Annotated in this window: 51 protein-coding genes and 1 pseudogene (1 of these 52 running past the window's edge); 29 read left to right on the forward strand and 23 right to left on the reverse strand. The window is 67.8% G+C overall.

Translation table 11 applies throughout. The annotated features are described in order from the left end of the window. Positions 1 to 1224: endo-1,4-beta-xylanase (locus tag ABGB08_RS31675; RefSeq protein WP_347597565.1), on the reverse strand; the 1224-nt coding region annotated here is incomplete at its 3' end. Between the two features lie 795 nt (positions 1225 to 2019). Here ABGB08_RS31675 and ABGB08_RS31680 point away from each other — a divergent pair. Then, complete coding sequence (locus ABGB08_RS31680) at positions 2020 to 3339, forward strand: PHB depolymerase family esterase (RefSeq protein ID WP_347597568.1); 1320 nt, start codon at positions 2020 to 2022, stop codon at positions 3337 to 3339. Between the two features lie 311 nt (positions 3340 to 3650). Here ABGB08_RS31680 and ABGB08_RS31685 read toward each other — a convergent pair whose 3' ends face one another. After that, on the reverse strand, positions 3651 to 5084 hold the full coding sequence (locus ABGB08_RS31685; RefSeq protein WP_347597571.1) for an arabinofuranosidase catalytic domain-containing protein: 1434 nt from the start codon (positions 5082 to 5084) through the stop codon (positions 3651 to 3653). Between the two features lie 285 nt (positions 5085 to 5369). Further along, a complete protein-coding gene (locus ABGB08_RS31690; protein ID WP_347597574.1) occupies positions 5370 to 6149 on the reverse strand; it encodes a FadR/GntR family transcriptional regulator in 780 nt (259 codons plus the stop codon). A gap of 433 nt (positions 6150 to 6582) precedes the next feature. Between ABGB08_RS31690 and ABGB08_RS31695 the strand changes: the two genes are divergently transcribed. From ABGB08_RS31695 to ABGB08_RS31730, 8 genes are all read left to right on the forward strand, one after another. Next, complete coding sequence (locus ABGB08_RS31695) at positions 6583 to 8967, forward strand: RICIN domain-containing protein (protein WP_347597577.1); 2385 nt, start codon at positions 6583 to 6585, stop codon at positions 8965 to 8967. Between the two features lie 142 nt (positions 8968 to 9109). After that, the gene (locus tag ABGB08_RS31700) at positions 9110 to 9871 is read left to right on the forward strand and encodes an FCD domain-containing protein (protein ID WP_347597580.1); all 762 of its coding nucleotides are present in this window, start codon (positions 9110 to 9112) and stop codon (positions 9869 to 9871) included. A 279-nt stretch (positions 9872 to 10150) separates the two neighbouring features. Continuing rightward, positions 10151 to 11425, forward strand: coding sequence for an extracellular solute-binding protein (locus tag ABGB08_RS31705; RefSeq protein WP_347597583.1), 1275 nt, complete (start codon positions 10151 to 10153; stop codon positions 11423 to 11425). Positions 11426 to 11453: 28 nt separating this feature from the next. Further along, complete coding sequence (locus tag ABGB08_RS31710; protein ID WP_347597586.1) at positions 11454 to 12404, forward strand: sugar ABC transporter permease; 951 nt, start codon at positions 11454 to 11456, stop codon at positions 12402 to 12404. Further along, positions 12404 to 13231, forward strand: a complete 828-nt coding sequence (locus tag ABGB08_RS31715; RefSeq protein WP_347597589.1) for a carbohydrate ABC transporter permease — start codon at positions 12404 to 12406, stop codon at positions 13229 to 13231. Before ABGB08_RS31710 ends, ABGB08_RS31715 begins: the two co-directional genes overlap by 1 nt. A 25-nt stretch (positions 13232 to 13256) precedes the next feature. Further along, a complete protein-coding gene (locus ABGB08_RS31720) occupies positions 13257 to 14471 on the forward strand; it encodes a mandelate racemase/muconate lactonizing enzyme family protein (RefSeq protein WP_347597592.1) in 1215 nt (404 codons plus the stop codon). 98 nt (positions 14472 to 14569) lie between these two features. Then, the gene (locus ABGB08_RS31725) at positions 14570 to 17464 is read left to right on the forward strand and encodes an NEW3 domain-containing protein (protein WP_347597595.1); all 2895 of its coding nucleotides are present in this window, start codon (positions 14570 to 14572) and stop codon (positions 17462 to 17464) included. Between the two features lie 299 nt (positions 17465 to 17763). Next, complete coding sequence (locus ABGB08_RS31730; protein ID WP_347597597.1) at positions 17764 to 18618, forward strand: amidohydrolase family protein; 855 nt, start codon at positions 17764 to 17766, stop codon at positions 18616 to 18618. Positions 18619 to 18666: 48 nt separating this feature from the next. On the opposite strand, the gene ABGB08_RS31735 is transcribed toward ABGB08_RS31730, so the two are convergent. After that, a complete protein-coding gene (locus ABGB08_RS31735; RefSeq protein ID WP_347597600.1) occupies positions 18667 to 19413 on the reverse strand; it encodes a FadR/GntR family transcriptional regulator in 747 nt (248 codons plus the stop codon). A 745-nt stretch (positions 19414 to 20158) separates the two neighbouring features. On the opposite strand from ABGB08_RS31735, the gene ABGB08_RS31740 reads away from it, so the two are divergent. Beyond that, positions 20159 to 21307 carry a cellulose binding domain-containing protein gene (locus ABGB08_RS31740; protein WP_347597603.1) on the forward strand — a complete coding sequence of 383 codons (1149 nt, stop codon included), beginning with the start codon at positions 20159 to 20161 and terminating at the stop codon, positions 21305 to 21307. 131 nt (positions 21308 to 21438) lie between these two features. Here ABGB08_RS31740 and ABGB08_RS31745 read toward each other — a convergent pair whose 3' ends face one another. From ABGB08_RS31745 to ABGB08_RS31765, 5 genes are all read right to left on the reverse strand, one after another. Next, the gene (locus ABGB08_RS31745) at positions 21439 to 23277 is read right to left on the reverse strand and encodes an RICIN domain-containing protein (protein WP_347597606.1); all 1839 of its coding nucleotides are present in this window, start codon (positions 23275 to 23277) and stop codon (positions 21439 to 21441) included. A gap of 401 nt (positions 23278 to 23678) precedes the next feature. After that, complete coding sequence (locus ABGB08_RS31750) at positions 23679 to 25397, reverse strand: trehalase family glycosidase (protein ID WP_347597609.1); 1719 nt, start codon at positions 25395 to 25397, stop codon at positions 23679 to 23681. Between the two features lie 35 nt (positions 25398 to 25432). After that, positions 25433 to 26251, reverse strand: coding sequence for a carbohydrate ABC transporter permease (locus ABGB08_RS31755; RefSeq protein ID WP_347597612.1), 819 nt, complete (start codon positions 26249 to 26251; stop codon positions 25433 to 25435). Continuing rightward, on the reverse strand, positions 26248 to 27222 hold the full coding sequence (locus tag ABGB08_RS31760; protein ID WP_347597615.1) for a sugar ABC transporter permease: 975 nt from the start codon (positions 27220 to 27222) through the stop codon (positions 26248 to 26250). Before ABGB08_RS31760 ends, ABGB08_RS31755 begins: the two co-directional genes overlap by 4 nt. Positions 27223 to 27233: 11 nt before the next feature. Then, positions 27234 to 28460 (reverse strand): extracellular solute-binding protein, encoded by a 1227-nt coding sequence (locus ABGB08_RS31765; RefSeq protein WP_347597618.1) that lies wholly within the window; start codon positions 28458 to 28460, stop codon positions 27234 to 27236. A 351-nt stretch (positions 28461 to 28811) separates the two neighbouring features. Between ABGB08_RS31765 and ABGB08_RS31770 the strand changes: the two genes are divergently transcribed. Both ABGB08_RS31770 and ABGB08_RS31775 read left to right on the forward strand, forming a co-directional pair. Then, the gene (locus ABGB08_RS31770; protein ID WP_347597621.1) at positions 28812 to 29837 is read left to right on the forward strand and encodes a LacI family DNA-binding transcriptional regulator; all 1026 of its coding nucleotides are present in this window, start codon (positions 28812 to 28814) and stop codon (positions 29835 to 29837) included. Between the two features lie 176 nt (positions 29838 to 30013). Next, positions 30014 to 30223 (forward strand): hypothetical protein, encoded by a 210-nt coding sequence (locus ABGB08_RS31775; protein WP_347597624.1) that lies wholly within the window; start codon positions 30014 to 30016, stop codon positions 30221 to 30223. A 123-nt stretch (positions 30224 to 30346) separates the two neighbouring features. On the opposite strand, the gene ABGB08_RS31780 is transcribed toward ABGB08_RS31775, so the two are convergent. Beyond that, positions 30347 to 30637, reverse strand: coding sequence for a DUF5372 family protein (locus ABGB08_RS31780; protein ID WP_347597627.1), 291 nt, complete (start codon positions 30635 to 30637; stop codon positions 30347 to 30349). Positions 30638 to 30766: 129 nt separating this feature from the next. On the opposite strand from ABGB08_RS31780, the gene ABGB08_RS31785 reads away from it, so the two are divergent. Then, complete coding sequence (locus ABGB08_RS31785; protein ID WP_347597630.1) at positions 30767 to 30919, forward strand: hypothetical protein; 153 nt, start codon at positions 30767 to 30769, stop codon at positions 30917 to 30919. Between the two features lie 236 nt (positions 30920 to 31155). Further along, entirely contained in the window at positions 31156 to 31518 is a 363-nt protein-coding gene (locus ABGB08_RS31790) for a hypothetical protein (RefSeq protein ID WP_347597633.1), read from the forward strand. A 239-nt stretch (positions 31519 to 31757) separates the two neighbouring features. Here ABGB08_RS31790 and ABGB08_RS31795 read toward each other — a convergent pair whose 3' ends face one another. Next, entirely contained in the window at positions 31758 to 33704 is a 1947-nt protein-coding gene (locus ABGB08_RS31795; protein ID WP_347597636.1) for a kelch repeat-containing protein, read from the reverse strand. 246 nt (positions 33705 to 33950) lie between these two features. On the opposite strand from ABGB08_RS31795, the gene ABGB08_RS31800 reads away from it, so the two are divergent. Both ABGB08_RS31800 and ABGB08_RS31805 read left to right on the forward strand, forming a co-directional pair. Then, positions 33951 to 35051, forward strand: coding sequence for an ATP-binding protein (locus tag ABGB08_RS31800; protein ID WP_347597639.1), 1101 nt, complete (start codon positions 33951 to 33953; stop codon positions 35049 to 35051). Next, positions 35041 to 36210 carry a hypothetical protein gene (locus ABGB08_RS31805; protein WP_347597642.1) on the forward strand — a complete coding sequence of 390 codons (1170 nt, stop codon included), beginning with the start codon at positions 35041 to 35043 and terminating at the stop codon, positions 36208 to 36210. Before ABGB08_RS31800 ends, ABGB08_RS31805 begins: the two co-directional genes overlap by 11 nt. Here ABGB08_RS31805 and ABGB08_RS31810 read toward each other — a convergent pair. The 3 genes from ABGB08_RS31810 to ABGB08_RS31820 are packed head-to-tail and all read right to left on the reverse strand — an operon-like array spanning position 36183 to position 39146. Continuing rightward, entirely contained in the window at positions 36183 to 36905 is a 723-nt protein-coding gene (locus ABGB08_RS31810; RefSeq protein ID WP_347597645.1) for a response regulator transcription factor, read from the reverse strand. The genes ABGB08_RS31805 and ABGB08_RS31810 overlap by 28 nt on opposite strands. After that, positions 36860 to 37993, reverse strand: a complete 1134-nt coding sequence (locus ABGB08_RS31815; protein ID WP_347597648.1) for a hypothetical protein — start codon at positions 37991 to 37993, stop codon at positions 36860 to 36862. Before ABGB08_RS31815 ends, ABGB08_RS31810 begins: the two co-directional genes overlap by 46 nt. After that, on the reverse strand, positions 37974 to 39146 hold the full coding sequence (locus ABGB08_RS31820) for an ATP-binding protein (RefSeq protein ID WP_347597651.1): 1173 nt from the start codon (positions 39144 to 39146) through the stop codon (positions 37974 to 37976). The genes ABGB08_RS31815 and ABGB08_RS31820 overlap by 20 nt, the downstream gene beginning before the upstream one ends. Positions 39147 to 39521: 375 nt before the next feature. On the opposite strand from ABGB08_RS31820, the gene ABGB08_RS31825 reads away from it, so the two are divergent. From ABGB08_RS31825 to ABGB08_RS31845, 5 genes are all read left to right on the forward strand, one after another. After that, the gene (locus tag ABGB08_RS31825; protein WP_347597831.1) at positions 39522 to 42560 is read left to right on the forward strand and encodes a PA14 domain-containing protein; all 3039 of its coding nucleotides are present in this window, start codon (positions 39522 to 39524) and stop codon (positions 42558 to 42560) included. A 1075-nt stretch (positions 42561 to 43635) separates the two neighbouring features. Continuing rightward, positions 43636 to 43809 carry a DUF1998 domain-containing protein gene (locus ABGB08_RS31830; RefSeq protein ID WP_347597654.1) on the forward strand — a complete coding sequence of 58 codons (174 nt, stop codon included), beginning with the start codon at positions 43636 to 43638 and terminating at the stop codon, positions 43807 to 43809. A 473-nt stretch (positions 43810 to 44282) separates the two neighbouring features. Further along, on the forward strand, positions 44283 to 44771 hold the full coding sequence (locus tag ABGB08_RS31835; RefSeq protein WP_347597657.1) for a hypothetical protein: 489 nt from the start codon (positions 44283 to 44285) through the stop codon (positions 44769 to 44771). A 156-nt stretch (positions 44772 to 44927) separates the two neighbouring features. Continuing rightward, entirely contained in the window at positions 44928 to 45137 is a 210-nt protein-coding gene (locus tag ABGB08_RS31840; RefSeq protein ID WP_347597660.1) for an acyl-CoA dehydrogenase family protein, read from the forward strand. Next, positions 45098 to 45349 carry a hypothetical protein gene (locus ABGB08_RS31845; protein WP_347597663.1) on the forward strand — a complete coding sequence of 84 codons (252 nt, stop codon included), beginning with the start codon at positions 45098 to 45100 and terminating at the stop codon, positions 45347 to 45349. The genes ABGB08_RS31840 and ABGB08_RS31845 overlap by 40 nt, the downstream gene beginning before the upstream one ends. Before the next feature lie 85 nt (positions 45350 to 45434). Here ABGB08_RS31845 and ABGB08_RS31850 read toward each other — a convergent pair whose 3' ends face one another. Both ABGB08_RS31850 and ABGB08_RS31855 read right to left on the reverse strand, forming a co-directional pair. Continuing rightward, positions 45435 to 46613, reverse strand: coding sequence for an acyl-CoA dehydrogenase family protein (locus ABGB08_RS31850; RefSeq protein WP_347597666.1), 1179 nt, complete (start codon positions 46611 to 46613; stop codon positions 45435 to 45437). Beyond that, positions 46610 to 47281 (reverse strand): helix-turn-helix domain-containing protein, encoded by a 672-nt coding sequence (locus ABGB08_RS31855; RefSeq protein ID WP_347597669.1) that lies wholly within the window; start codon positions 47279 to 47281, stop codon positions 46610 to 46612. Before ABGB08_RS31855 ends, ABGB08_RS31850 begins: the two co-directional genes overlap by 4 nt. Positions 47282 to 47545: 264 nt before the next feature. Here ABGB08_RS31855 and ABGB08_RS31860 point away from each other — a divergent pair, with 264 nt between their 5' ends. From ABGB08_RS31860 to ABGB08_RS31870, 3 genes are read left to right on the forward strand one after another with little or no spacing between them, the layout of a single operon-like run. Then, positions 47546 to 48010: a hypothetical protein gene (locus tag ABGB08_RS31860; protein WP_347597672.1), complete on the forward strand. Its 465-nt coding sequence runs from the start codon at positions 47546 to 47548 to the stop codon at positions 48008 to 48010. Between the two features lie 9 nt (positions 48011 to 48019). Continuing rightward, a complete protein-coding gene (locus ABGB08_RS31865) occupies positions 48020 to 48568 on the forward strand; it encodes a hypothetical protein (protein WP_347597675.1) in 549 nt (182 codons plus the stop codon). Positions 48569 to 48601: 33 nt separating this feature from the next. Further along, positions 48602 to 48895: a DEAD/DEAH box helicase gene (locus tag ABGB08_RS31870; protein ID WP_347597678.1), complete on the forward strand. Its 294-nt coding sequence runs from the start codon at positions 48602 to 48604 to the stop codon at positions 48893 to 48895. A 153-nt stretch (positions 48896 to 49048) separates the two neighbouring features. Here the strand turns inward: ABGB08_RS31870 and ABGB08_RS31875 are convergent, their stop codons facing one another. Genes ABGB08_RS31875 through ABGB08_RS31885 form a run of 3 tightly spaced genes read right to left on the reverse strand, consistent with a single transcriptional unit; the run spans position 49049 to position 50621 of the window. Beyond that, complete coding sequence (locus tag ABGB08_RS31875; RefSeq protein ID WP_347597681.1) at positions 49049 to 49294, reverse strand: hypothetical protein; 246 nt, start codon at positions 49292 to 49294, stop codon at positions 49049 to 49051. Positions 49295 to 49324: 30 nt separating this feature from the next. Beyond that, entirely contained in the window at positions 49325 to 49945 is a 621-nt protein-coding gene (locus tag ABGB08_RS31880) for an NAD(P)H-binding protein (RefSeq protein ID WP_347597684.1), read from the reverse strand. A 52-nt stretch (positions 49946 to 49997) separates the two neighbouring features. Continuing rightward, positions 49998 to 50621 (reverse strand): NAD(P)-binding domain-containing protein, encoded by a 624-nt coding sequence (locus tag ABGB08_RS31885; RefSeq protein WP_347597687.1) that lies wholly within the window; start codon positions 50619 to 50621, stop codon positions 49998 to 50000. Positions 50622 to 50912: 291 nt separating this feature from the next. On the opposite strand from ABGB08_RS31885, the gene ABGB08_RS31890 reads away from it, so the two are divergent. Next, positions 50913 to 51824 carry a LysR substrate-binding domain-containing protein gene (locus tag ABGB08_RS31890; RefSeq protein ID WP_347597690.1) on the forward strand — a complete coding sequence of 304 codons (912 nt, stop codon included), beginning with the start codon at positions 50913 to 50915 and terminating at the stop codon, positions 51822 to 51824. 144 nt (positions 51825 to 51968) lie between these two features. Here ABGB08_RS31890 and ABGB08_RS31895 read toward each other — a convergent pair. Together ABGB08_RS31895 and ABGB08_RS31900 are read right to left on the reverse strand one after the other, a co-directional pair. Further along, positions 51969 to 52184 (reverse strand): annotated as a pseudogene (locus ABGB08_RS31895) (IS5/IS1182 family transposase); the annotation flags it as partial. 53 nt (positions 52185 to 52237) lie between these two features. Then, entirely contained in the window at positions 52238 to 52879 is a 642-nt protein-coding gene (locus tag ABGB08_RS31900; protein WP_347597693.1) for a TetR/AcrR family transcriptional regulator, read from the reverse strand. 144 nt (positions 52880 to 53023) lie between these two features. Between ABGB08_RS31900 and ABGB08_RS31905 the strand changes: the two genes are divergently transcribed. Further along, a complete protein-coding gene (locus ABGB08_RS31905; RefSeq protein ID WP_347597696.1) occupies positions 53024 to 53758 on the forward strand; it encodes an SDR family oxidoreductase in 735 nt (244 codons plus the stop codon). Between the two features lie 32 nt (positions 53759 to 53790). Next, the gene (locus ABGB08_RS31910) at positions 53791 to 54414 is read left to right on the forward strand and encodes an NAD(P)-binding domain-containing protein (RefSeq protein WP_347597699.1); all 624 of its coding nucleotides are present in this window, start codon (positions 53791 to 53793) and stop codon (positions 54412 to 54414) included. 375 nt (positions 54415 to 54789) lie between these two features. On the opposite strand, the gene ABGB08_RS31915 is transcribed toward ABGB08_RS31910, so the two are convergent. Both ABGB08_RS31915 and ABGB08_RS31920 read right to left on the reverse strand, forming a co-directional pair. Then, a complete protein-coding gene (locus ABGB08_RS31915) occupies positions 54790 to 54981 on the reverse strand; it encodes a hypothetical protein (RefSeq protein WP_347597702.1) in 192 nt (63 codons plus the stop codon). Positions 54982 to 55118: 137 nt separating this feature from the next. After that, a complete protein-coding gene (locus ABGB08_RS31920; RefSeq protein WP_347597705.1) occupies positions 55119 to 55388 on the reverse strand; it encodes a hypothetical protein in 270 nt (89 codons plus the stop codon). Positions 55389 to 55473: 85 nt separating this feature from the next. Between ABGB08_RS31920 and ABGB08_RS31925 the strand changes: the two genes are divergently transcribed. Both ABGB08_RS31925 and ABGB08_RS31930 read left to right on the forward strand, forming a co-directional pair. Next, on the forward strand, positions 55474 to 56472 hold the full coding sequence (locus ABGB08_RS31925; RefSeq protein WP_347597708.1) for a hypothetical protein: 999 nt from the start codon (positions 55474 to 55476) through the stop codon (positions 56470 to 56472). 487 nt (positions 56473 to 56959) lie between these two features. Beyond that, positions 56960 to 57671 carry the 5' portion of a helix-turn-helix domain-containing protein gene (locus ABGB08_RS31930; RefSeq protein WP_347597711.1) on the forward strand. Its footprint extends 194 nt past the window's final position, so 712 of the gene's 906 nt are visible here — the first part of the coding sequence; the start codon lies at positions 56960 to 56962; its stop codon lies beyond the right edge, outside the window.

The raw sequence follows: 57671 nt of genomic DNA on the forward strand, positions 1-57671 counted from the left end.
GGTGGTGGCCCACTGCTGGTTGCCGCCGCTGTGGCAGTCCCACAACTGGACCCGGGTGCCATCGGTCGTGCTGGAGTTCGGCACATCCACACAGCGACCGGAGGCCACACCCCTGATCTGCCCCCCACTCCCACCAGTCGGCGTCGGAGTCGGAGTGATCGTCGGCGTAGGGCTGGGGTTCGGGCTCACGGCGTTGAGGGCGTTAAGGACGGAATTGTACGCCGCCTTCTTGTTGCCGTTGCCGTCGAACAGCAGCGGGCTGGCGCCCGAGCCGAGCCAGGAGTCGCTGTCGCGGACGCCCCACACGGTGATGCCGGTGCAGCGGGCCACGGCCAGGCAGTCGTTGGTCACCGCGGCGTAGGTGGAAGCCGAGCCGCCCTGGATGTCCAGCTCGGTGATCTGCACGTCCACCCCGAGGGCGGCGAAGCTGGAGATCGTGGTGCGGTAGTTGCTGTTGTACGGGCTGTTGCTGTTGAAGTGCGACTGCAGGCCGACACAGTCGATCGGCACGCCGCGCTGCTTGAAGTCGCGGACCATGGTATAGACGGCCTGGGTCTTGGCCCAGGTCCAGTTGTCGATGTTGTAGTCGTTGTAGCAGAGCTTGGCCGCCGGGTCGGCGGTCCTGGCCGTACGGAAGGCGACCTCGATCCAGTCGTTGCCGGTCCGCTGGAGGTTCGAGTCACGCCGGTTGCCGCCGTTGCCGTCGGCGAAGGCCTCGTTGACCACGTCCCAGGCGTAGATCCTGCCCCGGTAGTGAGCCATCACGCCGTTGATGTGGTCGATCATCGCCTGGCGCAGCGTGCTGCCGGACAGGGACTGCATCCAGCCCGGCTGCTGGGAGTGCCACGCCAGCGTGTGGCCGCGTACCCGCTTGCCGTTCTGCACGGCCCAGTTGAAGACGCGGTCACCGTTGGTGAAGTTGAACTGGCCCCGGTTCGGCTCGGTGGCGTCGATCTTCATCTCGTTCTCGGCCGTCACCATGTCGAACTCACGGTTGGCGATCGTGGTGTACGCCGAATCGCCGAGCTTGCCCGCGGCGATGGCGGTGCCGAAGTACCGGCCGCTCTGCTGAGCCGCCGCACCGAGGGTGCTGGCCGCAGCGTCGGCGGGAACCGACACTGCCATGGTCATGCCCAGTACGCCGAGGGTGCCGACGACCAGGGTCCGGCGCAGGCCGCTGAAAGGCCGCCGGGGTCCGGGCGGGGGTAAGGCGTTTGTGCCCATACTTGTTCAGCCTCCATAGCTGACAGGGAAGGGGAAGGAACGCGGGACTACTCCGCGAGATCGACGCCGCGTTCCATCGCCGGAACGCACACCACGGGGGCGTCGCGGAGACGGATCCCTTGCCGCGCGCCACCGGTCCTGGCGGGCAAGCCGTCTCGGGGACTCAGTGTGGAAACATCCCCGAAATGTGTCAAGGCTTTCAAAAAACTTTCGGCCGCGTCACCCGCTTCGTACGCCTACCGTTGGCCTCAACAGCGATCCGCTCATGTGAAAGTTTCGGACCTTCTCGCGAGAGTTCGGAAGCGTCGATGAAACGTTCATCGCGCCGCGTTCACTCCTTATGCGGCCCTCCTCCGATAACACCAGATGGGCTCGCACTCCGGCCCCACAGGGTCGCACAAGACGCCCGGCGGCCCTTGACGGCACCCACTTCCCTCGTATTTGCTCCGCCCCACCACCACGTCCAACCAGCCGACGGAGAGGGCGTTCAACCAGTCGAGTGAATGTTTGCGCTAACACGTCGCATTTCCGCCCAAGGGCTGGGCCGGCGGCCAAAGCGCGCGACCTGGATGGACACCACATCCACCTGCGGCGCAGCGCGTGTGGCCTCAGACGGGACAGCTGAGCAGCTGAAATTGAGCGCCGCAATATCAGAAACTTCGCCAATCGGTGGGCGTAAGCAGCAGGGCGTTACCGATAACAACTTCGCCGATTGCACGATCGTGGGCCGCGGCGTGCCTGACGTGGCCGTGCCGGGCGACCTGATCAGGCATAACCGAAGAAAGGGCAGAACAAATGAGACGGCACACCAGAAACCTCGTCGGCGTCGGCGCTGCGAGCGTGGTCACAGCCGCGGTCACGGCCCTGGCCATGTTCGCGGTGCCCGCGCCCCAGGCATCGGCGGCGACTCTGACGCAGGTGGCCGACTTCGGCTCCAACCCCGGCAACATCCAGATGTACCTCTACGTCCCGGACAACGTGTCCGCCCGCCCGGGCATCCTGGTGGCCATGCACGGCTGCAACGGCACGGCCCGCGCCTTCTACCAGGGCACCGAGTTCGCGTCGTTGGCCGACCGGTACGGCTTCATCGTCATCTACCCGCAGGGCAACAAGAGCACCAACGGCCTGTCGAACTGCTTCGACGTGTGGTCGGACGCCGCCTTACGCCGCGGTGGCGGCGGCGACCCGGCGTCGATCGTCTCCATGGTCTCCTACGTGCAGCAACGCCACAACGGCGACCCGCAGCGGGTGTTCGCCACGGGCTTCTCGTCGGGTGCGATGGAGACCAACAACCTGCTCGCCGTGTACCCGGACGTGTTCAAGGCCGGCGCGCCCTTCGCGGGTGTGCCCTACGGCTGCTTCGGGCCCGCCGGGTGCGGCGACAAGACGCCACAGCAGTGGGGCGACCTGGTCCGCAACGCCTATCCCGGCTACACCGGCCCCCGGCCGCGGGTGACAGCCTGGCACGGCACCGCCGACGACGTCCTCAATTACAGCATGCTGCAGGAGGAGGTCGACCAATGGACCAATGTGTGGGGAATCAGCCAGTCCCCCATCTCCACCAGCAGCCCGCAGTCCGGTTGGACCAAACGGGTCTTCGGCTCCGGCCAGGTCGAGGCGTACACCATCAGCGGGGCCGGCCACGACCTGCCGCGGCCCGGCATGGCGGCGTACGCGATCCGCTTCTTCGGCCTGGACGGGAGCGGCCCTTCCACGACCCCCACCCCGACGACCACGCCGACTGGGGGGCAGATCAGGGGTGTGGCCTCCGGTCGCTGTGTGGATGTGCCGAACTCCAGCACGACCGATGGCACCCGGGTCCAGTTGTGGGACTGCCACAGCGGCGGCAACCAGCAGTGGGCCACCACCTCCGCGCAGGAGTTGCGGGTCTACGGCAACAAGTGCCTGGACGCCGCCGGGACCGGTAACGGGGCCGCGGTGCAGATCTACTCCTGCTGGGGCGGCAACAACCAGAAATGGCGTATCAACTCCGACGGGACCATCGTCGGGGTGCAGTCGGGACTGTGCCTGGACGCCGCCGGCTCCGGCAACGGCGCCCAGCTGCAGCTGTACTCCTGCTGGGGCGGCAGCAACCAGCGATGGAACCGCACCTGACCACCCACGCCGATCACGACCAGACCCTGAGACCTTGACCGCTCCCTCTCAGGGCTTGAACCCCTGATCGGCGCCACCCGCGGGGCGAGAACCCGGCGGAAGCCGGACCCACCCCGCCTGTTGACCTCCCCTTCCCGGTGAGGACGCCTCCGGTGCGGCAGACCCCGCCGCACCGGAGGCGATCAGCGTCCGGACCCGGCACGCACAGTTTGGCTGACGTCGGGCCCTGCCTTGCCGCTCCACGCCGGCTCGTCGATGACGAGCCGGCCTGGAGCACGGGTGGGAGTCAAGCCGTCGCCGACGTCCTGGCGTCAGCGGTAGCCGGCGGCGATGACGTCGGCCTGGACGGCGTTCTCGGTGGCGTCGGTGGGGTAGCCGGCGACCATGGCTCCTTCGTAGAAGGTGCCCGCGCTGAGGTTGGCGCCTCCGTCGGGCTTGCAGCAGTCGCCGCCGCTGCCCAAGATGATGGCCCCCTGCTTCTTCATCGGGCTGTATCCGTTGGGGAGCGCGCCGTCGTACAGGGTGTACAGGCTGCCGGACTGGGCGTTGCTGCCCTTGATCGCGAATCGGGTCGTGCCGTTGTTCTTCAGCGTGGCGGTGACGAACTTGTGGGGGAAGGCCCGCTGGTTGGGGTTCCACGCCTGGCTGCCGCCGGGGAACAGACCCCATTCCAGGTCGGCCTGCACCCAGGGACCGGTCCCTGAGCAGCCGCCGAACCAGCACTGGGTGCTGAAGTTGATGGCGTCCATGGCGCCGGCGGCGTCGGCCTTCCGGGTGGTCTCGCTGTTGCCGTAGTCGAAGCAGCAGCCGTTGTTGACGTGGGTGCCGCTGGTCACCATGTACATGCCCTCGGGTGCGCTGCCCGTCGGGACACCGGTCAGGTGGCCGTCCCGCCAGTAGCTGTTGCCGGGGTTGATGTAGAGGGAGTAGGCCTTGCCGCCGCCGACCGTGAGCGACTCGGTGGTCGCGACCGCGGGCCTGCTTTGGGGGGAGCCGGGGACCACGCTGGATCCCTGGTACCACAGGTCGTTGGCGCGCCCGGACTGGTCGTAGACCACCGTGATGACGCAGGTGGTGCCGGCGCAGAACGAGTCCTGCGCCGCGGCGTTGGCGACGCCGCCCGCCGTCAGGACGCCGATGTTCCGGGTCGTGTTGTCGGATGACCGCCTGACCTGGTACAGGTTGCCGCTGTACGCGCCATAGAGCGCCCGCGTGGTGCTGTGCGCGGCCACGCAGGGCGTGCCGCCGGAGGCGTAGATGTCGCACGGGCGCGCGCCGGTCGGCGTCGGGCTGGGCTGGGTTCCGGTGGTCCATTTCTGGTTGGTGCCGCCGTGGCAGGTCCAGATCTGCACCCTGCTGCCGTTGGCGGTGCCGGCGCCGGACACGTCCAGGCACTTGCCGGCCCCGATGGCGGTGATGCTGCCGTCGGCGTTGAACCGCCACTTCTGGTTGTTCTGACCGTTGCAGTCCCAGATGATCACGCTGGCGCCGTCGGCGGTGCCGCCGCCGGACACGTCCAGGCACTTGTTGCCGTACACCCGCAACTCACTCGCGCTGGTGGAGGTCCACTGCTGGTTGGCCTGCCCGTTGCAGTCCCAGATCTGCGCCAGCGCGCCGTTGGCCTGGGAGACGCCGTTGACGTCCAGGCATCGCCCCGACGCCGTGCCCACCAGTGGCGTGGTGGCCGCCGAGGCCGGCGCCCACCAGGTCAGGGCGGTCGCCAGAAGGGTCGTCAGCACCGTCATGACAGCCGCGACGACGGTCGTACGTGAGCGCCGCCCACGCGGCGTACGGCCCGATAAGGGACCGGATGAAGACTGCATTCGTCGTACTCCTTGGGGGGTAGGCGTGGCGAAGACACGCGGGAGACGGAAGCGTGCGGGTCCATCTGAGCGGTCAGAAAGAGGGTCCAAGAGCCGCTCGGATACCAGTCGCCGTCATGAATGCGAATCGATTCGCCAGCACACGGGGTTTACGCAGAGCGATGACGGCGGCGTACACCGAAGCACATATGACGGGCGGACCGCCTGTCAAGACCGGAATCGAATCGGTTCGGATGCCTCGGACGGCGAAGCCGGTCGGGAGAAGAGGCGCTGCTGGATCTCCCTGCGGTAGTCGTCGAGGGTGTTGTCGATGTGCGTGGCGGCGGCTTGGGCGGCCGCTTCGGGGTCGCCGGCGCGGATGGCCTGGAAGATGGCCTCATGCTCCTCGACGGCCTTGGCGGCGTGTCCGCCCACCGAGCCCCGCATTCCGATGAGGCTCGACTGGGCCTGCAGCCGCCGGGCCTCCCGCACGGCGACCTCGAGGAACATGTTGTGCGCGGCCGTGGCGATGGCGGTGTGGAAGGCGTCGTCGCCCTCGTTGAACAGGTCCTCTCGTCCGGTCTCGAAGCCATGGCGGCACAGGCCGGCCGCTTCCTCGATGGCCCTCAGCTCCGCGGGAGTCGCGCGGCGGGCGGCCAGCCTGCTGGTCTCCGTCTCCTGCGCCCGGCGGAACTCGAAGAGCATGTAGACGTGGTCCAGGTCGGTCGGGAGGAAGAAGGACGCTCGGCGTCCGGTGCCCAGCATCCCCTCGTCGTCGGCCACGTACAGGCCGCGGCCCTTCTGGGCGCGCACCCGGCCGAGCGCGGAGAGAATCTTGACCGCTTCGCGCACGACGGTACGGCTGGTGCCCAACTGCCTGGCCAGCTCGTTCTCGGTCGGCATGCGGTCCCCCGGACGCAGGCGCAGCCGGACGATCAACTCCAGCAGCTGCTCCGCGGCCACCTCGTAGCCGGGCCGGTATCCGCTTTCACGTGGGGTGTGGATCACCGCGCCTCCTCCTCCCCGCCTCGGTAAGAGTATGACTGATCGAGCCCGCCTTCCCCGGTTGAACAGATGCTCTTCAATCAGTACGACACATTTGAACGATTCAAGCGGAACGACCATCATCGGTTGATCACTGACAGGCATAGCCGCTGGTAGGCGTATCGATGTTGCTAACCGCGATCAGAGCATCGATGTGCGCGTTCTGAAATAAGTGGGCTTAAGGTCTTGACGGGCGTCAGCGCTCCGAACGTAATTGGTACCGGAACCCCGGAGGCCTGCTCCTTCCACACCCTTCCCGGCCGGATCACATGGGCGCCGCACAGGCGTCCGCCGTCGTACCCCTGGTTCGACGACGGCCTCCTCCTCAGGAGGGCACACCTGTCTGAGGAGGAGGGCGTGACCTGACCCGCACCCCCCATCCCCCAAAGGAACCACCGTGCAACCATCTCCGCCCGTCACGGCGCTCAGACCGGTCCTGACCGGCATCGTCGCCACGGCCCTGGCCGCGGCGTTCGCCCTCGTCGCCCCGGCCGCCCCCGCCCTCGCGGCCACCACGACCCTGTACGCGTCGCCGTCCGGCACCGGCACCGCCTGCACCTCCGCCCAGCCGTGCTCGCTGCCCGCGGCGCAGACGGCGGTGCGATCGCTGAACGGCGCCATGTCCGGTGACATCGTCGTGCAACTGGCCGACGGGGTGTACCGGCTCGCCGCGCCGCTCCGGCTGACCGCCGCCGACTCCGGAAACAACGGCTACACCGTCACATGGCAGGCCGCTCCCTCGGCCCGCCCGGTGATCAGCGGAGCCCGGGCGGTCACCGGCTGGTCCCTGGCCGACTCCGCCAAGAACATCTGGCGGGCCAGCGTCGGTTCCGGAATCGACACCCGGCAGCTGTACGTCAACGGCGCCCTCGCGACACGCGCCCGCACCCAGGTCAACCGGGCCGACTTCACCGCCAGCGGCACCGGGATGAGATTCAGCAACAGCGCCCTGAACTATCTGAACAACCTGGCCAACCAGAACCGCGTCGAGATGGAGAGCGTCGGCTCCTTCACCGACCGGTACTCGCCGGTGCAGAACATCAGCGGCAACCTGATCACGATGCAGCAGCCGGCCTGGAACAACAACAACTTCGGCTACGACACCTTCACCCAGCCGCACCGCGCCGGTCCGCTCTATCTGACCAACGCCTACGAGTTCCTGGACTCGCCGGGCGAGTGGTACATCAACCCCGGCACCGGCGTGCTCTCCTACATCCCGCTCGCGGGGCAGAACATGAGCACCGTCGGCGTGGAACTGCCCGTCCTGCAGTCCCTGGTGAACATCGGCGGCACCTACGACGCGCCGGCGCACCACATCACCTTCACCGGCATCACCTTCACCGGCACGACCTGGCTCGGCGCCAGCGGCAACCAGGGCTACGTCGACCAGCAGACCGGCGCCTACATCGCGGGCAACTGGAACTGGCCCGGCTTCTCCTCCTGCCACAACGGCTGCACGCAGTTCGAGGCCGCCCGGCCGAACTGGTATCAGATGCCCGCCGCCGTGCAGATCTCCGCCGCCGGCAACATCGCCGTCACCGACTCCCAGTTCGTCAACCTGGGGCAGACCGCCGTGGGCATCGGCAACGACGCCAACGCCCACGCCAGCGGTGTCGGCCTCGGCGCCAGGGACATCACCATCACCCGATCCGAGATCGCCCGCAGCTCCGCCGGCGGCGTCGTGGTCGGGGGCGTGCGCGCCGACGCCCACCACCCCTCCGACCAGCGGATGATCAACCGCGACATCACCATCAGCAACAACCGCATCCACGACCTCGGCCTGGACCACCGGGGCATCGTCTCGGTCCTGACCACCTACGTCACCACCTCCGACGTGTCCCACAACGAGGTCTACAACCTGCCCTACACCGGCATGTCGATCGGATACGGCTGGGGTGCCAACGACACGGGCGGCAACACCCAGTACGCCAATCGCGGCCTGTACAACTACCAGCCGCGCTACACCACGCCCACCACCGCCTCCGGCAACCGGCTGGTCGGCAACTACGTCCACGACGTCATGCAGCAGATGAACGACGGCGGCTGCATCTACACGCTGTCATGGAACCCGAACGCGGTGATCAGCGGCAACTACTGCCTGCGCACCAACGGGTACTTCGGCGTCTACTTCGACGAGGGCTCGAAGTACTACACCGTCACCGGCAACGTCTTCTCCAACACCGGCACCTGGGCCACCGCCAACTACTGGGGCGGCGAGAACATGGGCAACTGGACCGTCACCGGCAACTGGACCAGCAACAGCTCCACGAACGTGACCAACGGCGACCGCGGCAACGTCGTCAACAACAACGTCACGGTGAGCAACGGCAACTGGCCGGCGGGCGCCCAGGCCGTGATGGCCGCGGCCGGACCCCGGAGCGGCACTCCGTCGCAGACGGTGGAGATCGTCGGAACCCAGTCCGGCCGCTGCCTCGACGTGAGCAACAGCAGCACCGCCAACGGAGCCGCGGTACACCTCTGGGACTGTCACGGCGGGACGAACCAGCGGTGGACGCAGACGTCCTCCAAGCAGCTGACGGTGTACGGGAACAAGTGCCTGGACGCCTACGGCCAAGGAACCGCCAACGGAACCCAGGTGGTGATATGGGACTGCAACGGTCAGGCGAACCAGCAGTGGAACGTCAATGCCAACGGCACCATCAGCGGAGTGCAGTCCGGGCTGTGCCTGGACCTGCCCAACAACGCCACAGCCAACGGCACCCGGCCGCAACTCTGGACCTGCCACGCCGGCGCCAACCAGCGCTGGAGCCTGCGTAGTTGATCCCGCACGACTGAGGTATCGGACGGCCGGGCGCACGGTGCCCGGCCCTCCCAACCGTTCCGCTGCGCCATTCGACGCTCGGATCGGGGACGTCCCTCGTCAAGCCCTGGATGCGGTGGTGATCGGCCGTACCCTTGAGGTTGTGGCAGAGGGAACAGGCAGGGCGACCGAATCTCCGCGTACGACGACGTACCGGCCAGGTTACGAGGTGGCGGCTGAGCAAGTGCTGGCCTTGATCACGCAGATGGGCCTGCGGCCCGGTGACCGAATGCCCACGGAACAGGAACTGGCCCAGCAGCTGGGCACGAGCAGAACCGTAGTGCGCGAAGCGGTCAAGATACTCTCCGCGCTCGGCCGCGTACGCGCCCACAAGGGTCGCGGTCTCTTCGTGGCCGACGACGAGGGGATGCTCGGAGCCGGACGCTGGGCGCCGTTCTTTCTCCCCACGGACCTGGACCATGTCTACATGCTCTTCGAGTTTCGCCGGACTCAGGAGATGGAGACCAGCCGCCTGGCCGCGCGCCGGGCCACACCCGCGGAACTGGGCGAGATCGAGAAAGCCGCCGGCGTCTGCCGATACGGGTTCGACAACGGACGCGAGGATCTGTTCAACGAGGGCGACGACGCCTTCCACACCGCCATCGCCACCGCCTCGCACAATATGTTTCTCCAGGCCGCGGTAAGGGAGGCCCGCCGGCTTCAGGCCCAGTCCAACCTCATCGGGCTGTGCGGCTCGATAGGCGGGCACGCGGCCAAGGCGGTCGACGAGCACGACGCCATCTACCAGGCGATACGAATCGGCGACGCCGAGGCCGCGGCCCAGGCCGCGGCGCTGCACATCGACAACACTCTGGACGACTACCGCAGAGAGATCCAGCAGCGCATCTTCTCACCGGCCGACTGATTCTCTGCGGCGCAAGACCGAACCAGTTCCTCAGGACGTTTGCCCCGATTCTGCGGAAGCGGTGGGTTCACCCAACACCTGACTACTCAATGCAGTCCATGTAGCACATTTCGTGAGCACATCGCCACCGCCGTCCGATCTCCCTCAGCGGAACCGCCGCGCGCCACGTTTCGTCGTAAGAATGTGTCTGACATATTGACGTAACACGTCATACGAATTACGTTCCTTTCCAATACGGACGGCCGGGCCAGCCGGTCGCCACCTGGAGAGTGAATAGCAATGAAGCAGCGAACCCTGTGGTCGGTCGTCATGGTCCTGGGGCTGGGCCTGGCGGGCTGCGGCAGCGCCACGCGACCAGCATCCTCACCAGCGGAGCCCGTCAAGGCCACCAAGCTCGTGGTGTGGGACTGGAAGTCCGGTGACGCCTCCGCCGCCTCCTACATCCAGAAGGCGAAGGCCGACTTCGCCAAGAAGCATCCGGACGTCACGGTCGAATTCGTGGCCCAGCCCTTCGAGCAGTACTACACGCTGTTAGGCGCGGCCATCCAGTCCAGCACCGGACCCGATGTCATGCTCTTCAACGGAGGCGGCCAGATCCGCGACCGCGTCGACTCCCTCCTCCCCCTCGACCAGTACGTGACCGAAGACAAACAGCGGCTGGCCGGCTGGGAGGCCTTCAGCAAGGACGGCAAAATCTACGCCGCGCCGGTCACGCTGCAGGGCCACCCGATCTACTACAACAAGACGCTGTACGAGAAGGCGGGACTGGACCCCGCCAACCCCGCCAAGACGTGGGACGAGTTCGTCGGCAACTGCGCCACCATCAAGAAGGCGACCGGCGCCACGTGTTTCGCCCTCGGCAACAAGGAGGGCATCGGCATCCAATTCTTCCTGTCGGGTCTCGGCTCGGGCATCTTGACGCCCAGCGAGTACGACGACTGGATCGCCGGCAAACGCGACTGGACCTCTCCCGGGGTGAAGAAGGTCTTCGAGTTGTGGAAGGAGAGCAACGACTCCGGCCTGAACAACGAAGGGGCCAACTCGACCGCCATGTTCAACGACTCCTTCTCGGTCTTCGACGCCGGTAAGGCGGCCCACATCATCGGGCTGATGTCCGACATCGGGCACTGGAAGGACTTCAGCGAGTTCCTGGGGGCGGACAAGGTCGGCGTCATGGCCGCCCCGGTGGCCACCACCGGCACCACCCCGAGCCTGCCCTACGACGGCGGTATCGGTTACGCGGTGGCCAAGTGGACCAAGGACCCGAAGCTCGCCTCCGATCTGGTGCGGTCCCTGACGGCGACCGACCCCCTCGCATCCTTCTACGCCGATGCCGGCGCGATCGCCTCCGACACCACGATCGACGTGTCGCAGGGGCCCGTGGCCGTCGGCACGATCGTGTCGCAGCTCAAGTCGGGCAAGCCGGCGCTGCATGTGGCGTTGTCCTCGAAGACCATAGACCTCATGGGACGGCTGTCCCAGAAGCTCCTGAGCGGGTCGGCGAGCGTCGACGAGGTGGTGGAGCAGCTGGCTGCCTCGGACCGGGCGAGCTGATCCCGTGCCGCTCAGAAGCTCTGCTCCGTTGGTTCGCTCGGCTGACTCCGGGCAGACCAACGGAGCAGGAACAAGCCGGGCCCACCGTAAAGCCGACTCCCGGCCGCGCTCCCGCACGGTACGCGCCGAACGTCTCGCTCCCTACATTCTGCTGGCGCCTTCCGTCCTGATCATCGTCGCATTGCGACTGTGGCCGCTTCTGCTGGGCGTCAACTTCTCCTTCACCGGCGACGGGAAGGACAACGGGACGGCGGTCGGCTGGGCCAACTACCTGGAACTGTTCGAGGATCCGTTGTTCCGCGGCGCGCTGGGCAACGTCGGATTGCTGGTACTTCTCCTGCCCGTGGCGGTCGCCGTCCCTGGGCTACTCGCGACGTTCATCTATCTGCGCGTACCCGGGCACCGTGTCTATCGCAGTGTCTACTTCTTCCCCGCGGTGCTCTCCCCCGTCATCGTCGGAGCGATCTTCAACCTGATGCTCGCCTTCGACGGCCCCCTGAACGCAGTCCTCGCGGCGATCGGCCTCGGCCCCGTGGACTGGCTGGGCGATCCGGGCGTGGCCAAGTTCACCGTGGTCGGCGTGCATATCTGGGCCACCTTCGGGATGGCGCTGGTGGTGTTCCTCGCCGGGTTCGCCAGCCTGAACCCCTCGCTCCTGGACGCTGCCAGGGTCGACGGCGCCTCGCTGCGGCAGAGCATCTGGCATGTGATCATCCCGAGCCTGACCCGGACGATTCAGTTCGTCTTCGTGACAACGATGATCGGGATGCTGACGTCGATGTTCGGCTTGCTGTACGTGATGACCAGCGGCGGCCCGGAGGGCTCCACGTACCTGCCGGAGTACTACATCTGGATCCAGCAGGGTCAGATGAACCGCCCCGCACTCGCCTCGGCGGCCTCGACAGTCCTGTTTCTCATCATGCTCGTGGTGGGGCTGCTGCAGATCAGCGTGCTCCGTCGCGCCGGAAGGGAAGACTGATGTCCGGCAGGCGCCTGAGCAGATGGGTGGCCGCGGTCCCGATGGCCGTCCTCGCGCTGGCCACGATCTATCCCCTCGTGTTCACGGCCAATGTCGCCATGAAGACCCGGCGTGAATACATCCTCGACCGCTTCTCACTGACGAGCTCGCTTCATTGGGACAACCTCGCCACAGCGTGGAACAGCGTCGGCATGGCCCGGTACTTCGTCAACTCGCTCTTCGTGGTGACGGTCTCGGTGATCGCTCTGCTGCTCCTCGGATCGATGGCGGGCTTCGCGTTGAGCCAGTTGCGCTTCCGCGGCTCCAAGGCGCTCTTCCTGGGTTGCCTCGCGGCGCTGTTCATCCCCTTCCAGGTGATCATGGTGCCGCTCGCGCGCGTCATGGCCGACAGCGGCCTCATCGACACCTATCCCGGCCTGATCCTCGCCTATGTCGCCCAGTTCCTGCCGTTCACCATCTTCCTGATGACCAGCTACTACAAGACCATTCCGGCGGAGATCGTCGATGCGGCCAGGATTGACGGAAACACGATCTACGGCGTCTACCGGCGGGTCATGCTGCCGATGGGCACTCCCGCACTGTTGTCGGTCGGCATCCTCAACGCCTTGTTCTGCTGGAACGACGTGCTCATCTCTCTGCTGATGATGCCGTCGGCCGACCACCGCACCCTCATGGTCGGCGTCACCTCGCTGCGCGGCCAGTACTCCGACGACATCCCCACCTTCGCCTCGGGCGTCCTGATCGCCGCCGTACCCGTTCTGCTGACCTATCTCTTCCTCCAGCGCCAGATCGCCGACGGTGTCACCGCCGGTTCCACGAAAGGCTGACATGCGGATCTCGGGGTATCGCACGTTGACGACGATCCAGGAATGGGGCCGCCCTATCGGCGATGCCAACGGCCTCTATTCCGACGGCGTCGTTTCGGTGCCGCTCGTCATAGTGGAGACCGACGAGGGGATCAGCGGGGTCGGCATCGGGCCGCACGTGGAAATCGACGCCATCTTCACCGCACTGGAGGGTGAAGATCCGCGCGGTGTGACAGCACTGTACGACCGGATGCTCCGGCAGACATTCAAGGCAGGTCACGCCGGGGTCGTGTTCGGAACCATCGGAGCGCTCGACACCGCCCTGTGGGACATCAAGGCCAAAGCGGCCGGCGAACCGCTGTGGCGTCTTCTGGGCGGTCGTGACAAGCGCGTACCCGCCTACGCATCGGGCCTGGACATCGGCCTGAGCGACGACGAGCTGGTGTCGCTGTACGAGGTCTACGCTCAGCACGGTCTGCGCGCGGCGAAGCTCAAGGGCGGACTGGACATCGAACGGGATCGGCGCCGTCTCACGCTGGTCAAGGAGGTGCTGACCCGAGCTGGACAGGGGGCACGGCCGAGCCTGATGCTCGATGTCAACGAGGCATGGTCGCGCAAGCAAGCGGTTCGGCACATCTGCGAACTTGAGCGCACCCTGGATCTGACCTGGATCGAAGAGCCCGTGCGGCGGTGGGACGCCGAGGGCTTGGCCTCGGTCGGCAGCGGGATCCGCGCGGCGGTGGCAACCGGAGAGAACCTCACCGGGCTCGAGCAGTACCGTCCGCTGCTGGCCGCAGGCTCTGTCGACATCGTTCAGACGGCCGCGGTCTGGGGAGTCTCCCATTTTCTGCGCGTGTCAGCCCTGGCCCACGCCCATGACCTGCCGGTCAGCCCCATCGGCACCACCCCGGTCGCCTTGCTGCACGCGGCGACGTCGGTGCCTAACCACATCGCCAGCGAGTTGCAGGATTTGCAGCCGCCGACCGGACTCTCGGTCGATCTGCGCATCGAAGACGGCGCCTTCATCCTTGGCGACACGCCTGGCATAGGCCTCACGGTCGACGAAGACACGATCAAGGAATCCACCCGCCGACCGGGCACCCTCACGGCCGACAGTCCCGCCGTCAGGCCCGACCAGGCCGGCCGCCGTCTGCTGGCGTCAGCGGACCATGGTCATGCCGCGCACCAGCACCAGCTCACCTCCCTCGGCCATGGACCTGCGCAGCCGAACAACCAGGGCAATCCCACTGTTCGACGCTGACCATCCAATACGCGTCCTGTGCCGGACGAAAGGAAATCAACGTGCGTCTGTCAGTCATGCCGCGAAGACGCCGATCGGCTGCGGCTCCCACCTTCCTAATGATCACCCTCGGACTCCTCGCCGGAGCGTTCATCGTGCCAGCCCACGCCGCACCGACCACCCAAACGATCGTGGTCGCGGCCACGGGAGCCGAGAACGCCGACGACAACAGCCGGGGCAGAAGAGACGAGCCGCTTGCGACCTTGGCGGAGGCGCGGCGACGCGTGCGCGCCGCGGTCGCCCAGGGAGACCGCGACGTGATCGTGGAACTCCTGGACGGGATTCACCGGCTCAACGCGCCGCTGCGGTTAGACGCCGCCGACTCCGGCCGCAACGGCCACACCGTGACCTGGACGGCGGCACGCGAGGCCGAACCCGTGATCAGCGGCGCCGCATCGGTCACCGGCTGGGAACTCGACGATCCCGCCACCGGCGTCTACAGGGCCCAGGTGGGCACGGGTTTCGACACCCGCCAGCTCTACGTCGACGGAAAGCCCGCGCAGCGTGCGCGGATCAGGCTGGCACGCAGTGACATCACGCTGAACGCGACCGGATTCACCATCAACAATTCGTCCCTCGCCTATCTCGCCAACCTGCCCGACCAGAAGCGCATCGAGTTCCAGGCGATGCTGTCCTTCACCAACCGGTTCGCGCCGGTGGAGCGCATCTCCGGATCCACGGTGGTGATGCAGCAGCCGGCGTGGAACAACAACACCTACGGCTATGACACCATTCAGTCGCCGTTGCGAACCCCGACGTTCTTCCTGCTCAACTCCAAGAGCTTCCTCAACGAGCCCGGCGAGTGGTACTTGGACACCACGGCAGGAGTGCTCTACTATAAGCCGCTCCCGGGCCAGGACATCACTCGGGCGCGGGTCGAAGTGCCGCGGCTGGAATCGCTGCTCCAGGTCGGAGGCACCTACGATGATCCCGCCCGCAACCTGCGGTTCGAGAACCTGACGTTCACCGGGACCACCTGGCTGCACCCCAGCTCTTCCGACGGGTACGCCAACCAGCAGACCGGGGTGTTCATCAGCGGTGTCCAGCCCCACCGGCCAGCCGACGCCTTCACCTCGTGCGCGTTCGGATGCAAGGGGTTCGAGGGCTCACGCAACGGCTGGGCCCAGGCACCCGCGGCCGTTCAGGTATCGGCGGCGGAGGACATCACCTTCGCCGGCAGCACGTTCGTCAACCTCGGTTCCATCGGCCTCGGCATCGGCAACGACGCCAACGCTCACGCCACCGGCGTGGGACTGGGCGCGCGCAAGATAACGGTCACCGGAAGCACGTTCACCGCGAATGCCGGTGGCGGGATCATGGTCGGCGGCGTACGCCCCGACGCGCACCACCCCTCCGACCCCCGGATGATCAACAGCGACATCGTGATCAGTGATAACCGCGTCTACGCGACCGCACTCGAATACCTGGATCAGGACGGGATCTTCGCCAGCTATGTCACACGGCTGGCCATCGAGCACAACTACGTCGCGGACATGCCCTATACCGGCATCGGACTCGGCTACGGCTGGGGCGCCAACGATCCCGGCGGGAGCCCCGAATACCTCAACCGCGGCCTCTACGACTTCCAGCCCGTCTATGACACACCGACGACCCTGAGCGACGTCCGCGTCGTGGGCAACCATGTCCGCAACGTCGTTCAGACGCTGTTCGACTCCAGCTGCATCTACACGCTCTCGGCCATGCCGCGCAGCGTCATCGACGAGAACTACTGCGAAAACAGCGGGCAGCTTGGCCTCTACTTCGACGAGGGCTCCCGATACGTGCGCGCGAGCCGCAACGTTTTCGTCAACACCGCAGGTCAGTGGGCGCACGCCAACAACCAGAACGGCAATCACACCGGCGACCTCACGCTGATCGACAACTACGCGACCAACTCCGCCATCACCGGCATCGTCAACGGCAGCCGCGGCAACGTCGCACGAGGGAACGTCACCATCATCGACGGCAACCTCCCCATCGAGGCCAGCCGTGTGGTCTACAACGCCGGTCCCGTCGGGGCGTACCGGACCGTCTCCGACCCCCAGCGGGTACCCATCGGCGTGTCCCTCACAGCGGATCCGCTCACCATGCGGGCCGGTGAGTCGGCTACCGTGACGGCCACGGTGGCGAACCTGAGCGATCGCCGGGCGGCAGAGTTGCAGGTCGTCGTCACTGCACCCGAAGGCTGGCAGGCCGAACGCGTCGGTAAGCCGATGAGGTACGGAATCGACTCCGGCGTATCGGCCACGGAGACATGGAAGATCACAGCTCCCGCATCGTTCTCGACCCCCGTCAGCCGCGCACCGGTGCGGGCATCGGTGCGCGTCCGGGCCGACCAGGCCGACTTCACCGTGACCAGATCGCTCACGCTGACGGCGCTCAATCCCCTGACTTCCCTGCAGGGGCACGGCTCGGTGCCCAGCCAGTTCGCCGAGGCCGGAACCCAGTACGCCATCCTGACCTCGGGGGCCGACATCTGGCAGGACGCCGGCGGGTCGTTCGACCAGTACGGCGCCATGTACCAGGACGACGCCGCCGGAACCTCGGCCATCGTCACCGCCCGCGTCACCCAGATGGACAACACCAACGCGTGGGCCAAGGCCGGCGTGGTCCTGCGCAACGATGTCACCGCTTCCGGCTCCTCGCCGGGATACGCCGTCGTCGTCGTCACACCCGGCAACGGCGTCGCCTTCCAGTGGGACTCCAACGGCAACGGATACCTCGACTCGTTCAGCGGCGTCTCAGGGGTCAGGTCGCCGGCCTGGGTTCGCCTGGTCCGCTCCGGCAACCAGATCAGCGGTTTCTACTCCACGAACGGAACCAGCTGGACCAAGATCGGCGCGACCGTGACCCTGTCCGGCGTCACCGACAGGCAGGACGCGGGGCTGATAGCCACATCCCACGCGCCCGGGGTGACCGGACAGTTCAGCTTCAGCGATTTCACCATCACCTGACGCGATCACGTGCGCGGCCCGTCCGACGGCGCGCGGGCGACGTGGTCGAGCTGGAGATCGAGGGCCTGGGCCGCCAGCTCCAGCGTGTGGGGCAGGCATGGCGGCGGGCGGGCTGCCGCAGCGGGCGCTCTACTCGGCCTCCAAGGGAGCGGTGATCGCGCTGACCCCGGGGACCGCACGACCGTGATCACGCCGGCGGCCAGGCCCCCGGCGACGGACGAGACGGCCGGCCTGGCCCGCCTGGCCGCCACAACCGGCAAGCCCGTGAGGACTCTGGCACGAGAGGCTCTTGACCCACTATGACGAACATCGACGCCCATCACCATCTCTGGGACCTGTCCAGCCGGCCTCAGCCGTGGCTCACGACTCCCGAGATGGCATCCCTTCACCGGGACTTCATCCTTTCCGACTACGCCGCGACCGCGGCGGAGGCGCAGATCGGCGGCTCCGTTCTCGTGCAGGTCCTGCCCGACGCCCAGGAGACGCGTGAGTTCCTCGCTCTGGCGGCCCGGTCGGAAACCGTCGCGGCGGTGGTGGGGTGGGCCGACCTGACCCGGCCCGACCTCCCCGACGAACTCGGCGCGCTGAGCGGCTCGCCGGGCGGTGAGTTCTTGCGCGGCATCCGCCACCTGGTGCAGGGCGAGCCGGACACCCGCTGGCTCGCCCGAGACGAGGTTCGCGCGGGGCTGCGCCAGGTGGCGGCTGCCGGACTCGTCTATGACCTGCTCGTGCTTCCTCATCAGCTGCCCGCCGCGATCGAGACGGTACGCGCCCTGCCCGAACTGAGCTTCGTCCTCGATCACCTGGCCAAACCGCCGATCGCCTCCGGCGAGTTGCAACCGTGGGCCGATCTGGTGCGGCAACTGGCCGCGGAGCCCAACGTGGCCGCCAAGCTCTCCGGCGTCAGCACCGAAGCCGGCAGAACGAACTGGGACGCGTCCGTCCTGCGGCCGTACGTGGAGGTCGCGCTCGACGCGTTCGGCCCCGAACGTCTCATGTTCGGCTCGGACTGGCCTGTCTGCCTCCTCGCCGGCTCCCTGCCCGCGTGGACCGAGACGGCAAGGACGCTGCTCGCCGACGCCGGGTTGACGCCGGCCGAGCAGGAGGCGGTCTTCGGCGGAACGGCGACACGGATCTATCACCTGACGGAGTGAAGACTGAAACCGCGGCGTGGGTTGGCCTCTGCGGCCGGCGTCAACGCCCTACCGCTGCAGGCGTACGGCTTCGCTGGGACCGCTGCGGCGGACGAGCCACGCTTCCGTGATGTGGGTGAACATCGCCTGGGCCGCACCGTCGGGGTCGCGGTCGGCGATGCGTTCGTACACGCGCCGGTGGCCGAGATTCGAGGCCACACACAGCGCTCGCTCCGTGCGGCCGGTATAGCGTGCGGTGTTGACGACTTGACTCTCCAGCGATCTCACGACCGCCCTGGCGATGCGGTTCCCGGACGCCTGCATGATCGTGTCGTGAAATGCGCGGTCGTGGTCGGCGTACGTGATGGGATCGCCCACCAGTTCGTCCATCTGGTCGACCAACGTGCGCAGCCGTTCGACGGTCTCCGTCGTGCCCAGACGTGCCGCCACGTGCGCCATGTCGGATTCCAGCAGGCGCCTGGTGACGACCAGATCGTCCAGGACCTCCATGCCGTCGTCCTGCGCGATGATCGACCCGAGGACGAGTTCATCCAGCATGTTCCACGTGGTGGGCGACGTGACGAGGGTGCCGCTGCCCTGCCGGATCTGCACCAGCCCTTTCTCTTGGAGAATCTTCACGGCTTCACGGACCACAGTCCGGCTGACCGAGAAGGTCTCGCACAGCGCGGGTTCTGGAGGCAGCGGGGTGCCTGCGGGATGGACTCCGCGGACGATGCGCTCGACCAGTTCCACGGTCAGCGCCTGGGCCAGGTTGGCGGGTCGCTTCGTCCAGGCCGGGGACGGCGTTGTGCTCACAAGCGCTTCTTGAGATGCCGTCATGTCGCCTCCAATGACCCCGGCGCGAAACGGCGTCACGGGTTGCTGCCATTTTAGACCACTACTTTGACATCAGACGTCATACGAATTATGGTTTTGCTCACAGGGTCAGAAGGGACCTTTGAGGCGGGTCGCCCACATCTGCCAGCCACGTCCCCTTCCGTGACACACCCGCGCCCGGATCGTCCGGCTGGCGATACCGCTCATTCTGATTCTCTCTTGTCACCGCCGGGCCACCGCGCATGATCGATAACATCGGCCGGTCACCCAAGGAGATCGTCAAGATCCGCGGCCGGGGTGGATTCGCGGCTGGATGACCCTAAGCCGTCCAGGTGAAAGCTTCATGACGGCACGCGCCAGGCATACGAGACTCCTGCCTGGTCAGAGGCGAGAAGGCCGGCCCATTTCCGGGAGGGAACGCCGGCGGCCAACGGGTGGTTCCTTGACAGGCTCCATCCGCATCATGTGTGCTCCCGCCGCACCACCAAGTCGCCCCGGGACGAGAAGAGCAGTCGACGCGCTCGGTTCATGTTATCGGTAACATCCTCCTCCTCGATCAGAAAGAGCTGCTTGGATGCTGGGACTCAGACCCTTATCCGCCGCGGTCGCGGCTGCTGCACTCCTCATCCTGACCACGGGTCCCGCTGCACAGAGCCACGCTCGGTACTCAACCACCGCCAAGAGCGTTCTCGCCCCGACTTCCGGATGCGGCAAGACTCCGACGTTGACGAACGGCACCAACACGATCCAGAGCAGCGGCAAGAACCGCAGCTACATCCTGAGGATCCCGAACAGCTACGACAGGAACCGCCCCTACCGTTTGATCTTCGGATTCCACTGGCTGGGCGGCACCGCCACCGACGTCGCCACCGGCCAGACCGTGCAGCGTGACGTCTGGGCCTACTACGGCCTGCTGAGGCTGGCCGCCGAGAGCACCATCTTCGTCGCGCCCCAGGGCCTCAACAACGGCTGGGCCAACAGCGGCGGCGAGGACGTGACCTTCGTCGACGACATGCTCCGGCGGATCGAGGCCGACCTGTGCGTCGAGACGACGCAGCGCTTCGCCCTGGGCTTCAGCTACGGCGCCGCGATGAGCTACTCACTGGCGTGCTCACGCGCGAACGTCTTCCGCGCGGTCGCCGTGTACGCCGGCGGGCAGCTCAGCGGATGCAGCGGCGGCACCCAGCCGATCGCCTACTTCGCGGCGCACGGCCTCCGCGACAGCGTGCTCAGCATCTCCGGCGGGCGATCGCTGCGCGACAGGTTCGTCCGGAACAACGGCTGCACCGCCCAGAACCCGCCCGAACCCAGCCAGGGCAGCCTGACGCACCGGAGCACCTCGTACTCCGGATGCGCGGCCGGCCGCCCCGTAGTCTGGGCCGCCTTCGACGAGGGGCACATCGCCGCCCCGCAGGACGGGGCCCCCGGCGACAGCGGCTCCCGCACCTGGCTGCCCGCGGAGACGTGGCAGTTCTTCACCCAGTTCCAGGCCGACCCCTCCCCCAGTCCCAGCCCGAGCCCGTCGGTCACCCCCAGCCCTTCAGCGAGCCCCAGCCCGAGCCCGTCCCCGCCTGTGACCGGCGCGTGCACGGCGACGACCCGCGTGGTCAGCTTCTGGTCCGGCGGCTTCCAGGGTGAGGTCACCGTACGCGCGGGCAACTCCGCGATCACCGGCTGGACCGTCAACTGGACCTGGCCCGGCTCCCAGAACATCACCCAGATGTGGGGAGGTATCCGCTCGGGCTCCGGCGCGAACGTGACTGTACGGCCCGAGTCGTGGAACGGCTCACTCGCAGCCAACACGAGCACGACCTTCGGCTTCCTGGCCAGCGGCACATCGGCCACACCGGCGGCCGGCTGCACGAGTCCCTGATCGCATCGGTCCCCGGTCGTCAGCGGGCGACCGGTGCCCGGGCGAGCCAGGAGATTGGAGCCGGGGCCCGGCGGCGAGGAACTTCTCGCCGCCGGGCCGACTCAATACCGCAGACGGGTGAGAATGGAGGGTTACCGGCCCCACAGCCGCCAGGTCTGGTTGAGCGGGCTGCCCTGGCCGGCGGGGTTGCAGGTCCACTGGTGGATCAGGGCGCGTGGCGCGGTGGAGATCGTGCTCACGTCGACGCACTTGCCGCTGTGGCGGGCCACGATCTGGTAGTCGTGGGAGTCGTTGCCGGCGTAGGTCACTTTACGCAGCGTGAACTGCTGGTTCAGCGATCCGCTGACACAGGTCCACTGGATGACGGCCGCGCCGTCCGCGGTGGAGACCCCGTTGACGTCCAGGCACTTGCCCGAATGCTGATTGGCGATGGTGTAGGCGCCGGCGACCCCGGCGACGGGGCGGAAGTTCCACAGTTGCTGGTCGCCGCCCTCGCAGGAGAACTGCTGCTGCTGATTGCCGTCGGCCGTGCTCATGTTGGCGTTGTCCAGGCACTGCTGGGAGTGCTGGGCGACGGCGACGGACTGGAAGCCGCCGTCGGAGGGAGGCAGCAGCGTGACGGTGAAGGTGTCGTCGGCGTTGCCGTTCGGCAGGTTGACCGTGGTGGCGTTGCCGGAGAGCGTCACCACGGAGTTCTGAATGGTGATCGGGCCCTGGACCGCGCCGCCGCCGTTGTTCGGGATGCGCTGGGCGACCACCCGCACCTGGTTGTTCTGCACGATTCCGCTGGTGGTGTCGAGACGCCGCAGGTTGACCGCGATGTTGCCGGTCGTGCGGCCGCCACCGACGAGAATCTTCGCGACCCCGCTCGCCTTGGTGGCGAAGGCGTCGTAGGACGAGCTGGGGGTGACGGAGCTGACCTGGCCGGTCTGCGATCCGTAGAATCGATAGACCCACCATTCGCCCTTGGGCAGGTACTGGCCCGCCGAATTGCGCAGCAGCAGGCCGGCCAGGTCGTTGTGCAGGTTCCCGCCGCCGGCCCAGTTGGCGCGCAGGCCGTCGGCGCCGGCCCGCTCCAGGCGCGCGATGTACCAGGAGCCGTCGCCCGCGTTCTGCTCGTTGGGGGCGGCGTACTCGTTGATCTGGTAGGGGCGCGGGTGGGGGATGCCGCGCGGGTTCAGCGTGGCGTTGGCCGCCGCCACGTTCGCCACCGGGTCGCCCGGCAGGGAGTGCCAGCTGATGATGTCGGGGACCACGTTGTTGGCGCGGATGTAGTCCAGGTACTGGTTCCACCAGGTGTGGGTGGTGGAGGGCACGCATGCGCAGCTCGGGCCCACGATCAGGTGGTTGGGAAACTCCGCCCGGACGCGCTGGTAGGTGCGCCGCCACAGCTCGAAGTACTGGGACTGGGGACGGTTCCAGAACAAGGTGATGTTGGGCTCGTTCCACAGGTCCCACTGGACCGGGGCACCCGTCGCCCGCACATCGTTGATCAGGCGGGTGAGGAAGTTGTCGTAGTCGGTCCAGTTGCCGTTGTCCCCCGGGAACCGCGAGATCGGGTAGCCGTCGGCGCCCCACAGGTCGTGGACGAGCAGGATGAACTCGGCGCCCAGTGACCGGGTGCGCAGCAACTGCGCGCGGGTGGAGTTCCACCGGCGGTCGTACTTGCCCGACACCCAGCCGCCCGGGCCGTCGAGCTGCGCGCCGCCTGCGCGCATGTACCGGAACTTCACGTCCCGGAAGAAGTGGTCGGCCGGCCCCGAGGCGTTCTCGGTCATGCCGTAGATCCAGCCGGAGGCCCGGTAGGTCGGAGTGCCGCCGCCGGCGGAGAAGTCGACGGTGATGGATTCGTCAGCGGCCCGGGCCGGGGTCGCGGTCGTGACGAGGGAGGCGAGGACGAGCGCGCCGGCGGAGAGCAGAGAGGCGAGGCGGCTGCGGCCGCTGAGCCGCCTGCTGGGCGAGGTGTCCATTGATGGCTCCTTGGACGGAGGGGTGGGGTGCCAGGACAGCCCGCAGCTGTCCCGGGTCATGCGCCGGTAGCCGGAATGAGCGAAGACATCAGTGGTCATATCGAATCGATTCGCCCGAATCGTAGAACTAGCCATTTGGACTGTCAATGACGCATGTCCTAGGCGTAAACATCATGTTTCTTGACCTCGTCAGAAACATAGAGCAACCACTCGTGAACGCGATCTCCGACGTGGGCGGCTAATCGAACCGATTCAGAATCAGCAGACTATTCTCCCCCACCATGACCGTCCGGCCGCAGACCTCCGACCAGGACGCGGACGCCGGAACCGCCCCGGCGGCCCGACACGCGATCATCAAGCCCACGGCGATCAGCGGCAGTAGCCAGGCCGGGCGCGCCGGCTCATGCCTGCCCCGCCATACGGCGCGTATGGGCGGCCGCCAGGATGAGATAGGCGCTGGCCGTCCAGGTGTAGGCGCGATCGCGGAGTCCCGCGCCGGTACGGGCGTCGAAGTTCTCCGCGAACCCCGACTTCTCGCACAGGGCGCGGAAACGCGCGCTGATCTCGTCGGCCAGGACCGTGTGGCCGGAACGGCGCAGACCGTCCTCGATCAGGACCGTCGAGGGAGCCCAGATGGGGCCGCGCCAGTAGCCGTCGTCCTGATAGTGCGGAGAGGTGGGCAACTCCGTGGCCAGGCCGTACGCCGTCAGATGGGTCTTGATCCGGGCGGCCAGCGTCGTGTGGACCGGCTGGGGCAGTTCCTCGCCCAGCACGATCGGCATGAGGTCGAGCAGGCTGGCGCTGGGCCAGGCCCCGTCCGAACGTGCGCTCCGGGCGACGAAACGGTCATCGCGCCACAGCTCGGAGAGCATCGCCTCGCGCATCCGGTCGGCCGCCTGCGACCAGCGGGCCGCGCCCTCGGGCATGGCCAGTTCGGTCGCCAGGCGGGAGAGCGCGCGCATCTGGAGTATCAGGAACGAGGCCAGGTCGGCTGTCTCGACGACGCGTTCAGGCGCGAAGGTGGTCGCGTTGTCCCATCCACTGTCGTTGCCGTGCTGGTAGTGCGGAAGCTCGCGGCCGGGGGCGCGGCGCGCGGCGAGCCAGAACGTGGTCCACCGCTCGAGCAGGCGGTAGGTCTCGGCCAGGTCGTCGAGGGGCACCGGGGGCAGATGCCGCAGGACCCAGCCGTGGATGGGCGGCTTGACGAAGTTGTACAGGATCTCGGAGTGGGTGATGGAGTCGGGCAGCGCGCCGGCGGCGTCTTGATGGTCGAAGGGCAGCCGGAACTGATCCCAGGCCAGCGCGGGCAGGCCGTCGGCGAGGGCGATCGCGTTGAAGCAGTGATCCCAGCTCCACACCTTGTCCATCCAGTGCTTGGACATCAGCACCGCCGGACGGGAGACGAAGCCCGCGGCGCGTACCGTGGCCGACCACAGGACGTAGACGGCCAGCTCCGCGGCGGGCGCCCGCTCGTCCCGCCAGGGCGCCACCGCGTCGCGGAACTCGTCGAAGTCGCGCCGCGCCGCCATGACCACTTCATCGAACGCGTGCTCGCTCGCGTAGGGGGCGCGGGCGGTCTCGTACTCTTCGACGGCGATCTCCCACTCCTGGCCGTCGCCGGTCACCACGACCCCCCGCTCGGTGGCGCCCAGCGCCTGCGCGCCCAAGTGTTCGGCGATCCGCCCGTGCAGGAGGGTGATGCGGTAGCGGCGCCCGGTCTGGTAGAGGGTGAAGACCGAGGACCCGTCACGGGGATCCTGGAAGAAGTAGGGGCCGCTGAACGGGGTCAGAACCGGGTCGGCGGCCAGCAGGCGCAGGCCGAGCCCGCGGCCCCGCACCCGTACGGTGTCCATGCTTTCATAGGCGAGATCGATCCGACCGGAGCCGCAGCTCCAGGTGAGCCGATGGGGCGTGGCGGTGATGAGGGTCTCGGCGCGGGCGGTCCCGGCGACGGGGATCAGCCGCAGGATCGGGTGCATCCCGGTCTGATGGGAGACCAGGTGCACATCCTGGGCGTAGGTGTTCTCCCCGACGACCGGGGAGAAGCCGAACCAGGACCCGCGGAAACTGAACGGGATTTCCTGCAGGGAGAACACCGGGCCTGTGGCGGCGACGGTCATGAAGGGATGGTCCTTTCCATGGAAGGAGAGCCCGGTCAGTCCTTGACGGCACCCGCGGTGACGCCCGCGGTGACGTAGCGCTGCGCGATGACGAGCAGAACGGTGGCCGGGATCGAGGCGACCACCGCGGTGGCCATGATCGCGTTCCACTGCTGGTTGTTGTTGCCGATGTAGTGGTAGATGCCGAGGGTGATCGGCTGGTGGTCTCCTCCGCTGTCCAGCGTGCTGGCGAAGATGAAGTCCGACCACGCCCAGAGGAACGCGAACAGCGACACGGTGATGATCGCGTTACGGCTGACCGGCACGATGACCGACCAGAAGATCCGCACGGCTCCGGCTCCGTCCACCCTGGCGGCGTGCAGGAGCTCCTGCGGAATGCCGGACATGAACGTGGTGAGGATGAGCACCGCGAAAGGAACGGCGAGGGTGGAGTCGGCCACGATCAGCCCGGTGAGGGTGTTGAGCACGCCGAGGTTGAGGTACATGGCGTAGAAGCCCATCGCCATGATGATCCCGGGGATCATCTGCGCGATCAGCAGCACGAAGCTCAACGCTCCGCCGCCACGCGGGCGCAGCCTGGCCAGCGAGTACGCGGCCGGCGTCGCGACCGCCAGGGTCAGGGCCACGGTTCCCAGCCCGCCGACCAGGCTGGCTCCCAGATAGGGAAGCTGCTGGTCGAGGACCGCGCGGTAACCCTCCAGGGTGGCGTCCGAGGGGAACCAGGACGGCGGGCTCCTGCGCATGTCCCGGTCACGGGTGAACGACACGTTGATCATCCAGTAGACCGGGAACAGCATCATTCCGGTCAGCGCGACCCCGATCAGGGTCTTCCACCAGCGGCGCGGACCTCTCATGCGAGGTCCTGCCTTCGCTGGACGCGGATGTAGAGCAGCCCGAAGATCAGCGCCATCACAATCAGCAGGTTGCCGACCGCGGCGCCCGGGCCGAAGGACGGCACCAGGTTGCCGAACCCCAGCCGGTAGGACCAGGTGGCGAACGTGGTGGAGGAGCCGCTCGGCCCGCCCTTGGTCATGATCCAGATGATGTCGAACACTTTCAGCGTGTAGACCAGCCCGAGCAGCAGCGTGATCGCCGAGACGGGACGGAGCAGGGGGAGGGTGACGTGCCAGAACCGCTGCCGGCCTGTCGCCCCGTCCAGCGCGGCGGCTTCGTAGACGTCCGGGTTGATCGCCTGGAGGCCGGAGTAGAGGACCACCAGGTTGAACGGGACACCGATCCAGATGTTGGCGGCGATCACCGACCACAGCGACCAGTCCGGCGAGGTCAGCCAGTTGACCGGGCCGAGCCCGAAGGCGCCGAGCACCGCGTTGACCACGCCGGAGTCGCTGTTGAGCATCCACGCCCAGGTCGAGGACGACACGATGAGCGGCAGCAGCCACGGCACCAGGAACAGCGCGCGCAACGTCGCCGACAGCCGGAAGTTCTTGACGAAGAACAGGGCCAGGGCGAGCCCGATGGTGAACTGGAAGAGCAGCGACACCAGCGTGAACACCACCGTGTGCCACAACGCGGGCCCGAAGGTGGCGTCGCCGAGGATCTTGACGTAGTTGGCGAACCCGGTGAAGGGCGCGTCGCCCTGGACGAACGAGCGGACGGTGTAGTCGCGCAGGCTCAACTCGACGTTGCGGTACAGCGGGTAGGCGTAGAACACCGCCAGGTAGACGATGATCGGTACCAGAAAGCCCCATGCCACCCACTGCTCGGACCGTGGCCGCGCCTGTTTCCGATGGCCCCGTACGGTCGGCACGGGGCCATCGGTGGCGGGGACCGGGCGCTGGTCGGGCGCCTGGGCGATTCGACTCATGCCCCGGCCGCCTACTGGATCGCGCTCGCCGCCGCGGTCTGCGCGTCGGTCATCGCCTGTTGCGGGCTCTTCGCCTCGCTCAGCGCCGCCTGCACCGCGCCCCACATCGGCTCGGAGATCTTCGGATACTTGGTGCCGAGGTCGTCGCTGGTACGGCCCTTGGCCGCGTTGACCGCCGCCACCCACACCTCCAGCTCGGCGTTCTCGGTGACCTGACGGGCCTGCACCGCCTCGGTCGGCGCGATGTACGACAGCGTCGTGACCGTGGCGAGGGAGTTGTCGGTGCTGGTCAGGCAGGTGACCAGCTGCTGGGAGGTGGCGTAGCGGGCGGTGTCCTTCTGCACGGGGACGCTGACGAACTCGCCGCCGGTGGGCGCCGGTGCGGTTCCGCCGCTCTTGCCGGGGATCGGGATGATTCCGTACTCGAAGCCGGTCTGCTTGGCATTGGCCAGCTGCCAGGTGCCGTTCTCGGCGAAGGCGTAGTCGCCGCCGGCGAACTCCTGCCAGCTGGTGGTCTGGGTGTTGTTGATGACTGAGTTGGGCGCGTACCCCTTCTTCAGCCAGTCGCTCCACAGCGCCACCGCTGACACGCCCTCCGGCGAGTCGAGCTTGGTGAGCCGCGCGCCCGACCCCCAGAACCAGGGCAGGAACTGGAAGCTGCCCTCCTCGGTGCCGATGGCGGAGAACGTGATGCCCTTCTTGCCCGCCGCCTTGACCCTCTCCAGGGCGGCGGTCAGCGAAGCCCAGTCGGTGATCGAGGCGATCTCCACCCCGGCCTTGTCGAGCACCGCCTTGTTGTAGTAGAGCGCCAGGGTGTTGGCGCCGATCGGGACGCCGTAGGTATCGCTCCCGCTCTGCCCGGCCGCGAGCAGGTTCGGCGAGATCGCCGAGATGTCGAGCTTGTTCTCAGCGGTCGTGGTCAGCACTCCGGCCTCGGCGAGCGTCGAGATCACCGGGTTGTCCACGACGATCACATCCGGCGCATTGCCCTGTTGCGCGGCCAGCAGGGCTTTGTTGGTCAGGTCGCTGGTGTCGTAGCCCGTACGCTCGATCGTCACGCCGGCCTGGGTGCCACAGGTGTCCAGCAGCTTCACCCAGGCGGAACTGTCGTCGTACTGCGGATAGGGGTCCCAGATGGTGTAGGTACCGCCTCCCGCCGACTGGCTGGAGGCGGCGGCGCCCTGCCCGGCTGGGGCGCTCGAACACCCGACCAGGCAGCCCGCGGCCAAGACGGCCATGCCCGTGCCGAGCGTGCGCCGGCTCCATCTTGGTGATCTCGCTGCTGTCACGGATCCGGCCGTCCTTCCGGGGTCAGGTGAGTTGGGTATCGGTGAGCTCGTCGTTCGCACGGTTCCGGCCTCCAGCGACCGGCGTTACACGCCTGTATCCGCTCGATGTCGAATCGATTCCGCGAATCGGTTCGACCGAAGATATGTCGACGCCTCATCCACGTCAATGGGCCTCTGGAGGTTCTTCCTGGCACTGTCGGTGTTCGGGCGACGCGAGCGCCAGGTCAGCCGGGCCCTCCACCATGAACCGATTCGACCTACTATGAGGAAGCGTCGTAGCTAGCCAGCTGAGGAGTGCCGTTGAACATCGGGGAGATCGCCAAGCGGTCGGGTGTCTCGCGCAGCACGGTGTCATACGCGTTGAGCGGCAAGCGACCCGTGTCGAAGGAAACCCAGCGGCGGATCCAGGCGGTCATCGACGAGCTCGGCTACCGTCCCAACGCCGCGGCCCGGGCCTTGAAGGAGGGCAGGACCCGCACGATCGGCCTGGTCATCCCCCCGGCCAGTCAGCGCCTCACCGACGTGCAGTTGGGTTTCGTGGCCAGCGTCGTGGACGCGGCCGCCCGCGCCGACCTCGACGTGCTGCTCTCACCCTCCGGCGGAGAGCACGACCGCTCCTTCGAGCGCGTCGTCACCGGTAGCCGCGTGGACGGAGTCATCCTCATGGAGATCCGGCTGGAGGACGACCGGGTCACCCGCCTGCGGCAGACCGGGCTGCCGTTCGTCGGCATCGGCCACACCAGCCGACCCGAGGAGATGACCTGGGTGGACATCGACTACGAGACGCTGATCTCCCGGTGCGTGCACCATCTGGCCGACCTGGGCCATCGTCACATCGCCCTGGTCAACCGCTCGGCCGAGCTCGTCGCCGCCGGGTACGGCCCGAGCCACCGGGCGCAGCGCGGCTTCTCCCGCGCCATCGCCGAACGCGGCCTGGAGGGCGTGCAGGTCTGCTGCGCCGACGACGCCCAGGCGGGAACGTCCTGCGCCGAGCGGCTTCTGGCCACCCACCCCGAGCTGACCGCCATCGCCACCCTCAACGAGGCCGCCATGCCCGGGTTCTACCGCGCGCTGGCCCACGCGCGCCTCACGGTGCCCGGCGATTTCTCCCTCACCGGAGTCGCCGCCCGGCGCTGGGCGGAGAACCTGCATCCGCCGCTCACCGCCGCCGACATCCTGGCCGACGAGCTGGGCGCGCACGCCGTCGAACTGCTCATCCAGCGCATCGCCGATCCCGAGGTCCCCCATCGCCAGCTGCTCGTCGCGCCTCCGATCTCGCTGCGCGAGACGACCGGGCCGGCGCGGCCCCGCAGCCGCCACGCCTGAGATGCGAGCACAGCGCGGAGCGGGCGCGGCTCCTCAGCCGCAGGGACCGCGGCATGCGCGTCCTCGGGGGCGCGTTCGAGTTCCCCGAAGTTGAGGTACGCCTGCGCCGCGGGCATATGCCGCGGCACATAGAGATCAACTCGTGAAAGGGCCCGCTGATCGATAAGGTGCGGCGGATGATCGAGTTTGGTCGGCTTCGTTCTGTACGGCTGGCGCTCGCCGTCGTTCTTCTGCTGGGCGGCCTGGCCGCGAGCGGACCTCCGGAGTTCGAGATGGTGAGCTGCGCTTTCGTGGGCTCCTCGATGTCATGCGGAGACCCCGAGTTCGAGGCCCGGCTGAAGGCCCAGATGCTCACGCCCGACCAAGCTCGTGCCTTCGGATTATGACGTCGATCATTCTGATTCGTCTAGCGATTCGCCGAGCATGTAGCGATATGAGCAGATATGCGGCCAGACAGAGACGCCGTGGCTGGCCGGGCCTGCTAGTCGCGTCGCAGCGATGGGGCGTAATCACCGTGACACTCGCGGCGGAATCTCGTTGACACCGTCATCGGCAGCGGACGGCCCTCGTAGGCGATCGATCAATTCGCCGAGCGCCAGCAGTCCCTCAGCGGTGAAGGGGCAGCGCCCGTCCGCCGCGACCACGAACGGATCGGCCCCGGCCACATCCGTCCACGCGGCCGGCAGCGAGAACAGGCCGCCGTCCTCCTCGCGGCAGTAGACCCGGTCCTCACCCCAGTTACGGCGATGGACGACGAACTCAAAGTCGCGCCCGGACAGCGGATGGAACGGGTGGGTCACCCGGACCCGTCGGTACCGATCGTCGCCATCGGGTGTAGTTGACGGCGTACTCCAACTGCTACGCCGAGCGCTGGGTCGGCACGGTACGCCAGCCACCTCGACCGCGACATCGGCCGAAACCCCAGCGCCGTGGTCATCAGCGGCACCGAACTCCAGCTCTTCTACTACGACGTCACCGGCGGGAACCTCCGCCACGCCTGGCACGACACTGCCGGCTGGCACTTCGAAACCCTCGAAGGCGACCCCGGATCCGTCAGCCACCTCGACCGCGACATCGGCTGACCAGACTCAGCCGTCCGCACGCAGGGACCGGCTCAGCGGCCGGGCGGAGCTCCAATGCGCCGCCTAAGCCGCCGATGCCGGTCCCGACCGCTCAACAACGGTTCACGGCGAGCACGGTCCGCGCAACGGGCGCAGAGCCATAGCCGGACCAAGCTGATGGCCAGCACCGGCCGTCTGGCCCCTGGGGAGAAGGCTAGCCTGTGCCGCGTGAACCGCCCCGCCTTCAACAGAGAGAGGTGATACCCGCCGAGATTCTCATCCTTCGCCATCAGGTCACCGTGCTGCAACGGCAGGGAAAGACGCCGCGGCTGTCCTGGGCCGATCGAGCCCTGCTGTCCGGGCTGACCCGGCTGCTGCCCACCGCCCATCGCCGCCGCCTGCGCCTGATCGTTTCTCCCCGGACGGTGCTGCGCTGGCACGCGCAGCTGGCCGAATACATTGATCATTACAACGGCCACCGGCCGCCGCGTGAGACGAGGGCGTCCGCCCAAGTCCTACGAGGGATTCCGGGTGGACGCCCACAACATCGCGTGCGCCTCCTCCTTGAGAGAGACCGTCGTGCTTTGTGGTGCGGCGGAGCCGCCCGGCTCACGTTGTGAGCTCACGCGATGACTCGGGTCGGCGCGCCGAGTTCGCGCAGCGCTGCGACTTGCGTCCGCCGCCTGACCACCTCGGCCTTCTTGCGCCGGCGGGCCGTACGCTGGTCGGCGCTGAGGCCAGCCAGGAACGGGTTCCCTCGTCGTGGAGAACGGCGAAGCCGCCATGACAGGCGCCTCCGCCGTCCTCCGCGCCGACCCCAAGGTCCGCCGCATCTACCTCGGTTTATGAGCGCCTCGGTTCATGGGCGGGTGGTGTAGATCTCGGTGTTGGGGCCGCCGTCAGGGCCGATGCCGCCACCGGCGATGAGCAGCTCTCCGGAGGCCAACGGGATCATGGCGGCGCCCGGATGGGCCAGGGCGAGCGGCGCGTCGAGGGCGAACGTCCCCGTGGCGGGGTCGTAGATCTCGGTGGGCAGCGGGCCGCCGCCCGCCACCATGACCCGCCCGTCGGACATGGCCACGGCCTGGGCGCTGTTCCTGGCCAGGCGCATGTTCCCGGTGGGCGTCCACCTCCCTGTGGCCGGGTCGAACAGGAGCGCCTCGGTGAGCGGCGTGCCGGAGGCGTCCGTGCCGCCCACGATGAGCACCTTGCCGTCGTTCAGCAGGACCAGCGTCGCGCCGGCGCGGCCCGACGGCAGGTCGCCCACGCGTGACCAGGTCCCGGAGGCGGGGTCGTACAGCTCCGTGACGGGCAGCCAGGTGTCGCAGCAGGCGAAGCCGCCGACAACCATCGCGCGGCCGTCGCGGAGCACGACGCCGGCCGCGCCTTCCCGGCGGGCCTGCAGGCTGCCGGTCGGCGTCCATTGGCCGGTGGCGGGGTCGTACAGCTCGGCCGAGTTCAGGAACCGGTTGCCGTCGGGCAGGCCGTGCGCGCCGGTGGCGATCAGGGCGCGGCCGTCGTGGAGCGCGAGCAGCACGCCGTTCCTGCGCGAGGTGGCCACGCTGCCGGTGGTCGTCCACTGACCGGTTGCCGGGTCGTACACCTCGGCGGAGTCGTAGTCGAACGTGGCGTGCTCGTTGGTCCCGGCGGCGATCAGCACCTTCCCGCCGCCTATTACCACCGGGTGCCGGAAGCCGTCACGCGGCTGACTCACAACGCCGGTCGCCGTCCACCGCCGGGTCGCCGGGTCGTACAGCTCGGCGGTGGCGGTGAGGTGGCCCGGGCTGTCCGAGCCGCTGACCACGAGCACGCGGCCGTCCGGAAGCACGGTCATTGCCGGGTTTCCATGCCCCGACAGCATGGCCGGCCCGGCGATCCACCGCGCCGTGGCGGGCACCACGGCCGCGTTTACCAGCTTGGCGATCTTATTCTGGCCGTCCCTGTTGGGGTGGAAGCAGTCGTCGCCGTTGCGCGGGAACAGCAGGAGGTTCAGCCGCCTGGTGGCCTTGGCCTGGATGTAGGTGTGGCTGAAGGTGGGATCGGCGTCTCCGCAGAACGGCCTGGGGCCCTCGTATCCGGCGAACGCCGCGCCGACGCCGTCGACCAGCTTCACGGTGGCGTCCTGCGCGGTTCCCGTGTAGTCGGCGACTGCGCCCTTGATCGCGTTGTTGAGCGCGTTCACGGTGTCGGTCATGATCTGATGGCAGGGCGGTCGGCCCAACCAGGTCTGGTCACACCGCAGGGGCAGCGCAGTGTAGATCACCGATTTGGCGTTGAACGGATTGTAGTAGGTAGTCACCGCGATCGTGCGGTGCGGATGGCCCTTACCGAGTTGGTCGAGCGCGGTGTGGATGTTGCGGCGCAGGATGGTGCTGGTCCCGTCGCGCAGCCGGGCGAACGTCGGATACGCCCGCGGCGCGAACGCCGCCAGATAGACCTGCCAGAAGGCGAACTGGTAGTCGTCGGCGCCGACGGTGAGCGTCACCAGGGTGGGGTCCTCGCCGAGGAAGTCGTTCGCTTTCGAGACCTGCGTGGCGAGCAGCACGTCCGAGGTGTCGCCGGAGCACGCGTACTTTCTGTAGTGAGCGGCGTCCAGGCCGAGGTCGGCCTTCACCACGTCTGGATAGGCGCCGTCGGCGGACCGACGGCAGGTGTCCTGGCGTGAGGTGTTCAGGCCGTGGCCGGAGGCGACGGAGTCCCCGAGCGCGGCGTATTTCACGAAGGTCGCCGCCGCTGGAGCCGGCGCGGAAGGCGATAGCGCCGCCGCCCCCGTCAACAGGATCGCGGCGATCGATCGGCGAATCATGGAATCCCCCTTCAATCTGTGGTGGACACCAGATTGATGAATTGCGGGGGCACGGTCCTGTTGTCTTTGAAGAGTCCCCTCTGGGGAGGTCATACGTTCTGAGCGAAGCCCGCCTATTCCCACAAGACCCCTTCAGAGCGGTCATTTCGGCAATTGAGCCCGGCTGCCGGGAGTGGAACGCTGAAGGCATCTCGCGTGGGGGTGAGTGTGACTGTCGAGGCAGACGGGCTCATTCGGGTGGAACCCGTGCGCGTGGCGATGTCGCGCATGGCCGCCGGACTGCGCGGGTCGGTCGCGGTGATGGCCGTGCTCGCCGCCGCAATCGGCGCGCCGGCGCTGGCGTCGCCGCGCTGGGTCGTGCCCGTCCTCGCCGTCATCTGCGGCTGGACCGCGCTGTATGTATGGCTGTGCTGGACGCGATATCTGCGCGCCTGGATGATCGCCGTAGACGTGGCGATCGCGTGCGCCGTCAGTCTTTCGATCGGCGAATTGGTGCCGCCCGCCGTGGTGAACCATGGTTATTGGGTGGCGGGATTCGCGAGCATCGTAGTCATTTGCGCGCAATTGATGGGGAGGCCTTTCCTTTCCATTCCGGCCGGATTCCTGGTCGCGGCCAGCCTGACGACGGGTGCGCGCCTGGCGGGTAGTCCCAGCCTGATCTCGGGTCTCGTCATCGCCGTACAGGCCTGCGCTGCCGCGGCCACCATGGTGGTCGCGACGCGCACCGGGCGCGCGGCGGCGGACGCGTTCACGCGGCTGCAGGAGGAGGACCGCAGGCGCGACATCGGGTCGGCCGCGCGCGCTGACATGCGCGCGCAGCTCAGGCTGGTGCACAACGGCCCGCTGACGACGCTGATGATGGCGCTGCACGCGCCGTCGGCGCACCCCAGCCCCGTGCTGCGCCGCCACGCCGCGTCGGATCTGCGCGAGCTGTTCGCGCTCGCCGCCGACCTGAGCGAGGCTCAGGAGCGGCTGGTACGCCTCGATAGGCGCCTGGAGGAAGCCATTTCCTGGCACCGGCCCGAGCTCGCCGTGTCCGCCGACTTGCCGCCGATCGAGGTGCCGGCCACGGTCGCGGAGGCGTTCGCCCAGGCCGTGAAGGAGGCGCTGACCAACGTGACCCGGCACACCACGGCCGGACGCGCCCGCCTCGACCTCGGCGAGCGCGACGGGCGGGTCCACGTCGGCGTCTTCGACCAGGGGCCGGGCTTCGACACGCGAGCCGGCGGGTTCGGAGTCCGAGAAGTGATCATCGGCACCATGATCGCGGCCGGAGGTGTCGCCACCGTCCAATCGACGCCGGGTGAGGGGACGACGGTCCGCCTGGAGTGGCGCCGTGAACCGTGACGTGCCCGCCAGACGCCCGGTCTCGGCCGTCGAGACCCGCTACGACGACGGCGCGCTGCATGCCGCCGTCCTGGTAATGGCCGTGTGGCACCTGTTCCCCATCCTGCCCGACGGGGTGCTCCGCTGGCGGTTCGACCGGTTTCCCACCCCGTACAGCGCGGCCGTGTGGGTGGGCTACGCCGTGCTCGGCGTGGTCGCCGCGACGGTCACGCTGCGCGGGGGCGGGCGCGGCCCGGCGCTTCCGCTGATCGTCGTGCCGCTGCTGCTGGCCGGCAGCGCCCTGGTGGCGCTCACCACCGCGGGCCCGATCCCGTCCAGATCCTTCTTCGACGCGGGGAACTGGCCGTTCAACGTGCTCGGCTGGTTCGCGCTCGTCGCGCTCTGGCGGCAGCCGCTCGCTGCGCTGCTCGGCTTCTTCCTGGCCAACGGGGCGCTCGGCCTGGTCCTGCTGATCGCGCTCGGCGGCGCCGATCAGCTCGGCCTCGCCTGGTACGTGACCGCGGTCCACGGCGTCAGCATCATCCAGATCGTGCTGTTCATCGGAGGGCATCGGCTGGCCGCGATCGCCCGGCGTACGGCCGAGGATCAGGACCAGATCGCCAGATCAGCGACCAGGCGGCTGGCAGCGGAGGCGGTGCAGGCGGCGCGGCAGCGCCGATACGAGCTGGTCCGCCGCACGACGGCGGCCCTGCTCACCCGGCTGGCCGCCGACGAGATCGACCTGACGGACGGCGCGGCGCGGCGGGAGATCCGGGTCGCGGTCTCCCAGCTGCGGCGACTGATGGTGGAGTCGGACGACGTGCCGGATCCGCTGCTCCAGGAATTGCGCGCCTGCGCGGACGAGGCCGAGCGGCGCGGTGTCGAAGTCGACCTGCAGGCCCCGGTGGGCGTGGTCCCGGCGCTGAGCCTGGAAGTGCGGCGGGCGCTCACCGAGCCGATCATCGAGGTACTCGCCGCGACCGCCACCCACGCCAGGGTCACCGTGATCGCGACGGCCGGCGAGGTGGTGGTGGCGATCCTCGCCGACGCCCGCGACATCGGCCGGGTGCCCTCGCCGCCGGGCATCGAGGCGAGCTACGACACCAAGGGAGATCTCATGTGGGCGCAGGGCCGGTGGCACGCGCGCGACGGTCAGGGGTCGGAGGCGTCGGAGCGGTAGTCGGAGATCTCCTCGGGGGCGATGCGGCCTTCCTCGATGCAACGGGCCAGCAAGGCCGTGTTCGACCGGCAGGGACGTCCGGCCGCAGCGAACTTCGCGCGTGCCCGGTCGACGTACTGCTTGACCGTGCTCTCGCTGATCGGTGAGCCGTCCGCCTTGGGCATGCGGCGGGCGATCGAGGCATAGTCCATGCCCTGGAAGAGATGGAGCAGGGCCTCCTCCTCGCGCTGCGATAGCTTGGCCGCGCCGAGCAGGCCGCCCGCCATCGACGGCGTCACGTACGGGCGGTCGTGCGCGACGGCGTCGATAGTGTCGACGAAGTGCGCGCGCTCAGTCCGCTTGTCCAGGAACGCTGAGGCGCCCGCGCGCATCGCGGCCTGGACGAGCAGCGGCTTGACGAACACGGAGAAGACCACGACCCGTAGCCCCGCGTCGGTCAGCGCGGACACCCGCTCGGTGACCTTCACCCGGCTCACCGCGGGCTGTTCGTCGCCGCCCAGGTCGAGGTCGAGCACCACGACGTCGGCTGGCGGATCGGTGGACGAGAGGACGGCGCCCACCGAGTCGGTGACCATGGTGAGGGTGGCGCGATGACGCGGATCGTTCGCGATCCACGCGCGCACGCCTTCGATAACCACGTCGTGATCTTCTACGATGGCGACGGTGACGGGCCCGTCCATCGGGCCTGCGCCCATAGCAGGTCTCCTTTCGTGTCGTAGCTCGCCTCGATGCCGGGTGGGGACGGCGCCCGGCTGAGGTCACGGACCCGGGCGTCGGCGACGACCGCGATGACGACTTCGGCCGGTTCCGCCACCACGGTCACCCGCGCCCGGCTGACCGTGGCCGCGAGCGCCGCGATGATCGGCTCGGCCAGGGCGCGCCTGGTCTCCACGGGCAGCGGCGGCACCGCCCCGACCGCGGCCTGCAGGTCCACCTCGACGCCGCGCCGTTCGGCCTGATCGGCGCAGGCACGCAGCTCCTGGAGCAGCGGATCGGGCACGTCGTCGGTCTCGACGGTCAGCCTGCGCAGCCGGGTGGCGGCCACCCGCAGACGCTGCCCGGTCGCCGGGCCCGACAGGTCGAGCCGGTCGCCAGCCAGCTCGGCGAGGAGCTCGGCCGCGGTGCGCCGTACCGTGTCGTATCGATGCGCGCGGGAGCGCTGCACGGCTTCCGCGGCCAGCCGCCGCGTGGTGGTGAGCGCGATCTCGTCCTGTGTCACGGCGGTCTGCCGGGCGATGTCCGCGAGCATACGGCCGCCGACGAAGAGGGTGATCTCGATGCTGCAGACCGAGATTCCGTAGATGACGAAGCGGGAGACCGTCACCTGGTCGATCCCGTCGAGATACGCCAACTCGCCGAAGCCGAGCGCGAGATGGACCGCGAAGAAACCCGCCAGCTCGGCGAACGACCGCCGCCACAGGCACACGAGCGCGAACCAGCCGATCGTGTTGAACGGCCAGTTGTCCGCGTCGAAGAACGAATCCACCGACGCGCCGAGCACGACGGCCACCTCGCCACAGAAAAGAACGGGCACCGCAACGAGCGCGAGCCACGGACCGCGCCCGGCGCCTCGCGGCACGGCGACGCTGAGGATCAGGCCGAGCACGGTGTAGACGGTCCAGACGAACAGGCTCACCGCCAGGGCCCGTCCCGGGGGCGACACCTTGATGATTCCGGTGGGCAGCGCCACGCCCGCGTGCCAGATCCAGAGCACCAGCACGGACGCCACCAGGGCGCCCTGATCGAAGCGGCGATGCACCGCCTCAATAGACGGGTTGCGCACGGCGCCACTCCAATCTCACCGACGTGCCCTTACCCAGGGTGGAAGCGATGGTCGCGGTCCCGTCCACCGTCGTCATCGTGCCGATCACGGCCTCACGCAGGCCGAATCCAGCCGCGATCCGCTGCTCGACGCCGAACCCGCGGCCCTGGTCGGAGACGACCGCGAACGTCCGATCGGCGTCCTGCCCCAGCTCCAGCATCGCGTGGCCGGTGCCAGCGTGCCGCAGCACGTTCTCCAGGGCCTCCCGTACCGCCTGCAGAAACGCGTCGGCCACGCGCTGCGGCAGCGACACCTCGGCCAGCCGTGCCGACACGCGCAACTGGGGCTCGTACCAGATAGAGACCTGCGCGAGCTGTTCGTCGAGGCGCACCAGCTCTTCGCCGGCGCCGTCGCCGGATTCGAGCACGGACAGGGCGCCGAGATCGGCGGCGGCGCGGCGACGCAGCGTCGGGGTGGCGCGCGGCGAGTCGGTGTGGATAGCCATGGTGAGCGTGGTGAGCGGTCCGTTGTGCAGCAGCCGGAGCTGAGACAGCGCGGCCGCGCGCTCGGCGGAGGCGATCGCCGCGGCCCGCTGCTCCTCCTGGAGCTGCCCGAACGCCGTGGCCGCGTCACCGCCTGTACGCACCGCGACGACCATGGTCGCCGCGGCCGCGACCGTCTGCACGACCAGAGTGATCAGATCCATGATCCCGTACGCGGGAATCCCGGCGAGGTCGCTGCCGATGCCGTACGCCACTGTGACGAGCAGCCCGGCCGGAATGGACACGAGCGGATGCCCGTGCAGCTGCGCGCAGATCACCGTCATCGCGGCGAGCGCGTTCACCCAGCTCGCGCCGCCCGGGACGGCCGCCGGTGGCAGCACCCACCACTGCACCACACAGACCCCGCAGGTCAGCCCCACATCGACGGCGATCACCCAGCCGCTCAGGCCACGCGTCCAGACGCGCCGCGCATACCAGGCGGTCCACGCCGCAACCGGGACAAGCACCACGGCCAGCACCCCCGGCGACCGAGTGGCGGTGAACCCGATCAGCGCCGACACGATGCCGACCGCGCCCACCCCGCAGCGCAGCCCGACGGCCATCTTGGCCATCGCAAGCCTCACCGGTTCACGCCGCAGCACGGCGCCCACCTCGGCGCTGTCGTGGGCCATATGCGGTCCCCCGGATTCTCCGCACCAAGAACATCGGGGCAATTACTAAAACACATCTCCCTATATCGCCGTAGCGAGACATTGGTAATGCCATCTCACCAGGCTGAACAGAGCACGGTGATCGGCCCGCCGGTTGAGTCGCCCGGCGCAGTCGCACCGGTCGGGCTTCCCCCTTCCAAGCGCCGCTATTCCGCTGACCCCTCTCCGGTGACCTCCGCGCAGTGGTCTTTCCTGGCCTTGCCTGTGCCGTGATTCTCGCACTGACAGTGCGCGACTGCCTGTCGGCCGTCATCTTTCGACAGTAGGGACAGCACAATGCACAGACTTCGGCAAGGGCTGCGCTTCGTGGGATCCGCGATCGCGGCCTTGCTCATCGTGTCGACATCCTTCGTGCGGGTCGCCCACGCATCGATCGTCGACGACTATCTCAACTGGATCCATAACGCACCCTTCGCGGAGAACTCCTACGACGAGCGGGGCTTCAACGCGCGGAACTGCACCTCCTTCATCGCCTACATTTTCAGAGACAAATCCCTGCACGAAACGAAGTTCACGAACGTCTGGACCCGTTCCCCCGATTCCAGATTCCAGAAATGGGGAAATGCGAACACGTGGGATGACTACGCGCGGGCCATCGGCATCGCGGTGGACAACAGGCCAGCCGTGGGAGCGGTGGCACAGTGGGACTCCGGCGCCTTCGGCCATGTCGCCCATGTGACGGCCGTCCACGGCAACCTGGTCGACGTCGAGGAATACAATTTGCACAACGATGGGAACTACGGCACCCGGACCAACCTCAGCGCCCCCACCTACATCCACCTCGAGCGGAATATTCCTGGCGGGTGGTGGCAGGGGAACACGCCGAAGAACTCGTGGGATCCGCCGAACTATCGGTTCCCGACGACGCCGACATCGATTCCCATTCAGGCCAAGATCCAGGCCAATAGCAGCCTGCCGCACCGGGTGGCCACCTACAACCTTACGTACTTCGATCCGGGGGATGGGACGAACCAGTGGCACGCGCGTGCCACCGGCCAGTTCACAGACTGGGTGGATGCGAGCGCAAGCTACACGCCTCGGCCGAATACGAAGGTGTTGTATATCAGTTTCGACGTCACGGTGACTGACACAGACACCGGGGCGGTCTCGTTCCAACGGGCGCCCATGGGAATCCGCACCATCTGCCGAACCGACGCGTCAGCACAGGACTGTACCAAGCCTCTCGCATTCGTCGACTGGTCGCCTCCGTCGCCCGCCATGGGTGGCGGCGATCCGGGTGGCGGTGGCGGGCAGCAAGATTGCTCGCCGGGGCAGTATCAAGCTGCGGTGTTCACGGATGCGAATTATGGGGGGAGTTGTGTACTGAAGGGGATGGGGGAGTATCCAAATCCGGAGTCGATCGGGCTGCCGAATGACAGCATCACATCGATCAAGGTGGGGAGCGGCGCGAATGTGCGGCTGTGTGACAACGCGGGGCTGAACAGCCCGTGTGAGTATTTCAGCGCCAACGATCCCGATCTCGCGAATAACATGATCAATACGAACACGGTTTCGTCGATGAAGGTCGAAGGCGGGGCGCCGACCACTGGGTGTGTGCCCAATGACAGCCAGGTGGCGTTCTTCATGGACGAGAACTATGGGGGTACCTGCATCATCAAGGAGGTCGGGCGGTATGAGGATCCGGCCGCGATCAACCTGCCGAACGACACCATCTCCTCGCTCAAGGTCGGCAACCGCGTGAAGGTACGTGTGTGCGACAACTCCGGCGTGAACAGCCCCTGCGAGATCTTCGACTACGACGATTCGAACCTGAACAACAACATGATCAACACGAACACAATCTCATCGGCCGAGGTGGAGTTGCGTGGCGGGATCGCGCTGTGCGACGGCACCAACTACGGCGGACCGTGCAAGTGGTTCGGCGTCGGCAAGTACAACATGCAGGAGCAGGGCTTCAACGACATCACCGAGTCGGTTCGCTACGACGACAACTGGGCGAACCTGTATCACATCGTTCTGTGGACCGAGCGCGATCAGACCGGGAACCCGGCGCACTACGACAACAGCGTCCCCGAATTCGATGTCGGCACCGCGATGCGCAACCGTGTGCGGTCCATCGAGATTTACAAGCACACTCCGCCGAACGCCGAGGTGCTCGGCCCAGCCGATGGGGTCGTGCTGCCGACGACCACGACCAGCGTTCAGCTCACCTATGAGAACGGTCCGGAGAAGCGCGTCCACGTCTGGAGCGACAACGTGGACTTCTTCTCGCCGTGGGCATCCCCGGACGCGTACACGCTGACGGACTTGACGCCCGGCACGTACAGCTGGCAGGCACAGGGGCGCAACCAGCTGGGTGAGGGGCCGTGGAGCGCGATCCGCACGTTCACCATCAAACGACCGCCCGTGGTGGCGGGCGGCAGCCTGACCATGGAGGCGGGCACGACGCAGTCGGTGCAGGTCCAGGCGTTCGGCGACGGCCAGGCCTCGCTGAGCCTCTCGGCCGCGGGCCTGCCTGGCTTCGCCACGTTCACGGACAACGGCGGCGGCGTCGGCACGCTCAGCCTCAGCCCCGCTCTCGCCCAAGCCGGGCAGTATTCCGCGACCTTCACCGCCAGCGACGGTGAGACCAACGGCACGGGAACGGTCGACATCACGGTCGAGCCGCCCGCGTCGGCCAGCTATCAGGCGGAGTATTTCGCCAATCGGAATCTGTCCGGTTCTCCCGTGCTCACGCGGGCCGAGAGCGCCATCGACCACGACTGGGGTGGGGATTCGCCGGGCGAAGGCGTACCAGCCGACAACTTCTCCGCGCGCTGGACGAAGACGAGCGATTTCACGGCTGGGACGTACCGATTCACGGCGACCGGAGACGATGGCCTCCGGCTGTACGTCGATGGTCAGCTTGTCATCGACAAGTGGATCGACCAGCCGGCGACCACGTACACCACCGACCGCGCGTTGAGCGCGGGAAGTCACACGGTGGTCTTGGAGTATTACGAGGCGGCCGGTGGAGCCATCGCCGTCTTAACCGTTGAGCCTGCGGCAAATGGGGACGGCGTGGAATTGCTGCCCGAGCCCTGGCACCTGACCGGGAACAACGGCGCCAGCGAGAAGTACCAGTCCATCGACCCGCAGGCGCTGGCCGGAAAGACCCACCTGCGCGTCACCTACAACCTGCACGGAATGGACGCCATCAGCGGCGACGCGTCGGCGATCATCTTCGATCAGAACGGGTGGAAGTTCGCCACCCTCGCTGAGTATGGCGAGAACGGCATGGACGGCGAGCAGACGGTCGACGTCCCGCTGACCGACTTCGATCTCGACCTGTCTCAGCCGGTCGGCACCCTGCACACCAGATTCTGGTACGGCAGCCCCTTCACCGTCGACATAACCAGCATCGTCGCCCACTGACGAAGCCCATCGGCCCGCCGGCCACGACCGGCGGGCCGATCACTTCATGCGGATTGGTAAGGGGAAGATCGCGGCTCGGCCGCGGCCGCGGGCGACCGCCAGCGGGGCGGGTGTCGGCGTCGTGGCACCATTCAACTCGGTCAAGGCCACGACGTACGTTGAAGGCTCCGTTCTCGGCGTGAGCACGCTGGGTCTACGCGGCTCGACGCCCTCTTCGCGTGGTTTGGAGCCGTCGCCGGGGTGTTTCACTTGATCGAGTTGCTAAGTCCAGCTCGAACCGGCTGGAGCCGGTCGAAGTCGCGTTTGCGCAGCCATTCGCGGATTCGTCTCTCTTCCCGGCCATCGCGTGCGAAATCCTCCTCTGTCTCGATCAAGCCACGGACCTCGGGTGCGCGTTCGCACAAGGAAACGGTCGATCAAATCGTACGGCTCCCCGTCTGTCACCTTCGCACTGATCTCGACGTACCACACGGGTATGAGCAGCGGAAACAGCCGCGTGGGAGTCAGCTCCCGGGCGTATGCCACGTCTTCCAGCGCGCGTCCCACCGGGTAGCTGAAGAGCTTCTTGCCGCTCACGCCATACCGTCCTTCACTAGGTCATGGATTTCCCGGTACTGCCGGATGTCGCCCACCCCGACACCACGGCGCTCATCCTCGAACGCGAGTCGACCGAGCTGGCGCAGGATTCCGTGCAGGACGTGGCTGTTCGAACGGCCCGGCCTGGTGCTGCTCTGGGAACGCGGCGCCGACCTGACAATCCTCAACCGGGGCCGCCTGACCAGGGACTCCCGCGACAGCGAGCGGTTCGTCATCTGCACCAGCTGCGGGCTGTGGTTCGACTCCTTCCCCGAGCCGAAGCCGACCCCGGCGCAGAAGAACCGCGAGGAACTCCACGACGCCCTGTGTAACAACCATCGGCTCGGCCAGAGCGTGCTGCAGGTCAAACGCCGCGTCGACTGCCTGCAGATCCTCCCCGACCTCGAAACGCTCGGCGTGCGGCCCGATCAGCTGGAGGAGTTCCTCGCGAGCATCCGCGCCGCGCTCGACCTGGGGTGCCGGGTCGTGCTCCAGGCAGGTGAAGACGAGGTCGCCGGATTCGACTGGCCCCGAGAGCGAGGACGCGTCCCTGCGCCTGGCCGTCCTGTACGAGGAAGTCCCCGGCGGCGCCGGCTATCTGCGGCAGCTCGCCGAACGCTTCGGCGACGTAGCCGCCACCCTCGTCCCCGTGCGCCACCTGCGCCAGCCGTAGAGACGTCCGGCTCCGCACGTCGCCGATACGCATCAGATGCGATACGCGGCGGTTCCGGAATACGGCAGAAACGGGCCGCGAGGATGATCCGGGAGCAGACCAAGTATGCCCAGGAGGAGCAATGAGCAGGTCAGTCGACCACCACCCGCGTCTATTGCTGATCAAGTGATCGCGACTCCGGACACACGCCGATCTGCCCGTCTAAGATCCATCTCTCTCGGAGAGTTACGTCAGTGCGACGGAACGTGAGTATGGGTTCGTGTGGCCTGACGGGCGGCCTCTCCAGAGGCGAGGTTTCGGTGACGATCGCGAACCTCGGCTGGCGCGGTGTCCGCGCGCAGCACGTCTCCCGATCACATCACTACGCGCCGGCTATGGCCTTCTACCAGTGCAGATTCAGAACTAGCCGGTGGGATTGGCAGTAGCCAAGCTGGTCAGTGTTCACGATCGGGCTCGTCAGCAGGAGGACACCCATGAAAGTGCGAGCAACCCCCGGCGCGCTAGGCGCCGCCCTGGTGGCCCTGAGCATGCTCAGCCTGATCGGCTCGTCGGCACAGGCAGCGACCGTGATCACCGCCACCCTCGGCATCGACTTCAACCCGCCGCCAGGCCCGGCCCTCATAAACGCCGACTCCGTCACCCACATCGAGACGAACCTGTACGACGGGGTCGGCTACCTGAACAACGGGGCCAGGATCGAGCTGCGCTACTACGGAGACGACCCCGGCAGCGGCGACGCGCTGCTCGTTGGCCCGTTGGTCTACTACAACGGCACGCCCGGCCTATACGTCGACGACAACGGGATCTGGCTGGAGCACCTCCTTCAGGTGCCGGCCTCGGTCTTCAACGAGGACGACTCCTGGTTCAACCGCACCGACGAGATCTACCTCCGCGCCACCTTCATCGACGGCGACGGCGGGACCATCAGGGACGACTCCAACGTGGTCAGCATCTTCCTCTGATGAGCAGTTGCCGGTGCGCGATGATGATGATCGCTTCGTACCGGTCGTGGCGGAAATCGGAGCGATGGCCGGTCGGCACGCGCGGGCGCATGACCGGGAGGCCACGTTCGTCGCGGAGGCGTACGGGGCGATGCGCGTGGCCGGATTCTGCGCCTGGTGGTGCCCGAGGAGCTGGGCGGGCTCGGCGCGTCGCTGTGGCAGATCTGCTACGTGCAGGCCGAGCTGGCCCGCTACGACGGCGCCACGGCACTCGCCGTGGCCATGCGGCTGCACAGCACGCTGTCGCTGGCATTCAACTTTCGGCATGGCGACAAGACCGCCGAGGCATGCCGCGCCGGGTGGCGTCGGTCAGCACCTACCGGGTGAGCGGCCGCAAGACGTTCTGCACTCAGGTGCCCGAGGCGGACGTCGTGGTGACGTGCGCGGCGCAAGGCGAGCCAGGCCCGGGAGCCGAGGTACTGCACTTCGTGCTGCCCCTGGACGCCGAGGGCGTACGGATCGAGGAGACCTGGGAAGACGGTTTCGCAGCCGTCCTGATCCCGCTCGCGGCCGACGGAACGATCGTCACGCCTTCATGACCATCCCGCCGGCCAATCGGTCAGGCTCGCGCGGCGGCACCTTCTCCGCCTGCTTCGCAGAGGATGCGGGTGCCCGCCGCGGAGCTTACGTCGGGATGTCGAGGGCGACCCTGCCGGCATGCGCGAGCGTCTCCTCGGGAGTCAGCGGGTGGAACAGGCCCGCCCGGACATCGCGGTAGGCGCGTTCGATGGGGGAACTGCGGAAGTACGCGCGCCCGCCGGCCACGTCCATGGCGAGGCTCACGACCTCGACGGCCGTCATGACCGCGTCCCGCTTGGCGATCATTACCGTCGAAACGGTCGCCGGGCCGCAGGCGTAGTCGGCGCCGAGCTCGTCCACGCTCCCTGAGAGCGCCCACCAGGCGCTCCGAAGCCGGGCGTCCATGAGCCCGACCTGCCGGTGAACGCCGGGCAGCGTTCGCGCCTGCACACCCCCGCGCGGTCTGCGCCCCACCAGCTCGACCGCGACATCGCGGGCCCCCGCGGCGATCCCGAAGTACGTGGCGCCGATCACGGGGGCGCCGTGCACCACAGCAACCGCCAGGGGGATGCCCAGCTCGCCCCAGGGCCGCCGGGCGACGATCTTTTCCCGGGGCCCCTCCACATCCTCCAGCACCAGGTCGTGGCTCGCCGTACCGCGCATCCCGAGGGTGTCCCAGGTCTCCTCGATCCGTACGCCTTCGGTGTCCAACGGCACCGCGAAGTGCAGCACCTCGGCTCCCTGGCGCGGCTCGCCCTGCACCGCGGACGTCATGACGACACCCGCTGCGGGCGCCTGACTGCAGAACGTCTTGCGGCCGCTCACCTGGAAGGTGTCCCCATTGACCGTCGCGACGGCGTCCGGCCATAGCCAGTCGGAGCCGCCGCTGGTGGCGATCACCAGATCGGTCGGCGCCACCTGGCGCAGCACCGCCTCGGCGTCCCGGTCGCCATGCCTGAAATTGAAGACCAGCGAGAGCGTGCTGTGCAGATGCATGGCCACGGCGAGCGCCGTCGCCCCGTCGTGCCGGGCCAGCTCCGCCTGCGCGTAGCAGACCTGCCGAAGCGACGCGCCGAACCCGCCCAGCTCCTCGGGCACGGCCAGGCGCAGATATCCGGCGTCTCGCATCGCCTCGTAGGCCTCCGCGACGAACGTGGCCTCCCGGTCGTGCGCCCGCGCATGCCGACTGGCCACCGCTCCGATTTCCGCCGCGACCGGTACGAAGCGATCGTCGTCGTCTCGTATCGATACGGGATGTGACCGTACGTGGAGGTTGGTCATCATGACTTTCTCCCCTGGGTGGTGGCGAATGGGCTGATGCCGATCCAGGTCGGGAACGCGTGTCTGAGCTGGGCGGAGCCGTTGAGCTCGATGTAACCCTCGCGCAGCGCCGTACTCAGGCTCAGCCGCCCCAGAAAGACGTGTGCCATGGCGCGTAGTTCGGCATCGACGTACAGGTCGATGTCCAGGCCGGGGTCGGTGATGCACAGGTCGGCGTCCGGAGGTCGCAGGATGAGCCAGAATGCCGGCGGGCGGCTGCGCGGACGGAACTGGAACTGGACGACGGTGCGTTGGGCGGGAAGGTTCTCGGTGCGCAGCCGACGGCGCACGAACCACATGAGCAGGCCGGCGTCGAGGTGCTCGGCCCGCAGCTCACTGGCGACGAAGCGATAGCCCCAGTGTCCGAGCGCCTCGATTACGGGGCGGAGCGCCTGGCCGGCGTCGGTGAGATGGTATTCGGGGCCGGGGCGGCGTTCCAGCAATCCGGCGCGTTCCAGGCTGACCAGCCGCTGGGCGAGCAGGGCCCGGGAGATCCGGGGGAGACCGCGGTGCAGGTCGTTGAAGCGGTGGCTGCCGTTGAGCAGTTCGCGAAGGATGAGCGGTGTCCACCGTTCGGCGAACACCTCGGCGCCCAGCGCGACCGGGCAGAACTGGCCGTAGGTGGTGTGCACGCGGCCATCGTGCATCGCCGTCACCAGCCGGACAAGTTCAGTTTCTGTACTGGTGGGTGCGCCCCTTCTCACCGGCCAGGGACCGGCGCCCGACTACGTGGTCAGCCTCGACGCCGATCGGCGGGACGCGTTGCGGCTCGCGCTGCGCGACCGGCTGCCCACAGGTCCCGGCGGCGCTGACGCGGTTCAGAACCTGCACTATCGCCCCGCGGACGCCGCCACAACCGTGGGAGTCAACCGTTTCAGTCCCTCAGGAGGCATGGGATGTCCAGATTCACGATCGTGTCGCTCACCGCGCTGATGATCGCGGGGCTGGCGGCTGGCTTGGCCGTACCGGCCAGGGCCGACCTGTCCGGTACGGTGCTGCACTTCATCGGGCAGCGGACAGCGGCCGCGCAGCTCGACCTCGGCCCGGCCGGCGGCAGCCTCGGCGATCAAGTGGTGTTCACCGGGCTGCTGCTCGACACCCAGCGGCGGCAGGTCGGTCACTTCGAGGGCGTGCTCACAGCGCTGGACGCCGACGGCAACCGCAACCAGGCGCAGGTGACATTGGCCCTGGCCGCCGGGCAGATCGCGGTGCAGGGAGAGCTGGACTTCACCGCGCCCCAGCCGTTCGTCCACGCCGTCACCGGCGGCACGGGCCGCTACGCCGACACCGGCGGCATGTTCTCGTTCCGGAACACCGACCAGGCCGGCGTCATCGACATTACCCTCGACCTGCGTCGATAGGAGGCCGGGATGATCAGGACGCTCGGCCGCCGACTCGCCGCGCCGGCCGTATCCGCACTGCTGGTCACCATGCTCGCGCCGACTCTAGCTGTGGCCGACGACCAGCCGACCGCCCAGGTCGTCATCGAGTGGAACCATGCACTGCTGTCCGCGCTCAGCGTCGCCTCCGCGTCGGCTTCGGCCGCGGACGCAGGGACGAAGTTCGCGTACTGGTCGGCGAACCACCGGGCTGCCGTCACGGGCACCTACACGCCCCCGGCGCCCGGCTCACAGTTCTTCAATCTGTCGATAGAGCTCTCCGACCGCGACCACCGGACCGCCCGGCAGGGCGGCAAGTGCGCGTACGCGGCGATCAAGTACTACACGCTCGCCAGTGGCGCCGAGGGATGGCACACCGACACCTACACCCGCTGCGGGACCGAAACCGACAAGTATTTCAGCGCCGGAATACTCGACCTGAAGTACCTGAAATTGAGGGTCTGCCAGGTCGGCGAGAAAAACTCACACCCGGTCAACTGCGGTCGCTGGCACCGCCTCTACAGCGCTGCGAAGCCCTAGGGATGCTGGCTCAGCCGTCGGGGCTATGGCAGCGTGCTGATCGCCATGGTCACCGGGGCAGGCCAGTCGACCTCCAGCCGTGCGGTATTCCTGCTCCCCGCCCGGGCGCTCGTCAACGACAAGTACACCGAGTTCACCCGCAAGTACGAGCGCTCCGGCGTGACCACCATCCGGTCGACCGGCGAGATCAGCGACGACCACGCGGCACTGATGAACGGCCGCTATGACATCTGCTTGATGACATATGAGAAGTTCGGGTCGATGGTCTTGGCCCACCCACACCTGCTGCGCCAGATCGGCACGGTCATCGTCGATGAATCCAAATGATCACCGACCCGGAGCGCGGCGCCAATCTGGAATTTGTGCTGACACTCCTCAAAGCCCGCCGCGCCGAGGGCATCACCCCCGGCTGATCTGCCTGTCAGCGGTCATCGGCGATTCTGGGGGGCTGGAACGGTGGATCGAGGCCCGCCACCTGCGTTACGAGCGGGGCGGCCCGTCCCGCTGACCGAAGGCGTCCTGCAGGCCTCCGGCCGCTACCAATACCTTGACGAGGACGGCCACGCCAAGGTCGAGCAGCTCATCACGCCGCGGTTGAGCGGAAAGAACAGCAGCCAGGACCTTGTCATCCCGCTGGTCACCCGCCTGGTAGCCGACGGTCCGGAAGCCACCGGCGAAGCGGAAGCCGAAGCGGAGGAAGATCGTCAAGGTGACGGTCGCCTTCACCCTCTTCCGATGCAGACGGTGCAAGCGCGGCTACAACTGGCCGTTCAGCCACGTCTGCAAGACCGCCTTCACCCGGGCCCAGGAGAGGGCGGTCCGCCGCAACCTTGAGGGCCGCGCACCGGGCCAACAGAAGAAGGGCTGACGATCATGCGTGAACTGGTCCTCGCCGCCGTCGGGGCGGACGTCGTGGCGTGGGGTGGTTTCCACGACGTTACGAGCCCGCAGGGTGCCCTTGTGCTCATCGCCACTGGGAAGGGCCGGGTCCTCCTCGGTGGCCGTCCGGCCCAGGAATCCCTGCCCAGGCGAGCCGATGCTCCCCGCCGCGACCAGCGGCTTTCCGGTTCCCGCCAGTGCCTCGCCGTAGGCGAGCATGATCGGGAGCTCGGCGGCGGCCACGGCGTGGATCCCGCCGGAGAAAAGCAGGTCTTGCCGGTGCGCGACGTGGATGACGCCGTCGGAGTCCGCAGCCGCTTCCTTGAGCCCGTCGAGATCCCCGAGGTCGCCGCGACGCACCTTCGCGCCGAGCGCGGACAGCGCCGCCGCGGCAGTGTCCGACCGGGCCAGGCCGGTGACCTCGTGCCCGGCGGCTATGAGCTCGGGGACGATGTACGAACCGGAATGCCCGGTCCCGCCAGTGACGAAAACGCGCATTCTGCTGTTCCTTATGAGTGAGGTGGCGCGAGAATTGGTGGTGCGGATGTGCTCAAGGGAGATTGCTGACGCCGAGGGCGAAGTTGAAGTCCCCCACGCCGTGGCGGGCCAGGTTGATCATCAGCAGGCCCGTCCCTTCCAGCCAGTGCGCCATCTCCAGGCCTCCGGCATCCAGGGGGCGCAACCCGAGGCTCTTGATGAACGCCGATACGCTTGCCTTGGCCCGCGCGTCGTCGCCGGCGAAGAGCACGTCCAATGGGCGTCCCGGGGCCAGGACGTGGCCGAAGACGGTGTTGAACGCCTTCACGACGTGCGCGCTCGCCGGGGCGGCCTTGGCGATCTCCTGCGCGGCGGAAGTGCCGTCAGGGGTGGTCAGCCCGGTGGCGTCGGCTGTCATGGGGTTGGTGATGTCGATGATGACCTTGCCGGCCAGCGTGTCCCCGTACTGGGCGACGACCGGCACGGCGCTGGCGTTCGGCACGGCGAGGATGACGATGTCGCCGGCTGGGGCGGTGCCGAATGTCCCGGCCGTGGCGCCGCCGCCGAGCGCGGCGGCCAGGTCCTTGGCCTTGGCCGCGTCGCGACCGACGACCTCGACGGCGTGGCCGCCCTCGACCGCGCGGGCGCCAATGGCGCGGCCCATACCCCCCAGGCCGATAATGCTGATGCTGCTCATGGAGTGCCTGCTTTCTGGAGTGGAATATCTGGACAGAACGCCACGCCCACCGGGTTGTTGTAAACGGTTGTGTCGTCGATGCCATCGAATGACACGACGGGCCTGGACCAATTCAGGACGTGCTAATTCAAATTCTGGGGACCTACTATCAAGTCCCGATGTCGAATTCTTGTTCCGGATTCGCTCCGGCCCACCGGGTACCTATTGAGGTTTTCATTAGTCTGAGCGGGTGTCCAAGACCTATTTCAGCGATGGCGATACCCTGGAGGCATCGCCGTACCGGGAGGCTCCATGGATCTGGACCTGCGCAAGTTGCGCTACTTCGTCGCCGTCGCCGACCGGCTGCACTTCGGCCGCGCCGCCGATGACCTGCACATCGCACAGCCGGTGCTCAGCCGGCAGATCCGCGCGCTGGAACAGGATCTTGGCACCCCGCTGCTGATCAGGGACAGCCACGGCGTGGCGCTGACCGACGCCGGCAGGCAATTGCTAACCGACGCCGGCCCGCTGCTGGCCTCCGCAGACGCGGTCCGCCGCCGGGTGACCGTGGCCGCGCACGGCAGCCAGCGGCTGATGGTCGGCTTCCGCGCGGGCATCACGGCCACCGCGGCGGTGCGGGAGTTCGCCATCCGGCACCCGGACGTGATCGTGGACGTGCAGCGGATCGAGTCCGACGACCAGGCCGCGATGCTGCTCGACGGCCGCATCGACGTCGGCTATGTGCGGCTGCCCATCGACGAGACCGGCCTGCGTGTCACCCCGCTGTACACCGAGCCGCGGGTGGCGGTGCTGCCCGCCGGCCACCGATTCGCCGGCAGGGAACAGATCACCGAGGCCAACCTGGCCGGCGAGCCGCTGCTCTGGCATCCCGACACAAGCACACAGCCCACCAAGCGCCCGCACCCCAACGCCGGATACCTGGTGCGCGGGGTGGACGAGACGCTCGAACATGTCGCGGCCGGCCGGGGCATCTCGTTCCTGGCCCGTTCGACAGCCGTGTTCTACTCACACCCGGAAGTCAGCTATGTGCCCGTCACAGATCTGGCGCCCGACCAGGTGTGCCTCGCGGTGGCGGCATCGCGCACCTCACCGGTGGTCAACGACTTCCTCGCCGCAGCTCACGCGACGGCCGAGATCACGGCAGAATGCGGGAACGATGAAATGTGGCAGCTGGCAAGCGGTGCCGCTACTCAACACGGTTGATCAGTTCGACCGACAACATCAGAGCCAACAGGGGGCGCCACAGCAAAGGCGAAGGCATTAAAGTGCGACGGCGGAGGCTACGTTCGCGTACAGCGAGAATCGACATCGCCGCGCGGCAGCCTCTGCAGTAATGAAAGAACTTTTTCATCCTACGGTTGCTTCGTAGTTCTGTAGCACGTGGATGGCTTTGGCGAGTCGACCGACCCCGCGTGGGCTGACGCGGACTTTGTGCAGGATGCGCCGGTACTTGAGCTGGGCGTTGGCGCGTTCGCCGGGCCCGCGAAGCCAGGCATGAGCCCGGTTGGCGTCCTTCTGCGAGTCGGGTTTGTTCTTGCCCTTGTACGGCGTGATCTACCGCTCCCGCCGCGCCGAACTCGACGTCGTCTTCCGGCCGACGAGGCGTGATCGGGCCGTCATTGGCCTCCCACCGGAACGGGAGCAGACCCGGTAATTCCGCGGTCATCGCTGGGCTGCCGAGGAGATGACGTGGGGATGGCGTTGTCGATGAGGACGGCGGCGATGGCGGCGGCGGTGGGGAAGGCGTCGGCGTTGAGGACCCGGGTGCGGGCCGCGGCGCCGTCGATGAGCAGCGCGAGCTGCTCGCCGAGCTGTTCAGGGTCGGCGGCGCCGGCTTCGCGGGCGGTGTCGGCGAGCCGCGCGGCGACGGCTTTCTTGTAGTCGCGTGCGTACTGGGATGCGGGGTGCTGGGGGTCGTGGAGTTCGACGGCGGCGCCGATGTAGGGGCACAGGGGGGTTGTGGGGGGGATGTCGAAGGCGGCGAGGAGCCGTTCGCGGGGCGTGAGGTCGGTGCGGTCGAACACGCCGGACAGAACGGAGGGGTCGAACCGGCGCAGGTACTCGGCGACGAGTTCGTCCTTGCCGGTGAAGTGCTGGTAGGCCGTGCGCTTGGACACCTGGGCCGCCGCGCAAAGCTGGTCCATGCCGGTGCGGTTGATGCCCTGCTCGCGGAACAGCTGCTGGGACGCGCTGAGGATGCGCTCGCGGGCGCCCCGGCCCTGGCGGCGGCCCTTGGGGCCCTTCTCCAACTCCGTCATGGGTCCATGGTACGCCGACTGGGTAACGACCGGTGTACATAGTTTGCGTTCCGGCCGCCCACCCCGTACCGTAAGCACACAGATCGGTTTACATAACATCGTCACCCCTGGTGCGCACGGCACCACCGACCCAAGGAAGCGACTATGGGAAAGCTTGACGGCAAGGTCGCGGTCATCACCGGCGGCACCACCGGCATGGCGCTGGCCGGCGCGAAGCTGTTCGTCAATGAGGGAGCGCACGTCTTCATCACCGGCCGCCGCCAGGAGGCCCTGGACGAGGCCGTGAAGCAGATCGGCCGCAACGTCACCGGCGTCCAGGGCGACGCCGCCGACCTGGACGACCTGGACCGCCTGTACGACGCTGTCAAGCGGGAGAAGGGAAGCCTCGACGTGCTGTGGGCCAGCGCCGGCGGCGGCGAGCCCGCCCCGCTCGGCGAGATCACCGAGGCCCAGTTCGACACCTGGTTCGGGCTAAATGCCCGCGGCACCCTGTTCACCGTCCAGAAGGCCCTTCCGCTCTTCAACGACGGCGGCTCCATCCTCATGACCGGCTCCAACGCCTCCCTCGGCGCCTTCCCCGGCTGGAGCGTCTACGCCGGCAGCAAGGCCGTCCAGCAGGCCTGGGCCCGCATCTGGCTCAACGAGCTCAAGGACCGCCGCATCCGCGTCAACGTCCTGACCCCCGGCCAGGTCGCCACCGCCAAGCAGGAAGAACTCTTCGACGAGGCCACCAAGCGCCAGTTCGAGTCCCTCATCCCCCGCGGCCAGATGGGCCGCCCCGACGAAATCGCCACCGCCGCCCTCTTCCTCGCCTCCGACGACTCCAGCTACGTCAACGGCATGGAACTCGTCGTCGACGGCGGCACCACCGCCATCTAAACCGAACAACCACAACCAGGGCAGGACAGCTCATGAGCAACATCAGCATCATCGGCACCGGGAACATGGCCCGCACCATCGGCGCGCGGGCGGTAGCGGGCGGCAACACCGTCGAAGTCATGGGCCGCGATCAGTCCAAGGCCGCTGACCTGGCCAAGGCTCTCGGCGGCGGCGCCACGACGGGAGAATGGGGCACCGCCCCGGCGGGGGACATCGTCATCGTGGCCTTGTTGTACGACGGTGTCGTGCCGGTCGTCGCCCAGTACGGAGACGCTCTCGCGGGCAAGGTCATCGTCGACATCAGCAATCCCTTCAATTCCACGTTCGACGGGCTAGCCCACCGCGAGGAGACCTCGATCGCGCAGGAAGTCGCCAAGGCGGCCCCGGCCAGCGCCAGCGTGGTGAAGGCGTTCAACACCATCTTCCGTCATGTCCTGGAGAGGGGTCGGCCCGACGTCTTCATCGCCGGCGATAATGCGCAGGCCAAGGCAAGTGTGGAGGCGCTCATCGAGAGCCTCGGGCTGCGCCCGCTGGACGTCGGCGGCCTGAAAATGGCGCACTGGCTGGAAGGAGCGGGCGTGGTCACGGTGGGCCTCGCCAACCACGGGGTGGGGAACTTGGACTTCGCCCTCAGCATCACCGAACTTCCCGTCTGAGCAAACGGTTGACGGATCACCGAAAGGACTCGCCAATGAAGCTTGGTTCCACACTTCCCATAGTCGGGCCCGCTATCAGCAGCGCCGCTGCCTGAGCGCGTTCTGCCGCGGGATCGAGGACCTTGGCTACGACACATTGCGGGTCGGCGATCGCCTAGTCCAGCCGGCCGATATGCATAGCATCTATCCGGGCAAAGAGCAGCCGTACCCGCCGCGGATGAAGCCTTACCTCGACCCGATGCTGCTGTGGACCGTCGCCGCGACGGCGACCAGCCGGGTGCGGCTGAATGCCAGCACTGTCACTTTCTGAAGTCGCGCGCACCGACGTCCTGGGCATTCGCGGCTCTGTGCAGAGGACTGTGAAGCACCGGATTGTCAGCAGTCCTGTGCGCTACGGTGCGTTTGTTCCGTACTCGCGTGCGCGACGGTGAGGTCCGGCATGGACGGCGGCCAGGCGCAGATCATCGAACAGGGCGTGCTGACCGCCCCGGACGTGGACTCCTCCTGCTGGCCGGCGGGACCGGCAGCGGCCAGGTCAGGCCGGTCGGCGAGAGTGACCAGGCGCACGCTGAGCCGCGATGCCGCCTTTGGAACTGCCGGTGGCGGCGGTGCCTCGGAGCGTACGGCTGGGGGAGCCGGTGGGAGATGGGGCAGCAGCGGCAGGAGGGGGAACAGGTGGGAGGCGGGCAGGTCGAGGTAGCCGTTCAGGCACCGCTCGGGGCGGCCGTGGGCCTGGTCGGGGTGCAGGGGCGGGCGGTGGCTAGCAGCGCGTCGCGCACCGCGAGCGGATCGAGGGACCGACCGCGATGGCGTTGCAGGCTCACCAGCAGCGCGGCCACGCCGGTGACCAGTGCCACGGACACGCAGGTGCCCTTCTGGGCTTTGATGCCGCCGCCGGGGATGGCGCCGAGGACGGCCTCGCCGAGGGGGGTGATGCCGTCACCGAGCACCTCGCCCCGCCCTGCCGCCGGCACTGATCGCGGGGGCCATCCTCACCCCCGCGGCCGCGCACACCGGGGGCGAACAGAAACCGTCGGCCCCCACCGCTACCGTGTCCGCATGCCCGCACGGTCCAATGATTTCCAGGCGGTCGTCTACTTCATCCGGTCACATGTCGATGCCGACGCCGTGGTCACCGAGTCGGCGATGCTGCCTGACCGTACAGGGGCGGGCTTGCGTGAAGTCGACGTCCTCATCACCAGCCATGCTCGTGATGGGAGGCAGGTGCGGATCGGGGTCGAGTGCCGTGACCATATCCAGAAACCGGACATCACCTGGGTCGAGCAGGTGGTCACCAAGCAGGCGGACTTGGAGCTGGATCAGATGGTAATGGTCTCCTCCAGCGGTTTCACCGTGGGCGCGGCCGCCAAAGCCTGTTACTACGGCATTGAGCTGGTGACGCCGGAAAGGCCGATCCCTGCGGACGGGCCTCTCGGTCGGCTGGGGCAGCCGCACCTGGAATTTCGCGACCTGATTCGAGAACGTCTGATCTCCGTCTCCGGCCAGGTCAGCCGGAATGGGGACAGTCAGGTCATTCCCTTGCCTGCGGGCGCCGCGGTCTTCGACGCCGAGGGCATGCTGCTGTGTAGCGTCGCCCAGTTGGTGGGGATCTTTCTGGATGGCGCGGACCTGCGGGAGGTGGTGGCTCAGGCTTCCGGTCAGTCCGTGGAGTTGCGCGTACGGGTGTCCGATTTCGTGCTTCGCCGTGACGAGGGCGGCGATCCAATCGAGGTGTTCATTGGCACCCAGGACGGGCAACTACTGCGCTTGACCAACTTCGACGCCGTGCTCGGCGCACGGGTCGAGGCGCGGCCGGTGCTGCTGGCGGCGGCGGAGCTCCAAGGGACGGCCTACGCCGTCGGCGCGGGACACGTCGGCGATAACCGCGCCTTGGTGATCTTCTCCGATTCCCTGCGGGAGAGCGCATGTCGGTCCGGGTCACTGACGCTGATGGTCAGGTCAGCGACTGGATTGCTGATCGCTCGACCCAGACCTTGCGCCCGCACACCTCTCCAACCGGCCCGGAGGCGAACGAAAGGACCTCATTCGCCTGACTAGCGGCCCCTCGCTCAGCCCAGGGTCGGCCAGGGCGCGCATTGTTCCCCCGAGGCCGGTCTCGGCTCACCACTCGATCCCTCTAGACGATCAACAGCGTGGCGGCTCGCCGTAGCGACGGGAGTTCCATATCAACACGAGGGACACCCCCCACCGCACCGGCACACCTACGCCGCACGTCACCCGGTGGTCTGCACACTGCGGGTGTGCAGACCACTTCGCGCATTCGTGCAGACGACTTCGGAAACTGACACCGGCGCTGTCGAACGTGACGTCCGTCTTCATCGTGTCTCCATGTCGATGTATGTCGATGTCCCAGAGGAGCCGGATACTTCTCGAGCTCCGCTGCCTCAGCGGCGTGCGGGGCACGGATTCAGGCTCGCGCCGGACTCACACGCGCAAAAGAGACGGGTTCTTGCCTGGGATTCCGGGTCCCAGGGAAGAAACCCGCCCTGCCACCGCGCGCGGTTCCGGGCGGACAATGGAAGCCATGAGCCCCGCACCAAGCCGCCCGTCCGAGCTCGGCGACTTCCTCAAAGCCCGCCGCGCCGAACTGACGCCGCGCGTCGTCGGGCTGCCCGACAGCGATGCGCTGCGCCGAGTCGCGGGCCTGCGCCGGGAAGAGGTCGCGCAGCTCGCGGCGATCAGCGTCGATTACTACACCCGCCTCGAGCAGGGCCGGGTTCAGGCATCCGCCTCGGTCCTGACGACGCTCGCGCGGGCCCTGCGCCTTGACAACGACCAGCAGACCTACCTGTACGAGCTCGCCGGCAAGGCTCCGGCGCGACCACGCCGTCGAGCGCCCCAGCGAATCCGCCCGGCCATGCGGCGCCTGCTCGACCAGCTCACCGAGACCCCGGCGATGGTACTCGGCCGGCGCCTGGACATCCTCGCCTGGAACGCCGGTGCGGCCGCGCTCTTCACGGACTTCGCGCAGATCCCCGCAAACCAGCGCAACTACGTGCGCCTCCTGTTCACCGACCCTGTCATACGCGACCTCCACGCCGACTGGGAGGACGCGGCGCGCACGAGCGTGGCCTCCCTGCGTATGGAGGCCGCCCACCACCCCGACGACCCCCAGCTATCCGCCCTCGTAGGGGAGCTGTCGGTACAGGACCCGGACTTCCGCACCTGGTGGGCCTCCCATCGGGTGGCGAGCACCAGCTACGGCACCAAGCACTACCGTCACCCGATCGTCGGCG

Origin of the sequence: Acrocarpospora sp. B8E8 (assembly GCF_039871605.1) — a bacterium.
GTDB classification, from domain to species: domain Bacteria; phylum Actinomycetota; class Actinomycetes; order Streptosporangiales; family Streptosporangiaceae; genus Acrocarpospora; species Acrocarpospora macrocephala.

Bases quoted from the DNA above. Each gene is read 5' to 3' on its own strand.
- ABGB08_RS31680 (WP_347597568.1), top strand. From the start codon at position 2,020: ATGAGACGGCACACCAGAAACCTCGTCGGCGTCGGCGCTGCGAGCGTG.
- ABGB08_RS31685 (WP_347597571.1), bottom strand. From the start codon at position 5,084: ATGACGGTGCTGACGACCCTTCTGGCGACCGCCCTGACCTGGTGGGCG.
- ABGB08_RS31705 (WP_347597583.1), top strand. From the start codon at position 10,151: ATGAAGCAGCGAACCCTGTGGTCGGTCGTCATGGTCCTGGGGCTGGGC.
- ABGB08_RS31715 (WP_347597589.1), top strand. From the start codon at position 12,404: ATGTCCGGCAGGCGCCTGAGCAGATGGGTGGCCGCGGTCCCGATGGCC.
- ABGB08_RS31725 (WP_347597595.1), top strand. From the start codon at position 14,570: ATGATCACCCTCGGACTCCTCGCCGGAGCGTTCATCGTGCCAGCCCAC.
- ABGB08_RS31730 (WP_347597597.1), top strand. From the start codon at position 17,764: ATGACGAACATCGACGCCCATCACCATCTCTGGGACCTGTCCAGCCGG.
- ABGB08_RS31745 (WP_347597606.1), bottom strand. From the start codon at position 23,277: ATGGACACCTCGCCCAGCAGGCGGCTCAGCGGCCGCAGCCGCCTCGCC.
- ABGB08_RS31750 (WP_347597609.1), bottom strand. From the start codon at position 25,397: ATGACCGTCGCCGCCACAGGCCCGGTGTTCTCCCTGCAGGAAATCCCG.
- ABGB08_RS31755 (WP_347597612.1), bottom strand. From the start codon at position 26,251: ATGAGAGGTCCGCGCCGCTGGTGGAAGACCCTGATCGGGGTCGCGCTG.
- ABGB08_RS31760 (WP_347597615.1), bottom strand. From the start codon at position 27,222: ATGAGTCGAATCGCCCAGGCGCCCGACCAGCGCCCGGTCCCCGCCACC.
- ABGB08_RS31765 (WP_347597618.1), bottom strand. From the start codon at position 28,460: ATGGCCGTCTTGGCCGCGGGCTGCCTGGTCGGGTGTTCGAGCGCCCCA.
- ABGB08_RS31775 (WP_347597624.1), top strand. From the start codon at position 30,014: ATGATCGAGTTTGGTCGGCTTCGTTCTGTACGGCTGGCGCTCGCCGTC.
- ABGB08_RS31795 (WP_347597636.1), bottom strand. From the start codon at position 33,704: ATGATTCGCCGATCGATCGCCGCGATCCTGTTGACGGGGGCGGCGGCG.
- ABGB08_RS31810 (WP_347597645.1), bottom strand. From the start codon at position 36,905: ATGGGCGCAGGCCCGATGGACGGGCCCGTCACCGTCGCCATCGTAGAA.
- ABGB08_RS31820 (WP_347597651.1), bottom strand. From the start codon at position 39,146: ATGGCCCACGACAGCGCCGAGGTGGGCGCCGTGCTGCGGCGTGAACCG.
- ABGB08_RS31835 (WP_347597657.1), top strand. From the start codon at position 44,283: ATGAAAGTGCGAGCAACCCCCGGCGCGCTAGGCGCCGCCCTGGTGGCC.
- ABGB08_RS31845 (WP_347597663.1), top strand. From the start codon at position 45,098: ATGCCGCGCCGGGTGGCGTCGGTCAGCACCTACCGGGTGAGCGGCCGC.
- ABGB08_RS31850 (WP_347597666.1), bottom strand. From the start codon at position 46,613: ATGATGACCAACCTCCACGTACGGTCACATCCCGTATCGATACGAGAC.
- ABGB08_RS31860 (WP_347597672.1), top strand. From the start codon at position 47,546: ATGTCCAGATTCACGATCGTGTCGCTCACCGCGCTGATGATCGCGGGG.
- ABGB08_RS31865 (WP_347597675.1), top strand. From the start codon at position 48,020: ATGATCAGGACGCTCGGCCGCCGACTCGCCGCGCCGGCCGTATCCGCA.
- ABGB08_RS31880 (WP_347597684.1), bottom strand. From the start codon at position 49,945: ATGCGCGTTTTCGTCACTGGCGGGACCGGGCATTCCGGTTCGTACATC.
- ABGB08_RS31885 (WP_347597687.1), bottom strand. From the start codon at position 50,621: ATGAGCAGCATCAGCATTATCGGCCTGGGGGGTATGGGCCGCGCCATT.
- ABGB08_RS31890 (WP_347597690.1), top strand. From the start codon at position 50,913: ATGGATCTGGACCTGCGCAAGTTGCGCTACTTCGTCGCCGTCGCCGAC.
- ABGB08_RS31900 (WP_347597693.1), bottom strand. From the start codon at position 52,879: ATGACGGAGTTGGAGAAGGGCCCCAAGGGCCGCCGCCAGGGCCGGGGC.
- ABGB08_RS31905 (WP_347597696.1), top strand. From the start codon at position 53,024: ATGGGAAAGCTTGACGGCAAGGTCGCGGTCATCACCGGCGGCACCACC.
- ABGB08_RS31910 (WP_347597699.1), top strand. From the start codon at position 53,791: ATGAGCAACATCAGCATCATCGGCACCGGGAACATGGCCCGCACCATC.
- ABGB08_RS31925 (WP_347597708.1), top strand. From the start codon at position 55,474: ATGCCCGCACGGTCCAATGATTTCCAGGCGGTCGTCTACTTCATCCGG.